This window comes from Nocardia sp. NPDC005998 (assembly GCF_040614395.1).
Classification (GTDB): domain Bacteria; phylum Actinomycetota; class Actinomycetes; order Mycobacteriales; family Mycobacteriaceae; genus Nocardia.
Genome location: NZ_JBEXUI010000003.1, coordinates 344,077 through 400,874, shown reverse-complemented (window position 1 = coordinate 400,874; position 56,798 = coordinate 344,077). Strand labels below are relative to the sequence as shown.

Here is a 56,798-nt window from a genome sequence, read left to right as displayed (position 1 = left end):
TCACCGAGGCGGACCTCGACAGCTACCTCAACGGCAACCTCAAGGGCACCTACTTCACCACCCAGGCCGTCGTACGCCAGCTCCGAGCACAGAAAACCGGTGGCAGCATCGTGAATATCGGGACGGTGCTGATCAATCACGCGCTGGCGGGTCTGCCCGCATCCGCGGCGCTGGTCAGCAAGGGCGGCGTACACGCGCTGACAACGAGCCTGGCCGCGGAGCTCGCCGCGGACGGGATTCGGGTAAATGCTGTTGCCCCGGGCATCATTCGCACACCGATTTTCGGTGACGGCGACGAAACCTCCTCGGGCAGACTGGCTTTGCTCAACCGCATCGGCGAGGTGAGCGAAACCACCGCGGCGGTGCTGTATCTCGCGGACGCCGCATTCACCACCGGTCACATTTTCCCCGTCGACGGCGGGTTCATCTCGGGAAGGGCTGCGTAATGCCTTACGTCAATATCAAAGTCACCGATGAGGGTGTCACGCGGGAGCAGAAGTCCCAGCTGATCAAAGGGGTTACCGAGCTGCTGCGTGATGTGCTCGGCAAGGATCCGGCGACCACGTTCGTGGTGATCGATGAAGTCGCGCTGACGGATTGGGGCATCGGCGGAATGAATGTCGAGGACTGGCGCAAGCAGTCATAGGTCCGAAGGTTGGCCTGTGCGCCCATTCTTGCCCGAGGATCCCGCCGGATCGAGGCGGGAATGGGCGCTGCGGCTGCGCACGAGTCCCTAATCGAATGGGTATCGGTCACCCAGTATGGACCGGTCGCCGATGAAATAGTTCAGGACGAGGTCATCGGCGACTTGGATCAGCACATCGCAACCCTCGACCCCGGACATCCAGTCCCGCGGCATCGCAGAGAAACCGTGAGTGGCGCCGATCAGGTTGCCGGTGACGGCACCGGTGGAATCGGAGTCACCGGAATGGTTCACCGATAGCAGCAATGCCCCGCGCACATCGCCGGTTCGAGCCGCGTACAGGGCGCAGTACACGGCGATGGCGAGGCATTCCTCGGCGATCCATCCCGCGCCGACCCGCTCGACCTGTTCGGCGCTGGCTGGCTGCTCGGCCAGCTCGGCAGCCAGGTTCAGCGCCGCGGCCGTCTCCGCACCTGCTGGGTAGGTTGTGAGCTGAGTAATGGTCTGTTGCAACGCAATCGGTAGCTCGACACCGCTCACCACCCGAACGATCAGTGCCGCGAGCGCACCCGCGGCGAGATATCCGGTGGGATGTCCGTGAGTCAGTTGGGCACTCCGCGCGGCCGCGGTGAATGCGAGATCGGGCCCCATACCGGCGAGTCCGAACGGTGCCGACCGCATGACCGTCCCGCATCCCTTCGACCCCGGATTCACCGGACCAGCTTCGCCGAGCGGGTACGGCGCGAGGTATCCCCGGGTCTGCTGGCTCAGTCCGGACATGCAGGCATTGCCCGGCGCACGCGCGGCATACAAGAACGGCAGACTCGCCAGCCAACTGTCGACCTCGACTGCGGGCCCGTCCTGTCGCTGGGTCCGCAACCAGCGCAGATATGCCCGTCGCAATGCTGGCACCGGGTCGGCGCCCGGCGCGCACCGCAACAGCCCCTCCGCGGTGAACAGCGTCATCTGGGTGTCATCGGTAATTTGCTGCGGCGCACCCGCGTCATGCTGGGGCAGATAGCTTTGCACCCCCTCGATGCCATACCGTTCGCGAATCTGATTCAGCTCGAGGAATTCGATGGGCCATCCGAGCGCGTCACCGATCGCCCCACCTAGTAGCGAGCCTCGGACCCGATCGAAGACCACCGTGTAATCCACCACGAGACAACATCATTGCCCATCCAACGGTGCAGCGGCCCACCAGCACCGCCGCAACGCGGCAACGTCCACCCCAACAGGCGTGCCACGTGGGAAAATGTGTGCCCGGTGTGCGCGATGGGTTTCGCGCGGCAACGCCGAATCGCACCGGCTCCCAAAGGTGAAATTCCTTGGGAGCCGGTGCGATTCGAGGGTGCTGCTACACGCGCAGCGCGTGCGGTTCGATCGCGCCGCGCACCAGCGCCCGCGCGTCGACCGTCTCGGCGCGGTAGGGCAGCGTGGCCAGTCGCTCGGTCATCGCGGGTACCGGGTCGTCGATCCGTTCGTTCAACCCGAACAGGAACGTCCACTCGTGCTCATCGCTGCCGTACTGCACCACGGTGCCGAACTGCTCGTGGAAGCGCTTCCAGGACCGCTTCAGCGTCTCGTTGCGCCACATCGTCGCGCAACCGGCCTGCGCGCTCAACACGCCGCCGGGCGCGAGCAGTGCCCGACATCGCGACAGGAACTCCGATTCGTAGAGGCGGTTGTGCTGCGCGTCCTCGACCCGCTCATCGGGCAGATCGATCACGATGACGTCGTAGCGGGTACCCGCCGCAGCCGCTTCGGCCAGGAAGTCCCACCCGTCGGCGTAGTGCACCTTGATCGGGCCGTCACCGCGCACCGCGGCGGTCAGCTCGTCGCTGGTGTAGCCGTAGGGCAGGTGCTCGGCGCACAGCTCGACCTCGCGCTGATCGATATCGACGTGATCCACCAGTGTCGCGCCCGCGGCAACCGACATCTGACTGGCCACACCCTCACCCGAACCGACGATGAGGACCTTGTCCAGCTTCGCGGCCAGCGCGAAGGCGGGGACCATCATCGCCTCGTGGTAGGTCAGCTGGGAGAACTCCGTGGACTGGCGATCGTCGTCGGAGAACAGGCTGATGCCCTGTTCGGTGCGTGCGATCACCATGTGCTGGAACGGAGTATGGGTGTCGACGAGGACCTCGTGCAGATCCCAGATACGGGTCAGGCCGTTGCCGACCGGCTCCTCGATCCGCGTGGAGCCGTGCCCGCGCTGGATGACCTGCATCCGAACATCCTTGGGAGACAACTTATCCCGCAGTAGCTCCACCGCCTTCGACGCGCCTGCGCCGATACTTCCGCAGGTGAAGACGTCGACGAAGATGTCGCCGGACTCCGGATAAGTGTGAATCGAGGCGTGGGACTCCGACAACAGCGCGAGGACGGTCACCCCCTGCGGATCGAACTTCTTGTGTACGACATCGCAGATGGTGACGCCCGCCGCGATCAGAGACTCGCGCAACGCCGATTCGAGTCGTTCGAGATCGTCGCAGAGATCTACGTCGACACCACCGAACTCGGCCAGCACATGCCAGCCGGTGAATTCCGCCGTCATGGGCAAACTCACTCTCGCTCAGCGCCCGAGACATGAACGGTCAAGGGCGGAAAACCATTGAAGGACACCGACGAATAGCTCGCGGTATAGGCGCCGGTATCGAGAATCTGGATGCGATCACCGGCTCGCAACGAGGTCGGAAGAAGGACCTTCGTGCGTTGATACAGTACATCGTCGCCATCACAGGTCGGTCCGGCCACCACCGCCTCGTCCACGGGGTCTCCGTCACGTTCGGTGACGAAGCGGTATGCGATGTACTCGTTCTCGGTCTCGGCCATACCGTTGTAGCGGCCGATGTCGAGATACACCCAGCGCCGTCCGTCCGGCGCGATGCGCACGCCGATGACCTCGGCGTGAATGGTGCCCGCCGATCCCACGAGCGCGCGGCCGGGCTCGACGACGAGTCCGGCGGTCTCGGGCAGGTATTCGGCGGTGGCCGCGGCGATCACGGCCCCTATCTCGTCGAGTGCGGGCGCCGCCTCGACGTACGAAATGGGCAGGCCGCCACCGATATTCACCGAGCGTACGGAAATGTCTTTGTCCGCCAGTGTCGCAGCGATGTGCCCGGCCTGCTCGATTCCGATGCGCCAGGCCCGCGGGTCGATCTGCTGGGAGCCGACATGGAAGTACGGACCCCCGACGATGAGTCCGAGATCACGGGCGCGCACCAGCAGCCGCAGCGCCTCGGCGGGCGAGCAGCCGAACTTGGTGCCGAAGGGCGTCGTCGACTGCGGCGCCGCGGACAGGAACCGGCATTCGACCTCCGAGCCGGGCGCGTGCTCGACGATTCGCAACAGATCGTCCTCGGTGTCGAAGGCATACCGGCGCACACCCGCGGCGTAGGCAGTGGCGATATGGGCGGCCTTCTTGATCGGGTTCCCGTAGCACATGCGGGCCGGGTCGACGCCCGCGCGCAGGCAGAGTTCGATCTCGCCGACGCTGGCGACGTCGAACTCCGCGCCCGCCTCGTCGAGCAGGCGGATCAGTTCCGGGATCGGGCTCGCCTTGACCGCGAAGCGAATTCGCGCTCCGGGTACCGCTGCTGCGAGTGCGCGATAGTTCTCGCGCACTCGCTCCGGGTCGATGACCAGATAGGGCGATTCGGGCAGGTTTGAGCCGGTCAATCTAAGGGAACTCTCCGTCGTTTGGGGGGCGGCCGTCGTTCAGGCACCGCGCGAGAGAGTATCAGCGCGAAGCCCCGGTTAACTAACTCGTTGATGACACCTTGACCATGATCACCCCGCGACTACCGTGACCTCGTCGAATACGACCTCGCCCGCGGCGTCGGACTCGGCAAGATCGACCACCGCCGTCAGTGCCCAGCCGTGGTCGCCCGACGGGTCGTCGATGACCTGGCGCACGTGCCAGAAACCGGGGCGTTGTTCCACCTGGAACAGCTGCGGACCGCGGGCGTTCGGGCCGGTGCCGATGCCGTCGTACTCGTCGAAGTAGGGCCTCAGCTCCGCTTCCCAGTCCGGGCCCTGGCCCAGCTCGCCGAGGGTCTCCCAGCGGCGCAGGGCGGCCAGTTCGACGCGGCGGAACATGGCGTTGCGGACCATCACCTTGAAGGCACGCTCATTGGCCGAGATCGGACGCACCGACTCCGCGCCGAACGCGAGCTGATCCGCGTCGGTCTCCGCGCCCGGATTGGTGAGCTGCTCCCATTCGTCGAGCAGACTCGAATCCACTTGGCGGACAAGTTCGCCGAGCCATTCGGTCATATCGTCGAGGTCCTCGGTGCGCGCGGCTTCCGGGACGGTGCGGCGCAGCGCGCGGTAGGCGTCGGCGAGGTAGCGCAGTACTACGCCCTCGGACCGGGCCAGTTCGTAGTGCGAGATGAGCTCGGCGAAGGTCATCGAGCGCTCGATCATGTCCCGGACGACCGATTTGGGGGACGGGGCGAACTCCGACATCCAGGGGTGCCCGGCCCGGTAGGTCTCGAAGGCGGGCTCGATCAGCTCGGCGAGGGGTTTGGGCCAGGTGACCTCCTCCAGCAGCTCCATGCGTTCGTCATACTCGATGCCATCGGCCTTCATCTCGTTGATCGCCTGGCCACGGGCCTTGTGCTGCTGGGCCATGAGCAGCTGGCGCGGATCCTCGAGTGTCGATTCGATGAGGGAGATGACGTCGAGGGTGTAGCCGGAAGCGTCCTTGTCGAGCAGTTCCAGTGCGGCCAAGGCGAACGGGGACAGGGGTTGGTCGAGGGCGAAATCGCGCTGCAGGTCCACGGTGAGCCTGGCGCGACGGCCCTGTGCGTCGGGTTCCGGAAGTTGCTGCACAACACCGGCATCGCGCAGGGCGCGATACAGGCGGATCGCGCGCAGGATATGGCGGCGTTGGGCGGGACGCGGTTCGTGGTTGTCCTCGAGCAGGTGGCGCATGGCGTCGAAGCAATTGCCGGGACGGGCGATCACATTGAGCAGCATGGAGTTGGTCACGGCGAAGCGCGACACCATCGGCTCGGGGGCGGCGGCGACCAGTCGGTCGAAGGTCTCCTCGCTCCAGGACACGAAGCCCTCCGGCGGTTTCCTGCGCACCACCTTGCGCTGCTTCTTCGGGTCGTCGCCCGCTTTGGCCAGCAGCCGGGTGTTCTCCACCTCGTGGTCGGGGGCCTGCACGACGACGGTGCCCATGGTGTCGTAGCCCGCCCGGCCCGCGCGGCCCGCGATCTGATGGAATTCGCGCGCCTTGAGCCTGCGGGTGCGCACACCGTCGTATTTGGTCAGGCCGGTGAGCAGTACCGTGCGAATCGGCACATTGATGCCGACGCCGAGGGTGTCGGTGCCGCACACCACCTTGAGCAGACCGTCCTGGGCCAGGCGCTCCACCAGGCGGCGATACTTGGGCAGCATGCCCGCGTGGTGTACGCCGATACCGTGGCGGATCAGCCGCGACAGCGTCTTGCCGAAACCGGAGGAGAACCGGAAATCGCCGAGCGCCGTTGCGATGGCGTCCTTTTCGGCGCGAGTGGCGAAGTTGACGCTGGTCAGCGCCTGCGCGCGTTCCAGTGCTGCAGCCTGGGTGAAATGCACGACGTACACCGGTGACTGGTTGGTGGTGACGAGATCTTCCAACGTTTCGGTGATGGGCGTGCGCGCGTAGGAAAAGCTCAGCGGGACAGGGCGTTCGGTGCCCGCGACGATGGCGGTCGGATTGCCGGTGCGGCGGCGCAGATCGGCCGCGAAGAAGTCGACCTCGCCGAGAGTGGCCGACATGAGCAGGAATTGGGCGCGCGGGAGTTCCAGCAGCGGCACCTGCCAGGCCCAGCCGCGGTCCGGATCGGCGTAGAAGTGGAATTCGTCCATCACAACCTGGCCGACATCGGCGGCGGCGCCCTCGCGCAGTGCCATATTCGCCAGGATCTCGGCGGTGGCGCAGATGATCGGCGCCTCCGGATTCACCGCCGCGTCACCGGTCACCATGCCGACCCGGTCCGCGCCGAAGACATCGCACAGGGCGAAGAACTTCTCGCTGACCAGGGCCTTGATCGGGGCGGTGTAGTAGGTGCGCAGACCGCGGGTCAGCGCGAACAGGTGTGCGCCGACCGCGACCAAGGATTTGCCGGACCCGGTGGGAGTGGCGAGGATGACATTGGATCCGGACGCCAACTCCAGCAGCGCCTCGTCCTGCGCCGGATACAACGGTGTGCCCTGCTCGGCCGCCCAGCCCCCGAAGGATTCGTAGAGCGCGTCGGCGTCGGTTCCCGGTATCTCGAGCAGTTCGGTCAGATCCACTCCGACCACCCTACGGGCTGGTGTCTACGGCCCGGTCGGGGTGATCGGGTCAGTTGGACTGTTCGCCCTCGTCGCCGTCGTAGCCGCCCTGCTCGGCCAGGAAGCGCTCGAACTCCGCGCCCAATTCGTCGCCGCTCGGGAGTTCACCATCGCCGACGAGCAGGCTGGACTGGCGTTCCTGTGCGCTGAGGAAGCTGTCGTATTGGCGCTCCAGCGCGTGCACGACCGTCTCTACCTCGGAGTTTCCCGCGATGTGCTCGTTGACCTGCTCGCGGACCCGGGCCGCGGCCTCGCCGAGCGCTGCCAGCGGGATTTCCAGGCCAGCATTGTCGGCGACGTGTTCGAGCAGGGTCTGCGCGGCCTCCGGATAGGCGGTCTGCGCGAGGTAATGCGGCACATGCACCGAGAATCCGACGGACTCGTGGCCGTGCTGGGCCATCCGGTACTCCAGCAGCGACGACGCGCTGCCCGGCACCTGTAGCTCGCCCGGCCAGCGCTGGTGGTCGGCGATCAGATCGCGGTCCGAGGAATGCGCGGTGATGCCGAGCGGGCGGGTGTGCGGGATCGCCATCGGAATCGCGCTCAGGCCGATGCTGCGGCGCACGCCGAGCTGTTCGGCGAGCAGACGCACCGCGGTGGTGAACTTCTCCCACCGCAGATCCGGTTCGAGCCCGGAAAGCAGCAGGAACGGGGTGCCCGACGTATCGCGCAGCGCCCAGAGATTCAGTTCGGGCTCGGCGTAGTCGGAGAAGTGGTCGGTCTTGAACGTCATCAACGGGCGACGCGACCGGTAGTCCAGCAACTCGTCGACATCGAACGAGGCGACCAGCTCGCTCTCCAGACTCTCGCGCAGGTGCGTGGTGGCCAGCCGGACCGCATGCCCGGCATCGGTGAAGCCCTCCAGTCCGTGTACCAGAACCGGACCCAAGCCATCGTCGGACGACAGCTGTGGAGCTGGGAACTCCAACTCGTACATTCGCGACTCGTGGTCCATCGCGTACTCCTTCCTGCGCGGTTCACCTATGCGAGCCGCCTGGTGCCGAGAACTTACAGGTCCTAGGCCTGTTGGGCATTTCGCGGCGGTCAACCACTGTCCATTGTCCCCCATGACACCGACACCGGTTACCACGGGCGACACCGACCCATAAGAGAGGGCAACATCGGTGGTGTCCCGCGCATTCCCGGCCGGATCGCCGCCGCTGGAGACTGCTCGCAGGGCGCTCGCAACGATCGGCGTGGCATCGTGGGTGGGCACGGGGAGTTTGGCACAGTAAAACGGTGACTGTGCCGAATTCGACGCGCAGGGGGCCACGCGGATTCGCGGTATCGGGGTGGACGTCCCTCGCCGCGAGTGCGGCGCTGCTCACGGGGTGCGCGTCGACGGTGACCGGGCATCCGGTCGCCGCGGGGCCGAGTGCGGTGATCCAGCATGTGGCGGCGCAGCTTTCGACACTATTGCCCGATACCGCACAGTTTCCGGCCCGGTACGAGGCGGTGGTGCTGCCACCCGAGGCGGCCGCGCAGGCATCGGGGGATCTGACCGGGGTCGGGCGCGGCTCGACGGTGCAACCTGATGGATGTGCCCCGCCCGCGCAGCAATTCGGCCCGAATCAGACGGCCGTCGCGGTGGGCACCGACAACGAGACGCGTGCCACGATCACCGTCGAGTTGACCAGGACCGGACAGCCGCTGTCGGCATTGCGCGACCAGTTGCGGCGGTGTCAGCAAATGCGGGTCAGCCGGGCGGGTGCGACGACGACGGTGACCACCGAACTGCAGGCGCCGCCGCCGATCGACGCCGACGACACCCTCGCGCTGCACCGGAGGGTGGTACCGCAGGTGAGCATGCCGGGCCTGACACAGTCCATGCAGACGCTGACCGGCCAGATCGGCGATGTGCGAATCGCGGTGACCTACATGTCGTTCAGCGATGCGCAACCGGATACGGCGGCGTTGGATGAGCTGTTCACAACGGCGGTGGGGAAGGTGAAGAAGGGGTGAATGCGGGTTTCGCCGATCGGCGTCGGGAGCTCGCGGCGCGACGATAGCAGGTAGCACCGACACGGTTATCGCTGTTTCGCCTCCACAGGCCGAATCGTCCACAGATCAACCGATTTCCACAGGGCAAAATAATGTCCGGATATGCCCAGGTCACTGTCTCGGGCCCGGATTCGCGGCAGCGCACTCTCGGTGCATGACAACTTTCACGAATCCCGTTCCCGCCCTCGGCGACCCCGGCGACGGTCCATCCGCCCGTGCTGGTTTGTGCTCGAGCCCAGCCGTTCACCTCCGCAGCTCCGGGCACGCGCGTGCCGTCGCACGGTCCGGGATCGACTCGATGCCGGACTTCGACTCCGGTGTCGACGATGAGGAATCCGCTGAGTGCACAAGGGGTTTCGGGCGAGCGACGGGTACCTGTGCGGAACCGCCGCCGATGTTCGGCGATCGTGGCCCAGCCGGCGCACTGCATGTCGATGACCCCGGCGAATTGATCGTCGCAGTGCCCGCGATGGTCGGGTTCGTGCCGGAGCGGTCGCTGGTGGTGGCCGTGTTGCGGGCTGCACCGGATCCGGGCCACAGTCCGATCATTGATGCGGTGGTGCGATTCGATCTGGATCCCGACGGCGGTCGCCGGGGTCTCGCGGCGGCGTATGCGGAATGCGTCTCGCAGATCTGTGCCGCGGAGGGGGCCACGGAGGTGCTCGCGGTGATCGTCGACGACCGGGCGCACGAACCGCAGCGCACACGCCGACACGGCGCGAGTGCCGGGCCGTTGGGCACACTCATCGCCGCGTTCGCCCGGCGGCTCGCGGCACAGGAGGTGTATCTGGAGGGCGCGTGGGCGGTACGCGCGATCGAGGCGGACCAGCGGTGGTGGAGTCTGCCCGACGCGAATCACCATGGAACGCTGCCGGATCCGGCCACCTCGATGGTCACGGTGGCACATGTGCTGGAGGGACGGCCGATCCGCGGGGCTCGTTCGGAGCTGACCGATCTGGTTGCTGTCGATGAAGGGCTGGCGCCGCACGTGGCGGCACATCTCGACAGCGCCCGCGCCATCGCGTACGAGCGGTATGCGGCGGCCGTGCGGCGCGGCGATCCCGACGGCTATCACCGGCGGGCACTGGAACACATGCTGTGGCAGATCGCCAACACCGACTCCGGGGCGGCCCTCACCGCCCGGGAATATGCGGAATTGGCTGCCGCGCTGCGCGATCGGATCGTCCGCGACGCCCTGTTCGGTCTGGCCATCGGCGACCACGCCGCCGCCGCGGAAAGTCTGTGGGTGGCGATGGTGCGGGTACTTTCGGGCAGCGATCGCGCCGATGCCGCGACCCTGCTCGGCTACAGCGCCTACATCCGCGGCGACGGTCCCCTCGCGGGTATCGCCCTGCAAGCCGCCCTGGACGCCGATCCGGACCACTCCATGGCGAATCTGCTCGAGATCTCCCTGCGTACCGGTATGCGCCCGGACACGCTGCGCCGCTTGGCATACTGCGGCCTCGGTATCGCCGCCGACTTCGGCATCGACCTGGGCCCGGTTATCGGATGACGCTCGAGGCGAGCCACCCGGTGGTTGCGTCGGTGCGCGACCACCGGGTGCGTAGGGCCCAGCGTCCTACTTCGCGCTGTGCGCGAGCGGACCCAGGTCCCGGAGGAATTCCCAGGCGTCGGCGACGATTTCGTCGAGGTCGTTGTGCTGTGGGCGCCAGCCGAGATCGGTGACGGCACGGTCGCTGGAGGCGATGAGGACGGCCGGATCGCCGGGGCGGCGGGGGGCGTCCTGGGCAGTGATCGGCAGTCCGGTGACGCGTTCGCAGGCCGAGATCACTTCGCGCACCGAGAATCCGGTGCCGCTGCCGAGATTGAAGATGCGATGCGTGCCGGATTCCGCGGTGGCCAGGGCGAGCAGGTGGGCCTCGGCGAGGTCGCGAATGTGGATGTAATCGCGGACCGCGGTGCCGTCCGGTGTCGGCCAATCGGTGCCGAAGACCGAAATCGCCTTGCGATGACCGAGGGCGACTTGCAACACGAGGGGAATGAGATGGGTTTCCACCACACGGTTTTCGCCGAGGCCGCCATAGGCGCCCGCGACATTGAAGTAGCGCAGGCTGGTCGCGGCCAGACCGTGCGCGATCGAATAGGAGGTAATGGCGTGGTCGATGGCGAGTTTCGAGGCGCCGTAGGGGTTGGTCGGCCGGGTCGGCGCGTCCTCGGTGATCGGCACCTGTTCCGGTTCGCCGTAGACCGCCGCGGTCGAGGAGAACACCAGCTTCGGGGTGTCGGTGCGGCGCATCGCCTCCAGCAGCTCGAGGGTCTTCACCACATTGCCCTGCCAGTACTTCTCCGGCTGCTGCACCGACTCGCCGACCAACGACTGCGCGGCGAAATGCAGGACACCGTCGAAGGATTCGGCCTCGAGCAGTGCGGGCCCGGCGACCGCGACATCACCCTCCACGAAGCGCGCCTCGGTCGGCACGCCCTCGGCATTGCCGGTCGACAGATCGTCGACCACCACGACCTCGTGCCCCGATTCGAGCAGAACCTGCGCGCAGACACCACCGACGTAGCCCGCGCCACCCGTAACCAGAAGTTTCACGCCTCAGACCAGCTTCACCTGGACGGCATGGGCCATTTCATCCGAGAGTTCGAAACCCTCGTGGCCGGGCACGGTGATGACCACCGAGCCGGGCTTGGTCTCGACAGTCACACGGGCATCGGGCACCACACCCGCCTCCCGCAGTTGGCCGATGACCTCGGGATCGGTCTGGATGTGCTCGGCGAGGCGGCGCACCACGACCGCGTGCACCTGACCGTGCGGCAGATCCGAGAGCCGCACCAGGGTCTCCTCGGCGGCGTTCGGCGGGGCGATGCCCAGCTCGTCCAGGCCCGGAATCGGGTTGCCGTAGGGGGAGGTGGTCGGATGGTTGAGCACCTCGACCAGCCGCCGCTCGACGTCCTCGCTCATGACGTGCTCCCAGCGGCAGGCCTCGGCGTGCACGTTCTGCCAGTCGAGCCCGATGATGTCCACGAGCAGCCGCTCGGCGAGGCGATGCTTGCGCATGACCGCGACGGCCATGCTACGGCCCTTCTCGGTCAGCTCGAGATGGCGGTCACCGGCGACCAGCAGCAGACCGTCGCGTTCCATCCGCGCGACGGTCTGGCTCACCGTCGGACCACTCTGCTCGAGGCGCTCGGCGATCCGCGCGCGCAGGGGCACGACACCCTCTTCCTCGAGGTCGTAGATGGTACGGAGGTACATCTCCGTGGTGTCGACCAGATCCTTCACCTGTTACCCCTTCGTCGGCACGAATTCTACCCACGCACGTCGGCACCCCCGCGTGCCGCGTCGTCTCGCGCTACACCGGTGACTGCGCTGCGGGAATTCTGTCGGCGCACGGCTGGTCGCCGTGTTCGCACATGCTTGTATTTCTACTGCATACGAACGTCCAACGGGGCGGTTAGCTTCCCGCGTAGCGTTGCGACCATGGCCACTGCACCGCGCGGCGAACACTCCGCGCCGCTCGACGAAGGTGATCTCGAGTCGCGACCGGGGACCGTCGTCTGGACCGACCGATTCCTCGACTACGCATGGACGCCGGAACACCCCATGAAACCGGCGCGTCTGAAGTTCACCATGGCGCTCGCGGAAAGTCTCGGATTGCTCGCCGGTGTCGAGCCATTGGTGCCGGCGCAGGCACAGCTGTCGGATCTGCTGCGCATCCACACCGCCGACTACATCGCTGCCGTCGAACATGCCACGCAGCCAGCGGGTGCGCCGCTGGCACCACCGTATGGCCTCGGCTCACCGGACAATCCGGTGTTCCCGCGGATGCATCAAGCGGCCTCGGTGATTGTCGGCGGCACGCTGGCCGCCGCACGCGAAATCGCCGAGGGCCGCACCCGGCGCGCGGTGAGCATCGGCGGGGGTATGCACCACGCGATGCCGGATTCGGCCGCCGGATTCTGCATCTACAACGATGCGGCCGTGGCCATTTCCTGGCTCCTGGACCACGGCTACGACCGCATCGCCTATATCGATGTCGATGTGCATCACGGCGATGGCGTGCAGCGCGCCTTCTACGCCGACCCACGGGTGCTGACGATCTCGCTCCACCAGCATCCGGCGACCCTGTGGCCGAATACCGGGTGGCCCGAGGAGACCGGACACGGCGCCGCCGAGGGCACCGCGATCAATCTGGCGGTGCTGCCCGGCACTCGGGATGCCCAGTGGCTGCGCGGTTTCCATGCGATCGTGCCCGGCGCACTCGCAGCGTTCCGGCCACAGATCGTGGTCAGCCAATGCGGTGTGGACACCCATCGCGAGGACCCTCTCGCCGATATGGAGCTGACCGTGGACGGTCAGCGCGCCGCCTTCATCGCCATGCGCGATCTGGCCGACGAGTATGCCGAAGGCCGGTGGCTCGCCGTCGGTGGCGGCGGCTATGGCCTGGTGCGCGTCGTGCCGCGGGCCTGGACGCATCTGCTGGCGACCGCACTGGATCGCACCATCGCACCGGACACCGCGGTGCCGCAGGACTGGATCGAACTGATCCGGGCGGCGGCCCCGACCGTCGACCCGCCGCGCACCATGGGTGACGGTGGTGACATCTCGTTCCGCCGGTGGGATGGACCCGGCGGCACCGGGGAAACTGGGGACGCGCGCATCGACCGCGCGCAACGCGCTATCGATACGGCCGTATTGGCTACGCGCCGAGCCACCTTCGGGTTGCTCGGACTGGATCCGGAGGACCCCCGTGATTGAGAACCCGCCCATTCCGGATTCGGCGAGCACTCCGGTAGTGCCGCCACCGCCGCCGCAGCACTGGTTCGCCGATGTATTGGCCTCTGACGGTGGCGTGGTGCGGTTGCGTCCGATCACACCCGATGACGCCGATCGGCTGCAGGAGTTCCACGCGGCACTGTCGGATCGCACCCGGTATCTGCGCTACTTCGGTCCGTACCCACGCATTTCGCCGAAGGATCTGTACCGCTCCACCCACGTCGACCATCACGACCGGGTTGGGCTGCTGCTGGTGCTCGGGGAGGCGATCATTGCGGTCGGCCGCTATGAACTCCTGACCGACCGCCCCGGAGCACGCGCCGCCGAGGTCGCGTTCGTGGTGGCCGACGAACACCAGGGGCGCGGACTCGGCTCGATCCTGCTCGAACATCTGGCCGGGGCGGCCGCCGAGAACAAGATCGAAACCTTTGTCGCCGAGGTACTCGCCGAGAACACGGTGATGGTCACCGTCTTCCGCGACGCGGGCTATCAGGTGGAGCGCAGCAGGGACGGTTCGGTGCTGCATCTGGAATTCGCCATCGATCCCACCGAAGCCCTGCTCTGGGTGCGGGATTCGCGCGAACGCGCCTCCGAGGCGCGCAGTGTGGGCAATCTGCTCGCGCCGCGTTCGGTCGCGGTGATCGGTGCCACCATGGGCCCGGCCCGGGTCGGTGGGGTGATCCTGGCCAATATGTTGTCCGGGGTGTTCCAGGGGCCGGTGTTTCCGGTCAATCCGAACCGGAAATCGGTGCGCGGGGTACGGGCCTATCCCACCGTGCGCGATATTCCCGACGAGGTGGATCTGGCCGTGGTCGCGGTACCCCCCGAGGCGATCGGTTCGGTCCTCGACGACTGTATGGCCAAGGGCGTCAAGGGTTTGGTCGTACTGACCGCGGGCTTCGGGGAGACCGGCGCCGGTGGTGTGGTCGCCGAACACGAACTGGTCGAGGCGGCGCGCGGACACGGGATGCGGGTGGTGGGGCCGAGCGCGCTCGGCATCGCGAACACCGACGCCGCGGTTTCGTTGAACGCCACCCTCGCCTCGGTGCTGCCCGGGCGCGGGCGCATCGGATTCTTCTGTCAGTCCGGGCCGTTGGGTGCGGCGATCCTCGGTGAGGCCGCCGCACGCAACCTGGGGTTGTCGACCTTCGTCTCGGCGGGCAATCGCGCCGACGTGTCCGGCAACGATCTGCTGCAGTACTGGGACACCGATTCCGCCACCGATGTGATCCTGCTATATCTGGAGAGCTTCGGTAATCCGCGCAAGTTCTCCCGGATCGCGCGTCGCGTCGCGCGCAGCAAGCCGATCGTCGCGGTGAGTAGCGGCCGGTTGGCCGCACGGGCTCAGCCGACCGGCGATATGGACCGATCGATCGTGCGTGACCTGTTCGCACAGTCGGGAATCGTTCAGGTCGACTCGATTTCGGAGCTGTTCGACTGCGCCGCGCTGCTGGGTTATCAGCCGCTGCCCGCCGGTCCACGGGTCGCCGTGATCGGCAATAGTGCGGCATTGAACTGGCTGGCCGTCGACGCGGCGCGCGGAGAGGGGTTGGAGGTGCGGCGGCCCGACGCGGTGGCGTCGGAGGACGTTCGTCGCCCGCGCCCCACCGAACGGGTGGTGGACGAGGAGTCGGTCGGCGATCCGGTGAATCTCGGTCCGGATGCGACGCCGGGCGCGTATCTGGACGCAGTGGTCGCCGCGCTGCGCTCGGATGAGATCGATGCGGTGATCGTGGTTTTCGCGCCGCCGGTGCCGCTGCCGATGGCCGGATTCGCCGATGCCATCCGCGAGGCCGCGGTGGCCGTGCCCGATTCCGGCAAACCAATTCTCACCACTTTCGTTGCTGAGCAGGGGATTCCGAATCTGCTCGCGGTGCGCGGTCCGGGCGGTACGGCGGCGCGTGGGTCGATTCCGTCGTATCCGGATCCGGAGCGGGCCGCTCGTGCGCTGGCCAAGGCGCGCCGGTACGCGCAGTGGCGCACGAAACCGGTTTCGACGGTGGTGCGCCCGACGGGCATCGATGCGGAGCGGGCCAAGCGGTTGGTCGCCGGATGGATGCGCGATTCCGACGGCCGGTGGCTGACCGATCTGGAAGCGGTGGACCTGTTGGACTGCTACGGCATTCGCGTCGTCGAGTTCCGTGAGGTCCGCAACCCCGATGAGGCGGTGGCGGCCGCCGAGGAACTCGGCTATCCGGTGGCGGCCAAGGCGACCGGCGAAATGTGGCGCCGGCGACCGGATCTCAGCGGTGTCCGACTGGACCTGTGGCGTCCGGAGGCCGTGCGCCAAGCCTATTCGCACTTGGTCGAGCTGTGCGGTGATCCGGCGGTGCACATCCAGAAGATGGCCAACCCGGGCGTCGGCTGTGTGCTGCGGGTGCAGGACGACCCGTCCTTCGGCTCGGTCATCGAATTCGGCCTCTCCGGCATGATCATCGAACTTCTCGGCGATCGCGCCTACCGCGCCCTCCCGCTCACTGCCGACGAGGCCACCGCTCTCATCGACGCTCCCCGCGCGGCCCCCTTGCTATCCGGCACCCCTGCCAGCCCGCGCGTCGACAAACCCGCCCTTGCCGAACTCGCCCAACGCGTCTCGGCCCTCTTCGACGACCTCCCAGAAATCCGCGAACTATCCTTCGACCCCGTCCTGGCCTCCCCGAACGCCGCCGCCATCCTCTATGCCCGAGCCCGCATCGGCCCCGAACCCAGCCGCTTCGACACCGGCCCCCGCCGGCTGGGCTAACTGCCCTGCACTTCGTGACAATGTTCCGCAGGCGCCCCGAGCTGTGGGTTTAGCAATAACGCTTCGGGGATCCGTCCTGCCTAATTTCGCCTCCGAGCCAGTCGTTTCGACGTCGGCTCGGCCGCACGTCGGGTGATTGACCGGCCGGAGTCGCTGACACCGGGCCGGTGCCTACGCCGAGGGTGTCGGCGACGTGGCGGGCGTGGCTCGCGGCCGGGCGATCGGATCGGCCGGCGTGTTGCGATGTTGGCTCATAGTGCGTCGGATGGGCGGACTGGCCGGAGTCACGAACGCCGGATCTATGGCCGTGCTGGGTGGCAGCGTCCCAGGACGCGAGTCAGGGACCGGGTGATCGGGTCGGTTAGCGGTGGGGTGGGGCGGTGGAGCCGCGGATGACCAGGGATGGTGGGAGGAGGACCGAGCGGGGGGTGCGGTCGGGCTCGGCGATGGATTCCAGGAGCATGCGGGCGGCTTCTCGGCCGATGTCGTGGTGGGGGATGGCGATGGTGGTCAGCGGGGGATCGAGCTTGTTCAGGAATGGCAGGCCGTTGAAGCCGATCACGCTGATATCGGTGGGGCAGGTGATGTCGCGTTCGGCGAGGGCGTCGTAGCAGCCCAGGGCGATGAGATCGTTTCCGGCGACCACGGCGGTGACCTCTGCGCCGGAGTCCAATGCGGCGTGCAGGGCGCGAGCTCCCGCGTCTTCGGTCCAGCTGTCGCACACCATGATTCGAGCGCAGTCGTCGAGACCGTGTTCGCGAACGGCGGTTCGGAAGGCACGCAGGCGCTCGACACCGGTGGAGGCGGTCTGCGGGCCCGCGAGGTGCAGGATTCGGCGGTGGCCCAGATCGACCAGATGACGCACCGCGAGCGCGATGCCCGCCGCGTCATTGGCGGCGACCGATCCGATATCGAGCCCTTCGGTGCGGCGGTTGACGAGCACCATCGGCACGCGCTGCTCCTGCAACTGCCGCAGCAGGGGATGCTCCAGCAGCGCGGTGGCGATGATCAAACCTTCGGCCTGGCGCGAGCGCAGCGATGTGATCTGGGCCTGCTCGCGGTCGGGCCGATCGCCGGTATCGACGATGAGTGTGCTGTACCCGGCGGCGGCCAGAACGTCCTCGATGCCACGCACTATCGGTGGAAACAGCGGGTTGGTGAGGTCGGGGATGACCAGTCCGACAGTGCCGGACTTGATGGTCTTCAGGTTCCTGACAATCGGATTCGGACGGTAACCCAGTGATTCCGCCGCACGTAGCACCCGTCGTGCGGTATCCGGATGCACCAGGGCACGAGCGTTCGGATTGAGTGCGCGCGACGCTGTGGCGGTATGCACACCTGCCGCCGAGGCCACATCGCGCAGTGTCGGTCCCTGCATGCGGAAATACTAGGCACCATGCCGTATGAGCCATCGCCGATAATGGGAAACGCTGGCCCCGAAGGCCTTTCGACAAGAGGATCGCCGACCGGCTCGCGCGAAACCCGGAGGGGGCGGGACGCGCGGACACCGGTCGGCGTTTCGAGGTGACCCATCCGAGGTCACCAAGCCGGACGCCGGACCCGCCTCGGATGTAGTCCGGCGCCTGAAGGACGTGCCGGGATCACCGGCACGAGTTACCGCAGGATTGTGCTCAGCTGGCGTAGGCGCGCAGGCGATCGGCCCGCTCACCCTTGCGCAGCTTCGACATGACCTCACGCTCGATCTGGCGCACCCGCTCCCGGGAGAGCCCGAAGAGCTTGCCGATCTGATCGAGGGTGCGCGGCTGGCCGTCGTCCAAGCCGAAGCGCAGGCGGATGACCTGCTGCTCCCGCTCGTCCAGGGTGGCGAGCACGCTGCGCACGTCGTGGTGCAACAGTCCGGCGATCACAGCGGACTCGGCCGAGGTGGCCTCGGAGTCCTCGATGAAATCGCCGAGCGGCGCCTCTTCGTCGTTGCCGACCGGCATATCCAGGCTTACCGGATCGCGGCTGTGGTCGAGCAGATCGGAGATCTTGTCGACCGGGATACCCGATTCGTTGGCCAGCTCCGCGTCCGTGGCCTCACGGCCGAGCTGCTGATGCAGTTCGCGCTTGATCCTGGCCAGCTTGTTGACCTGCTCGACCAGGTGCACGGGAAGGCGGATGGTGCGGCTCTGATCGGCCATACCGCGGGTGATGGCCTGACGGATCCACCAGGTGGCATAGGTGGAGAACTTGAAGCCCTTGCTGTAGTCGAACTTCTCCATCGCCCTGATCAGGCCGAGATTGCCCTCCTGGATCAGGTCGAGCAACGGCATGCCGCGGCCGGTGTAGCGCTTGGCGAGCGAGACCACGAGCCGGAGGTTGGCTTCGAGCAGATGCGAGCGCGCGGACTGACCCTCGCGGACGACAATGGCCAGATCGCGCTTGCGGGTGGCCGACAGCCGCTTGCCGGTCTCCAGCAGATGCTGCGCATAGAGGCCCGCCTCGATGCGCTTGGCCAGCTCGACCTCGTCGGCTGCCGTGAGCAGTGCGGTACGGCCGATCCCGTTCAGGTACACGCGTACCAGGTCGGCAGCAGGGCTCTGGGCGTCGAGGTCCGAATCGCTGGTGCGCACACGAGTGGTGGCGGGGCTTGTCATGACTTGCCTCCTGTCGGTGGTGTCTCACTCCGATCAACGGACCCGACAGGAAGAAAGTTCCCCGCTACTGCTCCGATAAACCGCTCTGAACTGCGGTTTCCATCACTCGCGTCTGAGAAGTTCCTGAGAACCCCACCCTGTCGGAACAGCTCGTGCGCGATGTCTCGGATGCGAGTCGTGCGTTTGCCGCTTCGTTACACGGGCCGTACCAAACCGTGCCGAACCAAACCGGCCACCACGGATAATGCATCGGCCGCGAACTCTTCGGTCACCTCGCCGATGCCATCGGCGAGTGCGAGCAGTTCGATCAGCTCTTGTAACGGCAAGCCGTCGGCGCGCATTCCCGCCACGAGTGCGATGGTGGACTCATCCACCTCGTGCTGCCAGCGCGGACCGTCGCCGCGATGCAGCCGCGCGACCTGCTGGTCCCAGCCGAATTCGCCGTGCAGATAGACCCGTTCCAGCGCGGTGGCCGGATCGACAACGAAACGCGAAGTCCAGGCCAGGTTTTCGGCGGCGGCGGCACGGCGCAGCCAGGCCGAGCGCGCGAAGTACGCGGTGGCCTCGGCGCCGAGCGGATCGTCGAAGCCATGGGTCAGGTCCTCGGCGAGCAATTCGGTCGGGCCGTCGATGGCGTGCAGATAGACGAAGCCGAAGCCGACGCCCTCCACATCGGCGGCGGTGAAGGCATCGAGCCACTGCTCGGCGCGGGCTTGTGCGGCCGGGTCGCGCGGATCCAAACCCGCATCGCGCAACCAGGTTCCGACATAAAGGGCCGGATCGGCGATATCGCGCTGGACCACCCAGGCGTCGACACCGTGCGCGGGCAACCAGGACGAAACCCGATGGCGCCAATCCTCGCCGTCCACGTGCACCCAGGCCGCCAGCATTGCGGCGGTGCCGCCGGGTGCGAGCAGGTCGGGGGCCTGCGATATCACCAATTCGCTTGCGCCGTCGAGGGCGAGGCCGGAGTCGCGGTAGGTGTGTTCGATGCGGGCGGGACCGACCACGAACGGCGGATTGGCGACCACCTGGTCGAAGCGGCGACCGGCGACCGGTTCGAACCAGGATCCTTCGAGGAGTTCGATGTCGAGTTCATTGAGCGCGGCCGTGGCCTCGGCCAGCCATAGGGCGCGGGCATTCACGTCGGTGGCGGTTACGCGGTCGGCGTAGGCGGCGGCGTGTACGGCTTGGACGCCACAGCCGGTGCCGAGATCCAGGACCGAACCGACGCGGCGGGTCGGGGTGGCGCGCAGCAGCGAGAGCGAGGCATGGCCGACACCGAGCACATGGTCCTCGCTCAGCGTGCGCCTGCGCATTGAATCGTCGAGATCGGACAGGATCCAGCGGGTGCCTTCGCCGGTATCGAGCGGGCGCAGATCCAGGGCCGCACGCATGTCATCGCCATCGCGGGTCAGCAGGCCCGCCGCCACCGCGCGGTCGATATCCAGCGGTGCCAGCGCCCCCGCGACCTCGCGTTCGGGCAGCGTGTCACCGAGCAGCAACAGCCGGATCAGGGTGCCGAGAACTCCGGCTGTGCGCGCGGCTCGGCGCACCGGGACCGGTTCGGAGCGGCCGAGCGCCGCGTGCGCATCCGGACCGAGCACTTCCAGCAGGGTGTCGGCGTCGTAGCCGACGCGGGTCAGCGCGGCCCGCAGATCGGGGCACAGCGCGGTGAGCAGCGATCCGGTCGTCGTCTGGTTGGTGGGCACATAGGTACTCTGCCACCGCGACACACCAGCTACCGAAACGTGTCCGTCGTGTCACTTGGTCTGGGTCTCGGCGACCAATGCCGGACAGACGGTCGATGCCGGAGGGACGGTTGATGCCAGTCGAGATGGCCGACGCCAGGCGAACGGTTGATGCCAGTCGGGATGGCCAACGCTGGCGGGACGGTTGATGCCCGTTGGGATGGCCGACGCCAGGCGAACGGTTGATGCCCGTTGGGATGGCCGACGCTGGCGGGACGGTTGATGCCCGCCGGGACGGCCGACGCCGGACGAACCGCTGACGTCACTGGGGATGGCGACGCTGGCGGAACCGCTGATGCCGGTCGGGATGGCCGACGTTGGACAAACAGTTGACGCCAGTCGGGATGGCGACGCTGGACGAACCGCTGATGCCAGTCGGGACAGCCGACGTTGGACAAACAGCTGATGCCGGTCGGGACAGCCGACGCCGGACGAACCGCTGACGTCATTGGGGATGGCGACGCCGGCGGAACGGTTGATGCCAGTCGGGATGGCCGACATTGGACGAACGGCTGACGCCAGATGAGACGGCCGACGCTGGAGGAACCGCTGGCGCCAGACGAGACGGCATCTTGTGCAGGTTTGGGCTATCTGTACGGACCTGTGCCCGGCGTGCGGTTCGTCAGTGTGAACGCAATCTCCGCGGCGCGGATCACACGCCGTTCGGGTCGCGCCCGGTGATGCAGTACAGGGCGTCGGCGGGGTCCGACATGACGATCCAGTGCCCGTGGCTCTCGACGAGGGTCGCGCCGAGGGACTGGTGCCAGGCGGCGGTGGCATCGATATCGGCGGAGGCGAGGTCGATGTGTGCGCTGGTCGGGCGGTCCTCGCCGAGGCGTTGCAGCAGAAGTTGTACGGGCATCGGCTCTTTCGCGCGCAGGCGGGCGAATTCGGGCAGGCGGCCTTGGGTCAGGTCCCAATTGGTGAGGGTGGTCCAGAACCGGGTTTCGGCGGCGTGGCCGGTGGGGCCGATATCGAGGCAGACCTGGTCGAGGCGGGTCAGGGTGCCGTCCGGGGCGCGGAAGGCCGGTGCGGGTGTCCCTTTGGCACGGCCACTCGGTGTGAAGCAGAAGATCTGACCGCCGGGTGAGCGCAGCACGGCATAGCTCTTGTGGTTGGCGACCAGTTCGGCATCGAGATCGAGTGCGATGCGGACCGCGGCCGTGACATCGTCGACATCGATATCGAGGTGCACACCGCCGAGTCCGGTCACCGCCTGCATCTTGACGCCCGCGACCGCGAAGAGTGCGGGATCCGGTAGGAGCGTGAGGAATTCGTCGTTCGCACCGCGCCGGGGCGAGAGTTGGGTGCCGGTGATCGTCGACCAGAACGTCGCGCATTCGTCGAAACGTTGTGTCGGGCGGTCGAGGAAGGCCCAGACCCACCGAATCATGCTGTGTCTCCTGTTTCCTGCGGAAAGGCTCCCGTGCCGAGAGTGCCGTGCGATGGTGTCGCACCTTCCGCGCTTCGACGGCGTCCTGCACGCGATTCGGTACAGGTGTGTCGCACATCACTTGCGCCGGGGGAGTCCCGTCGCGTATCCCCGCCACACAGTAGGGGCCGTGCCTGACGCTGTCGAGGTAGTTTCCGATCCGGCGTGTCTGGCACGATCTTGGCGGTTTATGGCATTCCGGCCACTCGTTCGGCGCGCGAAATTCCGGCAGTCTCAGCGGGTGACCGAACTGCGAACACCACCGACGCTGGGACCTGTCGATACCGTGACGCGGCGGCTGCATCCCGCCTGGGTCGTCGCCGGTGTTGGATTCATCGCACTGCTCGGCGCGGCCGCGTTCCGTTCGGTGCCGAGTGTGCTGCTGGATCCGCTGCACGATGAGTTCGGCTGGTCGCATGGCACCATCGGGGCCGCGGTTTCGCTGAATTTGCTGCTGTACGGTCTGATTTCGCCGTTTGCCGCGGCGCTGATGGATCGATTCGGCATCCGACGGGTGGTCGCGTGCGCGCTGGTGCTCGTCGCGGCGGGCAGCGGGCTCACCGTATTCATGACCCAGCCATGGCATTTGGTCGCGACCTGGGGCCTGCTGGTTGGTATCGGCGTCGGTTCGATGTCCATGCCGTTCGTGGCGACGATCACCGGCCGCTGGTTCGTGCGCCAGCGTGGCTTGGTGACCGGCGTACTCACCGCGGCGGGCGCGACCGGGCAGCTGGTCTTCCTGCCGGTGGTATCGGCGGTGGCGCATGCGCACGGTTGGCGGGTGCCCTCGGTGATCGTCGCGGGCGTCGCGCTGGCGGTGGTGCCGCTGGTCCTGTTGTTCATCCGCGACTTCCCCAGTGACGTCGGCGTTTCCGCCTATGGCGCCGAACCGGGCAGCACGGTCGGGCTCCGCGTCCCCGCCTCCGGTGGCGCGACCCGGGCACTGACAGTGCTGGCCACGATCGCGCGCAAACCCGGATTCTGGCTGCTCGCAGGTGGATTCGCGATCTGCGGCGCCTCCACCAACGGCCTGGTCGGAACCCATTTCGTCAGTGCGGCACACGATCACGGCATGCCGCCGACCACCGCCGCGAGTCTGCTGGCCCTGGTCGGCATCTTCGATGTGGCGGGCACCATCTTCTCCGGCTGGCTCACCGACCGGGCCGACCCCCGCTACCTGCTGGTCGGCTACTACACCCTGCGCGGCCTGTCACTGCTGATCCTGCCGTCGCTATTCGCCCCTGACACCCAGCCGAGCATGTGGGTCTTCATCATCTTCTACGGCCTGGACTGGATCGCAACGGTCCCACCAACCGTCCTGCTCTGCCGCGAACTCTTCGGCGCCGACGGCCCCGTAGCCTTCGGCTGGGTGTTCGCCTCCCACCAAATCGGCTCCGCCATCGCCGCAACCGGCGCAGGCATCATCCGCGACCTCCAGGGCTCCTACAACCTAGCCTGGTACATCGCAGGCGCCCTATGCGCCGCAGCAGCCCTCATGTCCGCCACCATCCCCCGCCACCCCTAACCCCATCCCCAACCGAGTCGAGAATGCGCTCATGCAGGACACTCACGGAGTTTGCCTGCCTGAGCGCATGGTGATCGCCTGTCCAGCTGCGGGCTGGGGTGGGTTAGGTGTCGATGGCGCGGTGGGGGCGGGATTCGATGGCGGTGCGGGGCTGGTCCCAGCGGCTGGGTTCGTCCTTGCGGCGGGGTGGGCGGTCGTTGGCGATGAGGACCGCGATCCAGGGGAGGGGGATGGAGGCAGTGATGATCAGGATGGACAGCAGGGCGTTGCTGAACATGCTGTAGGCGACCGCGGCGAGGATCAGGCAGGGGATGCGGAAGGCCATGATGATCGTGTAGCGGCGGACCCGTGCGCGGTGCTGGTCATCCAGTGACGGCGCCGCCTCGGTGATCAGCAACGGATGCTTCTCGTCATTGCCCGGGAAGTAGCCGGCGGATTTGCGAGGAGGCTTCGGCATCGTCACGTCGTGGCGATCACCGCTGCCGATGTCGTCGGCGTGAGGGGAGTCGCCGTACTGCTGCATACCCTGAGTCTCCCACTGTCGGGTCCGGACCGCACATGGCCTGGTCAGCTGGATGAACGCGCGCGGAGCCGACCGTGCTCGGCCGAGTTCGCGCCGATGCGGCATCATGGAATCCGTGAGTACCGACACTCTGGTTCGCCCGGATACGACCACCGACGAGACGACGGGCGACGACACCCCGAAGTTCTTCCACTACGTGAAGAAGAACAAGATCGCCGAGAGCGCCGTCATGGGCACCCATGTGGTCGCCCTCTGCGGTGAGGTCTTCCCGGTGACCCGCTCCCCGAAGCCCGGCTCGCCGGTCTGCCCGGAGTGCAAGAAGGTCTACGACGGCCTGCGCAAGGGCTGAGCCGACTCTGTGCGCGGTGCCGCAGCGCCCGGTGCGTGCAGATGTACCCGGGCGGCATCGGCGTCGATATCGTCTGCCCGTGTGATCGGTCCCTGAGTTCCCGGTGGGCTCGGGGGCTTCGCTGTGCCGAGATCGTCAGGGTCGGCGCTGGATGCGTCGTCGGTCTCGGAGTCATCGGATCCGTCGCCGCCCAGCTGGTTGGACAACCATTCCTTCACCTGGTCGATGCGGGTGCTGCGGGCTGGCCAGAATTCCTGGACCGCGGCATTGAATTCGGCGCCGAGGATCACCGCGAAGCCCAGGAAGAACGTGAACAGCAGGAAGGCGATCGGCGTGGCGAGCGCGCCGTAGCTGACGCCGGTCCTGGCGACCCAGGCCAGGTAGCGGCGCAGGCCCTCGCTGGCGGCCATGAAGAACACCCCCGCGACGAGCGCCCCGCCGAACAACCGGTGCCACGGCAGCGATTTGTGCAGCGCCAGCTTGTAGAGCGTGGTGAGCCCGATGATCAGCAAGAGGCCGACACCCGGGTAGTAGAACGAGTCGATCAGTCGCAGCCCCGGTTCGCGCCACGAATCCGGCAGCACCCGTCCGATCAACGTCGGGCCCAGGGCGATCAGCGGCAGCAGGAACACCGCCACCACTAGGAACAGCACATACAGCAGCAGCGCGAAGATGCGCTGCCACACCGGATGCCGGGCATCCTTCTGCCCGTGTGCCTCGACAATGGAATCCACGAAGGTCGACATGGCCGAGGATCCGGCCCACAGCGACAGTACGAAGCCCACCGAAACATAGGCGGCGCGCCCGCGGCCGAGCACATCGGTGACCGTCGGCTCGATCAGATCGCTGACCACACTGGCGCTGAACAGGTCGCGGCTGAACGCGATGATCTTCTGCTCGACGATCTGCACGGTATCGGGGCCGAACCATTCCCCCACGTAGCCGAGGCTGCCGAGCACCCCGAACAGCAGCGGTGCCAGTGACATCGTCTGCCAGAACGCCGCGGCCGCGGATTTGGTGAAAATCGAATCGTTCCATGCCTTCACCGCCACCCGCACGACGAGTTTGCCGCCCTGTCGCGAGCCGTGCGCCATCCGTGCGGCGGCGCGCCGGGCATATATCGCCGCAGTGGGTTGCACGTCGCCACCGCCGCTGTGGATCGGCTGGTCGCCGGTCCCGGGGGACTCACGAGCTGGGGCACCATCGTCGGACATGATGCCTACAGCATCGCGCATCCGAGCATATTGTTCTGGTTTGCCATCGCATCGCGTCGATGGGCAGGAGATGAACAGGGCGTTGCGCGCCGTTCGAATGTGACGCCCGTCGCCCACGCCGCGTCGGTTTGGCGACACGCCATGGGGGACAGCTAGGGTCGTCTGCGTGACTGTGTCGGGTGGCGCCGCTGTGGCGGGAGAAGCGGAAACACCGGGCGATTCGCAGACATCGCGGGCCGCGGGTTCCACGGGTGGTTCGCTACGGGCCTGGCAGCGCCGGGCACTGATGAAATACCTGGCCACCAAACCGAGGGATTTCCTCGCGGTGGCGACGCCGGGCGCCGGTAAAACCACCTTCGCGCTGCGGGTCGCGGCCGAACTGCTGGCCGACCGCACCGTCGACCAGATCACCGTGGTCGCCCCGACCGAACACCTCAAGCACCAGTGGGCCCAATCCGCGGCCCGCGCGGGCATTCAGCTGGATTCGCGCTTCTCCAACGCGACCGGCGCGACCTCCGGCGACTATCACGGCGTCGTGGTCACCTACGCGCAGATCGCCTCGCATCCCGCACGACACCGGGTGCGCACCGAAAGACGCAGAACGCTGGTGATTCTCGACGAGATCCACCACGCGGGCGATGCCAAGTCCTGGGGCGATGCGACGGCCGAGGCATTCGGCGACGCCACCCGGCGGCTCGCCCTGACCGGAACCCCGTTCCGCAGCGATGACAGTCAGATCCCATTCGTCACCTACGAACCCGATGAAGCGGGTTTCCCGCGCTCGCGCGCCGACCATGCCTACGGCTATGCCGAGGCGCTGGCCGACGGCGTGGTCCGACCGGTGGTCTTCCTCGCATACTCCGGTGAGGCACACTGGCGCGACAGCGCAGGGGAGGAGTATTCCGCCCGCCTCGGTGAGCCGCTGAGCGCCGAACACACTGCCCGCGCGTGGCGTACCGCACTGGATCCGGCGGGGGACTGGATGTCCAAGGTGCTGGTCGCCGCGGACACCCGGCTGCGCCAGCTGCGCGCGACCGGTATGCCCGATGCCGGTGGTCTGGTGATCGCTACCGATCAGGAGCGGGCCCGCGATTACGCCGAACTGCTGGAACACATCTCGGGAGAGAAGCCTGCCCTGGTGCTGTCGGATGATCCGTCCTCCTCGGATCGGATCGCCGAGTTCAGCAATAACACCCAGCCGTGGATGGTCGCGGTGCGCATGGTGTCCGAGGGCGTCGACGTGCCGCGTCTGGCGGTCGGTGTCTACGCGACCAGCGCCTCGACACCGCTGTATTTCGCGCAGGCCATCGGCCGGTTCGTGCGTGCGCGCAAGCCCGGCGAGACCGCGAGCGTCTTCCTGCCGTCGGTGCCGGTGCTGCTCGATCTGGCCGCGCAGCTGGAACTGCAGCGCGATCACGTCATCGGCAAACCGCATCGGGAGAAGAACGGCCTCGAAGACGAACTGCTCATCGAGGCCAATAAGCAGCAGGACGAGCCGGGTGAGGACGAGCGGCCCTTCGTCGCGCTGGCCGCCGACGCCGAGCTCGACCAGGTCATCTACGACGGATCCTCGTTCGGCACCGCGACTTTCGCCGGTAGTGCCGAGGAGGCCGATTACCTCGGCATTCCCGGGCTGCTCGATGCGGACCAGATGCGGGCCCTGCTGCGGGAGCGGCAGTCGCGGCAGTTGGCCGAACGCGGTGCCGCCGCCCCCGATCCGGGCCCGCAGGTCGCCTCGGCGGCCGAGCGCGTCGCGACCGCCGATAAGCTCGGTGAGCTGCGGCGTGAGCTCAATAGCCTGGTCGCCATGCACCACCATCGCACCGGGAAGCCGCACGGCGTCATCCATGGTGAGCTGCGACGGGAATGTGGCGGTCCGCCAACGGCATTGGCGACCGCCGATCAGCTCGGTGAGCGCATCGCGGCATTGCGCCGCAAGTAGCTTCGGTCAGCGGGTCGCAGCGGAGACCGGCCATGCGGCCATGGCGCAGTCGATGGACTGGGTGAGTTCGGTGTGGGAAGCGCCGTCGCGCGCGCGGATCGACAGGCCGTACAGGACGGTGGTGTAGAAACTGGCCAGCGCGGCGGTATCGGTGTCCGCGGGCAGATCACCGTCCGCGATGCCGCGATCCAGACGGTCGCGGATATCCTCGGTTGTCTCGCGCCGCTTTTCGATCAGGAAGTCGCGGATACTTTCGCTGCGGGTGGTGTAGGTGGAGCCTGCGAGCACGACCATACAGCCGTGGGGTTTATCCGCCACGGTGTAGGCGATCGCGTTGTCGCGCAACATCGCTTCGATGCTCGCACGTGCCGTGGGTTCCTCCCGCAGGGCGCGGGCGGTGTAGCCGCCTTCGGTCCGGCCGTAGAGGCCGACGGCCGTACGGAACAGTTCTTCCTTGCCGCCGAAGGCCGCGTACAGACTCGGTGAGTTGATGCCCATCGCCGCGGTGAGATCGCTCATCGATGAGCCTTCGTAGCCGTGCTCCCAGAACACCTCCATGGCGCGGCGCAGCGCGACCTCGCGGTCGAAAGCGCGGGGGCGTCCTCGTTCGGCCATGGCCCGATCCTTTCTGTGTCGATCGTTAAATATACCCCTTGACGCGGCCGGGGCTCGTGCGTTTAGCTATTTATGTACTGATCGACACAGAATTTGGAGGAGTCGCGATGTCGGATCTGACGGGCAAGGTGGCGCTGGTGACCGGTGGCAGTCGGGGTATCGGAGCGGCCATCGCCCGGCACCTGGCCGATGCGGGCGCGGATGTGGCGCTGACCTACCAGAACAATGAGCTACAGGCGAAATCGGTGGTCGCCGAATTGGAATCGTCGGGGCGGCGGGCGGTCGCGATTCAGGCTGACAGCGCCGACGCGGGTGCCGTCGTCGCGGCCGTGCACCGGGTCGCGGCCGAATTGGGCAGGCTCGATGTGCTGGTCAATAACGCGGGCATCTTCCCGGCCAAACCCTTCGAGGAGTTCACCGTCGAGGAGATCGATCGCGCGCTCAATATCCATGCGCGTGCGGCGTTCGTCGGGGCACAGGCGGCGGTCACGTATATGACCGAGGGCGGGCGGATCATCAGCATTGGCAGCAACCTGTCCGAGCGCGCCGCCTTCGGTGGACTCGCGCTGTACAACCTCAGCAAGTCCGCGCTCAATGGCTTCACGAAAGCGCTTGCGCGCGAACTGGGGCCGCGAAACATCACGGTGAATCTGGTACAGCCCGGCTCAACCGACACCGATATGAATCCGGCCAACGGCGACCATGCCCCGCAGCAAATCGGTCTCACCGCCCTCGGCCGCTTCGGCACCGCCGATGACATCGCTGCCACCGTTGCCTTCCTCGCCGGAACCTCCGGGCGCAGCATTACGGGCTCGATCTTCACCGTCGACGGTGGCACAAACGCCTGATCGTCGGGTCCGCCGAATCTCCACCGGAGGACGGGACTCGGTTACCTGGCGAAGTAGCGGCCTGGGGATACGCCAACGGTGCGACGGAAGGCCGCGACATACGCGCTCGGGGTGGCGTAGCCCACGCGTCGGGCGATCCGGGCGATCGGCAAGCCCTCGGCGAGGAGGGGAAGTGATGCCACGAGGCGGATCTGAGTTCGCCACTGGCCGAAGCTGATTCCGGTCTCGGCGACGAACAGCCGGGCCAAGGTGCGTGGACTGGTGGCGACGGCGGTGGCGAACTCGCCGAGCGTGCGATCATCGGCGGGATTGCGAGTCAGCGCGTCGGCGACCTGCGCGGCTCGGGTATCCACGGGTCGGCGCGCGCCGATGGGAATCACGTCGACCGGCTCGAGCAGATCGAAGACCACCGCCTCCGCGCGTTCGCGTCGAGCGGCGGCGGTTTCGAGCTCGGTGAGATGGTCGAACAGTTCATGGAGCAGGGGGGATATGCGGAGCATGGTCGGTGCGGCCAATGCGACCGGGCACCGATCCGGTGCCACGAAGATGCCGCGCATGGTCGCGCCCGCCGCGGTGCCGGTTCGGTGCCTCGTGCCGCCGGGGATCCACAACGCCCGCGTCGGCGGCAGCACCCAGTAGCCGTCGCCGATTTCGACGGCGATGACACCCCGTGCCGCCCAGGCGATTTGATGCTGCGGATGTTCATGGGTGTCGAACCAATAGCCCGCTGGCAGGACGCCAGCACCCAGCACCATGGCGGTATTGCCGATCGCGGCCGGGAGTACCAGGGATCCGCTGTGCTTCCGACGAGGCGGCCGGGGTTGGCCCGGTACGAGGGATTGGCCGTTCGGCGACACAGCTTGTCACCGTAGCCTGTCGTGGTCGGCGTCGTCCGCTCCTAGCGTGATCGTATGGCGATGAATTACTTCCACAGGCTCCTGTGCCGATCGGCGCTCTGGGAGCGCACGAGCGCGGCGAAGATCGTCCCGTGGGCGCTGTCCGGCCTCGACCTCGGCGCCTCCGCACTCGAGATCGGCCCCGGTTACGGTGCGAACGTGCGCGCCTTGCGCGAGCGCACGACCACGCTGACCGGAGTCGAAATCGATCCGGTGCTCGCCAGCCGACTGCGTACCCGGCACGGCAGCACGATGACCGTCATCGAGGGCGACGGCGCAGATATGCCCTTGCCGCCGAGGCAATTCGATTCGGTCGTGTGTTTCACAATGCTGCACCACGTTCCGACCGTCGATGAACAAGACGCCCTCTTCGCCGAAGCCTTGCGCGTCCTGCGCCCCGGCGGAGTATTCGCTGGCAGCGACGGCCTCGATGGTCCGGTATTCCGCCTGATGCATCTCGGCGACACCTGTCTGCCGATACCGCCGGACCGCGCAGCCGCCCGCCTTACGGGCGTCGGGTTCACCGACGTCGAGATCGAGACCGGCACAACCAGTTTCCGCTTCCGAGCCCGCCGCCCCGAATGACACAGGGCGAGGTGAATCCTCGTCAGCGCACCGCCATCGAGAAGGTCGACAGCCGGCGCGGCTGGTCTACCGCACCGAGGCGGTGTGCAAAGGAGCCCCGAAGTAGTCCGCGGGGTCTAGGGCGTTGAGCGGGGTCCACCGGGGTGATTCGACCGGCGCTGCCGGATCTTCGGGTGCCGCTTGGAAATAGCCCTGCAAGTCCAGGGCCAGGCGTGGGTCCTCGTCGACGCGGCGGGCCAGGTCGTAGTACACGGCGAGGACGTGCACGCAGCGGGCCGAGCGGGCCGAGCAGGAGCAGTCCGTCCCGGCCAGCACGGGGGCGGGGCTGGTACCGGCGGCGACCAGGGCACGGTGCATATCGTCGGTGAGTACCGTTGTGTCCGGGATGATTTCGGCGATTGCGGTAATGGCCGGGCGGGGCAGTGGTGCAACTTCGAGATGGGTTACCGAGGCTTGGCCGCCGCGGTGGATGGTGGCGCGGATGACGCGCCCGTCGATGGTGGTCTGTACGCCATTGTTGCGGGCGATGCTGCGGGCCCGGGGCAGCAGCGGATCGGGACGGGTCTGGCGCAGGGTTTCGGCAAGGCGGACCCAGTCCATCCCCCAGGCGGTGTAGCCGAATTCATTGTCCGCCATCAGTTCTCCCTCTTGCGTCGCAGGATTTCGATGAGCTGATCGTCGTCGAGGCGGGCCAGCGCGGCGATGCCCGCCGAATCGCCGAGGTCCGCGAGTGCGGATTTGCGCTCGTGCATGCCCGCGATGTGCTCCTCGACGGTGGTACCCGAGGTGAGGGTGGTGATGGTGACGGTGCGGGTCTGGCCGATGCGGTGCACCCGGTCCGATGCCTGGGCCTCGACGGCCGGATTCCACCAACGGTCGTAATGGATGACATCGGCGGCGCGAGTCAGCGTCAGTCCGGTGCCCGCCGCGCGCAGACTCAGAATCAGGACCGGCGGACCATCCTCGGCCTGGAAGCCGGTGACGATCTCCGCGCGCTCGGCCTGATCGAGGCCACCGTGGAAGAACGGAACACGCACACCGAACTGCTCGTCGAGATGGCGGACCAGCAGGTCGCCGGTGGCGCGGTACTGGGTGAATATCAGTGTCGGGTTACCGGTTTCGAGGTTATTGGCCACGATATCGGTGCACAGGTCCAGCTTTCCGGACCGGCCGGCCAATTCGCCGAGCTCACCGGTGATCAGGCCCGGATGGTTGCAGACCTGTTTGAGTGCGGTCAGTGCCGCGAGTACCCGGCTCTGCCGTTGGGCGCCGTGCCCGAAGCCGTCGTCGATGGCCTTGTCGAGCAGTTGGTCATAAAGTCCTTCCTGTTCGGCAGTGAGGTCGCACAGCAGATCGCTGTGCATCTTCGCGGGCAGTGACGCGGCGACCTGAGCCTTCTTGCGCGCCAACAACACCGGTTCCAGGGTGTCGCGCAACCGGGCCGCCGCGGCGGTCGAACCCTCGTGGATCGGCCGGACGAACCGCCGCCGGAACTGGGTGCGGTGCCCGAACAGCCGCGGCGTCACCAGATTCAGCAGCGCCCACAGCTCCTCTAGATGGTTCTCCACCGGCGTACCGGTCAGCGCGACGGTGGCCTGGGCCGAAAGCGCCCGCGCGGCCTTGGATATCTGCGTGCGCGGATTCTTGAGCGCCTGCGCCTCATCGAAAACCACTGTCGCCCACTGCTGATCGGCCAGCACACCGCCGTGCAGCCGCAACATCGGATATCCGGTCACCACAACCGCGCCAGCCTCGTCGGAGACCTCGCCCCCGCGCCACACCACCGGTCGCAGCCCCGGCGCGAACCGCGTGATCTCATGCACCCAGTTCCCGACCAGCGATGTCGGACAAACTACGAGCTGCGGACCGGACCCACCCCGCCCGAGCAGAAACCCAATGGTCTGCACCGTCTTCCCGAGCCCCATCTCATCGGCCAGTACCGCGCCGCCGTGGGCCGTGACGGTCTCGTGCAGCCACCCGACCCCACGCGCCTGATACGGGCGCAACTGCGCCTTCAACCCCTCCTGCAATTCCATCTGGAGACAGCGCGTTTCGCGCAGTACGCGCACCGCGCGCTCGGCGGACACGATCGACGTCCCGATCGCATCCGGCACCGCATGCGCGGCCGTGGGCAGCAGCACTGGCCTGCCCGGCTGCCCCTGTTCGGTCTCGTCGGCGTCCGGCCCATCTGATGGCCGAGATACGTCGTGTGCCCGGGCTCGCGTTGTTCGGGTCTGTCCAGAGTGGTCCGCTATCGACGGTGACGAGTCGATCGATTGTGCATCGTCCGGATCGCCCTCAGTCTGAAGCACCGCGTGCCAAGCGAGTAAGGACGGACCCGCGTCGGCGAGGTCCAGCTGCAGCAGATCGTCCGGATCGACCAGTGCGCAGTCGACCTCGGCTACTTCGATCGCGCCATGTGGTCCCGTCGGCACCGCGAGCGCGAGGGTTTCGTGATCGCCCTCGGGCGCGCGGCCCGGTCCGGATCCGGTCCAAGTCCACAGCGCGAACATGTGGCGGTCAGGGAGATATGTGGCCTGTGTGCTTGGCAGAGCGGACCCCTAGATCGTCGTATGGTGTACGGAGTATCGTAACAACGTACACCGTACCGGGTTGATTCCGAGAGGGTCACATGACCGATCCCGACCAGGCGAAACAGCTGATGAGTCTGCTGTGGCGGCATACCGTGCCGCCGCGATCCGGCGGGCGCGGGCCGAAGCAGACGGTGAGCGTCGATGCGGTGATCGGTGCCGCCATTGCCCTCGCCGATCGGGACGGGTACGACAAGGTGTCGATTCGCGCCGTCGCCGCCGAACTGGGTCTGCGCCCGATGAGTCTCTACACCTATGTGCCGAGCAAGGAGGCGCTGATCGTCCTGATGGTCGACACGGTCGCCCATGAGGACGCGCCGATCCCGACCGACCTGCCGGTCCGCGATCGCATGGCCGCGATCGCCGAACAGGTGCGTGCGGAGTTGATCGCCCATCCGTGGCTGCTCGAGGTGCCGCCGTGGCGGCTGGTGCTCGGCCCGGGACGGATGTGTCGCTATGAACGGCAGTTGGCCGCGATCGACGGGATCGGGTTATCGGATCTGGCGATGGACCGCGTGATCGCGGTGCTCTCGGAATTCGCGACCGGCAATGCGCGGATGGCGATCGCCGGAATCCGCAGTACCGCGGAGCTGACCGACGCGCAGTGGTGGGAGCAGCACGGTCCACTGCTCACCGAGGTCATGTCGGTGGCGGAGTTCCCGATCGCATCGCGGGTCGGTGCGGCGGTAGGCGAATGCTATCAAGCGCCGTCGGATCCGGAGGGTGCATTCGCCTTCGGACTCGCGAAGCTGCTGGACGGCATCCTCGCCGATCCCACAGTGGCGTGAGCGCTTTCGATAAACGCCGACAGCGGGCGACTTGTAGGTCGCCCGCTGTCGGTTCTATCAGCGATGTTCTGTTGTGCGATGTTGTTGTGTCGGGACGCGAGGACTGGTCAGAGGGCGGGAGCCGATTCCGTGTCGATCACGGCTTCGAGCTCACGCAAGCGATCCATGTGTTCATTCGCGTGGTGCTGGCAGAAGAGCAACTCGCCACCTGCGGGCAGTACGGCACGAACTCGTGCGGCAGCTCCGCAGCGGTCGCAACGATCGACCGCGGTCAGTGGGGTGCTTGTCAGGGTTCCTGGCATGACTCCTCCGTCCTGGCTCCCGGCACTACAGTCCGTTCACCTGGTGTGGGGCCCGTGGTCACTCCGCGGGCTCGCTACCGCTACTTCCCAGCAGTGGTATGACTACTCTGTCAGACGTTCGGGACGGGGGCTTTGTTCCCGGAAGTGATTCTGTGTGTTTTCGATAACACAACCTGGGATTTCGCTACTGGCGAACATCACTGGTCACACATCGAAGGTCCACTCGACCACGATCACGAACACCTATCCAGTTGTCTACCGGGAGATTACCCGTGATCTACGACACTCACACTCTCGTTCACATTTGCACTCTCGCCGACTGGCTGACCGCGCGGCAAACCGGCGAGTACCGCCCGGAGTCGTTCGCGGAGCTCGGTTTCATCCATCTGTCCACGCCACAGCAGGTGCACCTGCCGGCCAACCGCCTGTTCGAGGGGCGGCGCGACATGGTGCTGTTGCGCATCGATCCGGCCCGCGTAGGCGCGCCGGTGAAGTGGGAACCGGGCGTGCCGACCGACCCCGAATCGATGTTGTTCCCGCATCTGTACGGTCCGCTGCCGGTCGGCGCGGTCACCGCCGTGATCGAGTATCAGCCGGGTCCGGACGGCACCTTCGCGGCACTGGACCCGAACTTCCCCGAGTCGTGAACTACCGGTCCCTGGCCTCGCGTGCCACGATGGCGGCCTGAACCCGCGACCGCACACCGAGTTTGGTGAGCACCCGCGACACATGCGTCTTGACCGTTGTCTCGCCGATGAACAACCGCGCGGCGATCTGCGCATTGGACAGGCCTTCGCCGAGACAGTCGAGCACCTCGCGTTCGCGCTCGGTGAGTTCGTCCAGGCCGTCCGGTGCTGGCTCGCTCGGCTGGGCGCCGTTCGAGGCGAACGCGTTGATCACCGCGGCGGTCACCTCCGGCGCGAGTACGCCATCGCCAGCGGCCACCGCGCGCACCGCATCGACAAGTGCTTGTCCGGATGCGGATTTCAGCACGAATCCCGACGCACCCGCGCGCAGTGTGCGGAAGACGTACTCGTCCAGATCGAAGGTGGTCAGGATGAGCACCCTGGCCAGGCCGTCGGCGGTGATGCGGCCAGTGGCGGTGATGCCGTCGACGCCGGGCATGCGGATATCCATCAGCACCACATCCGGACGCAGCGCTTTCGCCTGTGCCACCGCAATATCGCCGTCGGCGGCCTCACCGACCACCTCGATGCCCTCGGCGGTTTCCAGGATGATGCGCAGGCCAGCCCGGATCGCGCCGTGATCGTCGGCGAGCAGCACGCGGATGGGCGCACCCGTCACCCGGCCACCATCGCTCGTCGAATCGCTGTGCGATGCCGCCGTCATGACGCCTCCATCGCCGAGATCGGCAGCCGCGCAAGCACTTCCCAGCCGCCCGTGGCAGGTCCCGCGGTGAAGGTGCCGCCGAGGGCGGCGGCCCGTTCGCGCATATTCATCAGTCCGCGATGGCCCATATCGTGCTCATCCGACCGATTGCGCACCGGTACGGTGGGGTTGCGTATCGCGACTGCCAATGCCGTTCCCTGCACGCGCACGTCGATGTCGACTTCCTGTCCCGGGGCATGTTTCATGGCGTTGGTGAGTGCTTCCTGGACGATTCGATATGCGGCTTGGTCGACCGCGCTCGGCAGCGGTTTCCCGTTGAGCGAATCCCGTACGCGCACGGTGATTCCGGCCGCGCGGGCGGCGTCGACCAGGATGGGGAGCTGGGCCAGTTTGCGCGGTGCGGCCACGTCGTCCTCGCCGCCGTCGTCGCGGCGCAGCAGACCGATCATGGTGCGCATCTCCTGCAGTGCGCTGACACTATTGGACCGGATCGAGGAAATGATCCCGACGATGGCGGGATCGTCGATTCGGCCGTCCGGCACCGGCTGTCGGGCCAGCACACCCAATGCCGCCTCGGACTGGATCGCGATGGCGGACAAATGCCCCGCGATCACATCGTGCAGATCCCGCGCCATCGTCTTGCGTTCATCGGCGATGGCGGCGCGCCGATCCAGTTCGGCGACCAATGTCATTGCTTGTGCGCGTTTACGTTCGGCCTCCGCGATCTCCTTGTGCCCGCGCACCGTCAACGCCCACCACAGCGGCGTCGCGACGAATGCGAACAGGGCCGCGATGGTGATCACCGCGATCCGCCAGTCGCCGAGTATCAGGGCCAGTACGGTCAGCACGGCCGAGACCGCACCGCAGACCACGACCACAAGGCGCGAGCGCGCGGGTGCAGCATACAGCACACCCGCGTAGATCAGATCCGAATAGATGAGCCAGATCGGCACTGTCGGGCCGAGTGCGAAATCGATCGCGAAGGGGACCAGCCCGATACCGAGCGCCAGCACCGGCGTGCGCCGCCGCAGGAAGCTCGCCACGCAGATCAGCGCCAGCACCCCGAATCGCACCGGCAGCGACGGGTGGCGGCTGAGGTCACTGGCCATCTCGAACAGGCCGGTCAGATAGAGTCCGGCACCGAGCGCGAACTCGAAGGCGGCGACCAGCGCGTCCTGCGCGGTCGCCGACAAGGCCTCCCACTGCCGCCGCATCGACCCATCACAGCACACACCGCGGTATCTGCGGGTCAGCCGAAGGAAGGAGACGCGGTCGATCCGATGACCGACATGATCACCACCCGCCCCGGGCGCGGCTGAGTGATCTGTCCGCAGCGTGATCGGTGGGACTGCTGGCGGGGTTACTGCATGGTCGCGCCCGCACTCGCGCTGATCGCCGCGCGGGCGATATGGCACGCCAGGATCGAACCGCTGCTAGAGCGCGTCGATGGGTTCCTGTCCGGGCATGCCGACAGTGCGACGAGGCTGGGCGATGGCAAGCGCGGTGCTGGCTCGCGGCGCGATCGCGGGACTAGTGGGCGGTTAGTCGTTTTTGCCGGTTAGGGTGGAGGATGTGAACGTCGATGTCACCGCCCTACCCGGGATCGGGGTACGCAAAGACTTTCAGCTGCGGTCGGGCCGCCGGATCGGCGTTGTCGATCACCGCGACGGCGGCATTGATCTGATCGTCTCCAAACCCGATGACCCGGACTCCTGCGCCGCCCAGGTACCGCTGACCCCCGACGAGGCGTCGGTGCTCGCGAACCTGCTCGGCTCGCCGCAGTTGGTCGCGAAGCTACGCGAGGACCACCGCGACCTACCCGGGATCACCACCCGCCAACTACCCATCGGCGCGGATTCGCCGTATGAGGGCCGCACCCTCGGTGAGACCGGAATGCGCACGCGCACAAAGGCTTCCATTGTCGCCGTGATGCGCGCGGGGCAGCTGCACCCCTCGCCGGGGCCGGACTTCACCTTTACCGCCGATGACATACTCGTGGTCGTCGGGACACCCGACGGTCTGGACGCGGCCGCGAAGATCTTGACGCACGGGTGAGAGCGTGAACGAAACCGCGCTCGCCCTCATCGAGCTCGGGGCGGTGTTATTCGCCCTCGGCATGCTCGGAAGAGTGGCGGCCCGCTTCGGCATGTCCCCGATTCCGCTATACCTGCTCGGCGGACTGGCCTTCGGCCAGGGCGGATTCATCGAACTCGGCGCCGCGAACGAATTCGGCCATATCGCAGGCGAAATCGGCGTAGTGCTGCTGTTGTTGCTGCTCGGACTGGAATACACCGCGGCCGAACTGGTGACCGGACTGCGCCGCTCATGGGCCGCGGGTCTGGTCGATATCGTCGCCAACGCGACGCCCGGCGCGGTGGTCGCACTGATACTCGGCTGGGGGATGACCGGAGCGATCACGCTGGCCGGAGTCACCTACATCTCGTCCTCGGGCATCGTCGCCAAGGTGCTCAATGATCTCGGGCGCCTCGGCAACCGGGAAACACCGGTGATCCTGTCGATTCTGGTCTTCGAGGATCTGGCGATGGCGATGTATCTGCCGATCCTCACCGCGATCCTGGCGGGCACGAGTTTCCTGAGCGGACTGACCGTACTCGGACTCGCCTTGGCCACTGTCACCGTCGTGCTCGTGGTGGCATTGCGCTACGGCCGCTACGTCTCGGCGATCGTGGACAGTGCCGACCGCGAGGTCTTCCTGTTGAAGCTGCTCGGTGCCGCGCTGCTGGTCGCCGGGCTGGCCTCGGCGCTGAACGTCTCGGCGGCGGTGGGCGCGTTCCTGCTCGGCATCGCGATCTCCGGCTCGACCGCACACGAGGCGACGAAGCTGCTGGAACCGATCCGGGATCTGTTCGCTGCCATTTTCTTCGTGGCCTTCGGACTCAGCACCGACCCGAGTGCGATTCCGCCGGTGCTGGGCTGGGCCATCCTGCTCGCGGTGGTCACCATGGTGACCAAGGTGGCGACCGGCTGGTGGGCGGCGAGTCGACAGGGCATCCGCCGGATGGGCCGGGCGCGAGCGGGTGCCGCACTGGTCGCGCGCGGTGAATTCTCCATCGTCATCGCGGGTTTGGCGGTGGGGATGGGCGCGGTCGCCGGTGAACTCGCCGGACTCGCCTCGGCCTATGTGCTACTGATGGCGGTGCTCGGCCCGATCGCGGCCCGCGTTGTCGAACCGGTCATCGGCCTGGTGCAGCGCCGCCTCAGCCCGGCCGCCAGTACTGGATAGGGGCTGGGCCGCAACGGACGTAGCCCCGGCGCTGGTCACATTGTCGGCCGATGTCGGAAGCGGATGCGTCGCGGTCGCCGGCCGCTGTTTCGCCGCGGCGGAACTGGCGTCGCGTGCGGCGCGCATGCGTTCGACGCGACGCCAGAAGGTCGAGGCGACAAGTCCGACGGCCAAACCGATCAGGGCCGCGCACATATGTCCGTAGTCGGTGAAGGTCGGACCGATCAATAGCGCCGAGCCGAGGACGATGATGATGACCGCCGCCCACACCACGCGGACCGCACCGCGGAAGTGGAAGGCCATGGCGGCCAAAACTGCCGTGAACCCGTAACTGGTGCCGACATCCGCGGCGTACTGCACGCGCACCGGGATGATGTGGCGGTCGATGGCGTGGTCGATCGCGGTGACGGTGAGCAGCGTCGCGCCGATGTGCCCAGTGGCGAACAGCAGAATCCAGCGACTGGTGCCGAGCCAGCGTTCGGCGAAGCCCATGACCACCAAGATCTCCGCGATGGTGATCCAGGGAAACTGGCCCTGGGTCCAGAACGCCGAGGCCACCAGCACCTGAATCGGGTTGTGCTGCATGTTGTAGAGGTTGGTCGAGGCCGAGAAGATCAGCCTGCGCTCCACCGAATCGCCGACTCCGCGCAGCGTCCACCAGGTGACGAACAAGGTGAACGCATACGCGGTGCTGGCCGGTGCGCCCGCTAGGTGCTGGCGCAGTTCGGGCAGCAGTCGGCGCGCCAGCCCGGGGCGACGCACCCACGACCAGACCGCGCGGAGTTCATCGCGCAGGTCGACGGTTCGCGTCCATGGCGAGTGGATCCGGTGCAAAGTGGGGGCAACCACAATGCTCAAGTCTGCCGGGCGCGGGGCCGTCATGTCCGCCGACCCGCCAAGTCTGTGTTCTGACTCACCTGACCTGGTCGGTCGGACCCGGTGTTGATGCACCCCCGGGCGTCAGCGGCGCCAAAGAATTGGTCGTCCGACCAAATGGTTGGTGGATAGCCGCGCGCAGCAAATGCGACGATTCGTCGGTCGGAAACTCAGCGGGGGTCGAGTTCGATTGGCGAGTGCATCCCATCGCGCTCGGTGGCGCTGGGCCGCAACGGGGACTCGGGACGCGTATCCGAAATCGTGGTACCGATCTTGTAAAAGTGCGAACGCCGGCTGTCGAATATCGGATCCGTGAGATCCGTTGTGCCCCAGCGATATCGGTGCTGATCGATTGCCAGGTGGTGTGGTCGGCAGGATCCGGCGGCATGGGACCGGTTGATATGGACGGGTGACGAGCAGTTGTCATCGGATCGGCCGCGCGATCCCGCTGGTTGGATTCATCCCACGACAAATTTAGCGGACGGTAGTACTGTAAATCGCCTACCTGCTAGTTCTGCACAAGTGGGCGGGTTCGCGCTGTCGCGGTGATGGCCGAAGTCCGTCCATCGAGGGAGGTCGCGTGCTGCAAATCGACCACTTCAGCCATGGGTGGCTAACGCCCGTGATCGCCTATCTGATGTCATTCACCGGATCATTGCTGGGGCTGCGCTGTGTGGTGCGCGCGCGAGCCGGCAACGGCCACGCCGGATGGCTTGTTGCCGCGGCCGTTGCGATCGGCGGCACCGGTATCTGGGTCATGCATTTCATTGCCATGCTGGGCTTTTCGATCCACGGCGCGTCGATCCGCTACGACGTGCCGATCACCCTGCTCAGCGCGGTAATCGCGATCGTGGTGGTGTGGATCGGGCTATGGGTCGCACAGCGGCCGGGATTGGAGCCGCTGGCCCTCTACATCGGTGGTGCGATCACCGGTATCGGCGTCGGCGCCATGCACTACTCCGGTATGTATGCGATGAAATCGGATGCGGTGATCGAATACGACGGGCGGATCGTGAGCCTATCGATGGTGATCGCGGTGATCGCCGCGACTGCGGCGCTATGGTTCGCGCTGCATGTGCGCGGCACCATCGCCACCATCGGGGCGGCACTGGTGATGGGTGTCGCGGTCTGCGGCATGCACTACACGGGCATGTTCGCGATGCATGTCCAGAACGGCCAGCACCTGCATCCACCCGCCGGTGCGGGCGCGGCCCAGCTGCTGACTCCGCTGACGGTCGGCGTCGGGATGGTGACCATGATGCTGCTGTTGCACATCGGCATCACCGATGTGGACGATCCGGCCTACGACGGGGCCGGCGGAGCGCGTCCGGCGCGATACTGGCCGACCCGGGACTGAGCGTCTATCGCCGGGCACGGCTCAGTGGTGCGGCGCCTCGGTCCGCGTCGGCCAGTACGCGGTCGCGGGCGGCAGGATTTCCGGCTCGACCGGCGGTAGCGGCGGCAGCTGATCCGGCCTGGAACGCGGTGCGAGACGCAGTGGCGGCAGTTCGATATTGCGCTCGATCTCGGTCAGGCTGACGCTGATGAGCAGCAGCATGGTCACCACACTGATCGTGACGATCAGCGGCCCGATCAGCTGCATGGCTTCCGTGCCCTCGGGGCTACCGCCGTGCCCGGCGTGCGCGTGCATCGCCGACATCCCCGTGTAGTGCATGCCGGTGACGGCAATGCCCATGATCAATGCGGCGCCGACGGTGGAGAGAAATCCCTTGACGCGCAATGTGAACCAGAACGCCACGATCGACGCGACCACGGCGATCACCATCGACAGTGCCACCCGCTGCGCGTCGTAGGTGATCATCGCATTCGACTTCATCGCGTACATGCCCGCGTAATGCATGGCCCCGACGCCGATCCCGGTCACCGTACCTCCGGTCAGCAGCCCGAGCAGTGTCGGCTCGGGCTTGATCACGATGAACAGACCGATCCCGACCACCGCGATCGCGGTGATCGCACTGAGCAGGGTCAGCGGAATGTCGTATCGAATCTCGGTGCCCCGGATCGAAAACCCCAGCATCGCAATGAAATGCATGACCCAGATGCCGGTACCGCCGATCGCGATGGCCGCGCCGAGCAGCCAGCCGACCCGGTCCTTGCCGGTACGGGCGCGGGCTGCGCACTGCAGTCCGAGCAGGCATCCGGTCACCGACATGGTGTAGGCCAGAAGCGGGGTCAGTAGACCGTAACTGAAATGGTAGATATCGAGCACGCAACGCCCCCACTGCCGAATGTGGAATATTCGGCGATCGAAACAACGGCGGGTCAGACGATACGACAGCTGACGGCCGTTTGGGTGTCGAAATCCGTTTCGCCAGAAGTGCTTTCGGTCACTTTCTGGTTTGATTGAAACATGAATTGGTTAGCCGGCCGGACGCTATTGCGATTGCCGCCACGTGGCTGGCCGATTGCTCAGAAGTATGCCGAAAAGTGCTGTCGCAGAACCAGTTCGAACTAATGCCGTCGAAATTGTCAACGAGCACACTTGGATTCGCAGATAGCGGGGCCGCAGGCGAAGAGAGTGCGGACAGAGTTGCCGCGCCCACACTGGTAGTGGCCGCTGACTATCAGGACCGCTCAGTGTGGGCCCTCGAGTCCGACCGAAGTAGCACCGACAGGCGGCGGATGATCGGCAGGATGCCGAATTCTGTTGCGACCATTTGGGATCGGTAGCGCATTGCGGGTCCGGATACGAGATCGGGCCGCCGAGCAGAAGCTCGGCGGCCCGATTCGGGTTGCTTTCTAGTCGAGATAGTCGCGCAGCACCTGGGAGCGGCTCGGATGGCGCAGCTTGCTCATGGTCTTCGACTCGATCTGCCGGATGCGCTCACGGGTGACCCCGTACACCTGGCCGATCTCGTCGAGGGTGCGCGGCTGGCCGTCGGTCAGGCCGAAGCGCAGCCGGACCACGCCCGCCTCGCGCTCGGACAGCGTCTCCAGCACCGACTGCAGCTGGTCCTGCAGCAGCGTGAAGCTCACCGCGTCCACCGCGACAACGGCCTCGGAGTCCTCGATGAAGTCGCCGAGCTGGCTGTCGCCCTCATCGCCGATGGTCTGATCGAGCGAAATCGGCTCACGCGCGTACTGCTGGATCTCGAGGACCTTCTCCGGCGTGATGTCCATTTCCTTGGCCAACTCCTCCGGGGTCGGCTCGCGGCCGAGGTCCTGGAGCAGCTCGCGCTGGATGCGGCCGAGCTTGTTGATGACCTCGACCATATGCACCGGGATGCGGATGGTGCGGGCCTGGTCGGCCATGGCGCGGGTGATGGCCTGCCGGATCCACCAGGTGGCGTACGTGGAGAACTTGTAGCCCTTGGTGTAGTCGAACTTCTCGACCGCGCGGATCAGACCGAGGTTGCCCTCCTGGATCAGATCCAGGAACGCCATGCCGCGGCCGGTGTAGCGCTTGGCCAGCGAGACCACCAGGCGCAGGTTGGCTTCGAGCAGATGGTTCTTGGCGCGGTTGCCGTCGCGCACGATCCAGGTGTAGTCGCGCCGCATCGCGACCGGCAGCTTCTCACCCTGTTCGGCGAATTCGCGCACCTTCTCCGCCGCGTAGAGCCCGGCCTCGATCCGCTTGGCGAGTTCGACCTCCTCTTCGGCGTTGAGCAGCGCGACCTTGCCGATCTGCTTGAGGTAGGCACGCACCGAGTCGGCCGATGCGGTGAGCTCGGCGTCCTTGCGGGCCTGGCGCAGCGCCTCGGATTCCTCCTCGTCCCAGACGAAGTCGCCGGAGGCCTTGTCCGCGGCGGTCGGCTCGTCGGTCTCGCCCTCTTCGACTTCCTCGGCGGCTTCCTCGACCAGATCCTCGGCGTCGTCGGTGAGGTCGTCCTCGGACACCTCGAGATCGCCGAGATCCTCCAGGTCCAGATCCTCGGCCTCGAGGTTCTCGTCGCCGCCCGGCTCGCCGTCGGGTCCGGCCTTCTTCGGTGCCGCCTTCTTGGCGGGGCCCTTCGTCGCCTTCGCGGCGGCCTTCTTGGCCGGAGCCTTCTTGGCGGCGGCCTTCTTGGCCGGAGCCTTCTTAGCGGCAGCCTTGCGGACCGGCCGTGCTTCGGTTACATCTGCGGAGTCGGCATCGGCCGATTCGGCGGTCTGACGGGTCGTGGCTACCACGTACGCCCTTTCGTGACGGTCTCGTGCGGCGTCACGCCAGAGTGGTGTTCCGGCGGAGCGGTCTGTCGGGTTTCACCGGCTGAGCGCCGGGTCTGGGGTTTCCGGCTCGCGGCCGGAGTACGTTCCATTGTAACGATCGAACCAGGGTACCTACGGCACGATCCCAGCAACGGCTAATGCCGTACTGTCCGCGCGCCTCCCGGATCCGCCGATCTTGGTAACGGTTCGCTCACGGCGCGATGCCCGCGTCGATGGCCATCGCTGCGCCGACGATGCCCGCGGTGTTCTCCAGATGGGCGGGGATCACCTGGGTTCGGTTGGTGAGCAACGGGATCCACTGCTCGGCGTCCCGGCTGATGCCGCCACCGGCGACGAAGACCTTCGGCCAGAAAAGTTTCTCCAGTCCGCTCAGCACAATGCTGACTTCGGCGGCCCACTGGGCAAAGCTCAGGCCATCGCGGTCCTTGACCGAGGCCGCGGCGCGGTGTTCGGACTCCATGCCGCCGATCTCGAGATGGCCGAGCTCGGAATTGGGCACCAGCGTGCCCTGGAACAACAGCGCCGAGCCGATGCCGGTGCCGAAGGTCAGCAGCACCACCAGGCCGTCGAATTCCTTTGCCGCGCCATAGCGGTCCTCGGCGAGTCCGGCCGCGTCCGCGTCGTTGAGCACGGTGACCGCGCGGCCGCCCAGCGCTTCGGAGAACAGGGTGCGCGCGTCGGTGCCGATCCACGCCTTGTCGATATTGGCGGCGGTTTGCGCGACACCTTCGAGTACGACCGAGGGCAGCGTGATGCCGACCGGACCTTCCCACCCGGCCTGGGCGACCAGTTCGGTGACCGCGTCGGTGACCGCCTGCGGTGTCGAGGGCTGCGGTGTCGCGATCTTGATCCGCTTGTGGACCAGCTCACCGGTGGTCAGATCCACCGCGGCGCCTTTGACCCCGCTGCCACCGATATCGATACCGAATGCGTGCCCCCGAGCGGACATGACGTTCCCTCGCTCCCTGTACTGGCCGATGTGTTGATCGCGCCGCCGTACAGGGGCCCAGCCGCTGGTCCGAGTGCATGCGGTGGGTGTGCCCGACGACGGCGTTGTGTCGTGCACGACAAGAGTAATGGGCGTTACATGATTCCCGTTCAGCGAGGATCTGTGATGGCATGGGGTCATGTCGGAGACCAGAGTGTCAGTTACCGCCCAACCCACTGCCGCGGGTGCCGCGGATGTGTCCGAGTTGCGCCGGATCGCGGTCCGACTCGCCGAAACCGCCGCGGCGCATGTGCGTTCGCGCCGCCCGGAGGTGTTCGGCCCGGACGGTGCAAGCGACGGGGCCGTGCGGACCAAGGGGCACCCCACCGATCCGGTGACGATCGTGGACACCGAGACCGAGGACCTGATCCGGCGACTGCTGGATGAGGCACGCCCCGGTGACCCGATTCTCGGCGAGGAGGGCGGCGGGAGTCTGGCCGATTCCGACGCGGACACCGTGCACTGGGTGGTCGACCCGATCGATGGCACCGTGAACTTCCTGTACGGCATTCCCGGCTACGCGATCTCAGTGGCCGCGGTGCGTGCCGGACAACCCGTCGCGGGTGCGGTGGTGGATGTCGCGCGCGCGGCGACCTACAGCGCCGCGTCGGGTCTCGGTGCGACCCGGGTGGCCGCCGACGGTACGGTCGACCATCTTCGGTGCGCGCCGGTGCGCTCGGCGGCGTTGGCACTGGTGTCTACCGGATTCGCCTACGGCACACAGCGCAGGGCCCGTCAGGCCGCGCTGGTCGCCGAGATCCTGCCGAATATCCGCGATATCCGTCGCTTCGGCGCGGCCGCCCTCGACCTGTGCTTCGTCGCCGAGGGCCGGGTCGACGCGTACTACGAACACGGACTCAACGCGTGGGATTGGGCCGCGGGTGCGCTGATCGCCGCGGAGTCGGGTGCGGTGCTGCGGCTGCCCGCGGCCACCAGCCCCGGCTCGGCGGGTGAGCTGGTGGTCGCCGCCGCGCCTGGCATCGCGGACGAATTGATCGAGCTGCTCGACCGGGTCGGCGCGACCATCGCCATCCCCGACGCCTGATCCGCGGCCGAAATACAGATCGCCCCGGTGGCCGAAGCGACACCGGGGCGACGGGGGAGGTGGGTCTCGTCCGACTCAGCAGCGGGCCGTGCGCGCCGCGGAGAGCAGTTTGGGATCGATGGACGTGGATGCGCCCGGCGCCGGATACTTCAGCGATTTCAGGACTTCCTCGGCATCCGGACTGGGCCGCAGCGACTCGCCGAATACTGAACCCAGCACCAAGTCGACCGTGTCGTCGGTGCGCTGATCCTCGATCAACTCCGCGCACGGCGCGACCAACTGAACCGATGCGGCGGCCGGTCGGCCGTTCACGCCGAAGCGGATCTGGCCGGTGCAATTGAGGTCACCGTTGACATATACCGAATCGTTACCGAACTGCTGTCCCGGCGGGCTCGCGAAGCCGAGATCACCGAGCGCGGAGGCGATGTGGGAGGCCTGACCGCTCTTGTTGTTCGCGTTGAGCACCCGGACCTTGGACGAGGCGAGCGCCGCCGGTTCGACGTCGGTCAGTCGGGACTGGCCGACCCGCTGCCCCAGCGGAGCGGGTTGCGGGGACTTGGCGTCGGTGGCCGGGCTCGGTGAGTTGCATGCCATCGCGGCTCCGCTGCTGTCCTCGGTCGTCAGGGCCTTGACCCACACCACCGTGCAGATCAGGAGTAGGACGCCGATCAAGATCAACCATGGCTGGTTGCGTCGCCGGAGGAAGGGTTGACCCTGTCGATCCGTTGCGCTGCCTTCGGTGATGAGTGAAACCACCGCCATACTCTACGAAAATGTCGCGGCCACTGGGCGACGGCGGGCCGTGCGGAGCCTGGCCGGGGTGGGTGAATGCGGTGCGCAAGGTCTCGGCGAGTTCGAGGGTTGGTGTCGATTACCCCTCAGTTTCGAATCGTCTGTGTTTTGATTGCGACTTTTGCCGTGTCGTCCGCTATTGTCTGGCGGCCCAGATCGAATCATCCGACGAGAAATCGGTGGTCGGTCGCGGGAACAAGCAGGGCATGTCCTGCGTTTACCGAGCGCTATCAAAGGTGGGTTCGCGTGATCCGCCCTGATAGGGGACCGGTGTACGTGTGACGTGCACCACCGGCGGGGCGGTGCTGGTCATTCCGATTCCGAGTGGATCGAATGAGCGGCCCGGTCCGGGATACACGGAGTAAGGACGAGGGGAAGACGACATGGCAACCGACTATGACGCACCGAGGCGCACAGAATCCGACGAGGTGTCGGAGGATTCGCTGGAGGAGCTGAAGGCTCGTCGCAACGAGGCACAGTCCGCCGTCGTGGATATCGACGAATCCGATACCGCGGAGTCGTTCGAGCTTCCCGGCGCGGACCTGTCCGAGGAAGTGCTGACGGTTCGGGTCATCCCGAAGCAGGCGGACGAGTTCACCTGTTCCAGCTGTTTCCTGGTCCATCACCGGAGCAGGCTGGCCAGCGAGAGTGGCGGCCAGATGATCTGCATGGACTGCGCAGCCTGATCCCGGCGCGAGATCTGATCTCCAGCCCGAGATCAATACACAGAGTCCGCGCTCGGCACGCCCGGCTTTCAGCCAGGTATGCCAAGCGCGGCCAGGACCCGGTCGGGCCGTCGCGTACTGACCAGCCAGTACGGTGTCGGATCGTCCGGGTCATCCAGTACCAGCAACACCATCGGCCCCACCCATGGCCGATGTTGAACATAAGCGGCCGGGTCGAGCTGGCGGCCCAGCGCCGCACTCTTGGCGGTGGGAGCCACGGTGGCCGCCTTGGCCACGAAGTTCACCGGCAGATGCGCCCGATCGGCGCGAAGTTCGCGGACGCCGGAGGCATCCTGGGCCACCTCGACCCGATGGCGGCTCAGCCACACCAGTACCCACACCGGCACCGGGAACAACAGTGCGTAGGGCAGCCATGCGCGTAGACCCGGTGCGCCCATATGGATTTCGGCGGCCAACAAGGCGGTGATCGCGAACGCGACCGGCCACCACCACAGTGGTACCCACAGGCGCTCGCGGTAGGGCTCGAAGCCGGTCTGTTGTTCGTCCATAGTCACTGGGTTGGGCTGGTCCGACACGACTCAACACTAATTCACTGAGGTCGAGGGCGTACGCGTAGGCTCGGTCAACGTGAGCGCACTTTCACCTATACCCTTGCTGCGGCTTGATCCCGGCATTCCCATGCCCACGCGTGCCCACGACGGAGACGCGGGCGTGGACCTGTGCACCACAGAGGACGTCATCATCGAGCCGGGGGAGCGGGCATTGGTCGGCACCGGTGTCGCCGTCGCGCTGCCGGTCGGCACGGTCGGCCTGATCCATCCGCGTTCCGGTCTGGCCGCGAAAACCGGTCTGTCCGTGGTGAATACCCCCGGCACGGTGGATGCGGGGTATCGGGGTGAAATCAAGGTGTGCCTGATCAACCATGATCCGCGCACCCCGATCGAGCTGCGCCGGGGCGATCGGATCGCGCAGTTGCTGGTTCAGCGGGTCGAGCTGGTCGATTTCGTGGAGGTCGACGGACTCGACGACACCACGCGGGGTGCGGGCGGTTACGGGTCGAGCGGTGGCCACGCGAGTCTGGCCGCGGCGGCCGACGGCGCGGGCGCCCTCGGCAAGGAGGCATGACGGGAATGTTCGGAAAGAGACGCAAGTCCGGCGGACGTGAACAGTTCGCCGACGATCAGTACGACGACGAATATCCGGGTGACTACCCGGGGGATTACGACGCCGAATACGCCGGCTACGGACACGCGGGCTACGACGATGATGCGATCACCGACGAGAACCCGATCATCGATCCGATCACCGATGAGAATCCGGTCGTCCCAGCCGAATACGCCGTCGCGAACTACGACGACGAGCCCGGCTATGACGAATCCGACGACGACGAGTACGACGAATCCGAGTACGACACCGCCGACGCGGATATGCCCAAGTCCGGCCCGTACGACTACAGCGAAGTCGCCGAACTGCTGGAGGATGTGGCCGATCAGCGCCTGGATCTCGGTTCGGTGATACTGCCGGTCCCGCCGGGTGGTCAGCTACAGGTCGAGATGACCCCGGACGGCACCCCACAGGCGGTGCACCTGGCGACCGAACACGGCCGGATCACTGTCGCGGCGTATGCCGCACCCAAGTCGGCGGGCCAATGGCGTTCGGTGGCAGCCGATCTCGCCGAATCCCTACGCAAGGACGGCGCCCGGGTCGCGGTGGAGACCGGACCGTGGGGCCGGGAACTGCTCGCCATCACAGAAGGTGCGGATCTGCGCTTCATCGGGGTGGACGGGCCGCGGTGGATGGTGCGTCTGGTGGCGGCGGGTCCGCAGGGCGCCGCAGATGACGGTGGACCACTGGTGCGGGCCGCACGAGCCATCTTGAGCGAGACCGTGATCCGACGCGGCGACGAACCGATGCCGGTGCGCGAGCCGCTGGCCGTTGTGCTGCCGCCGGAGCTGGCCGAGCAGTTGGCCGCCGCGCATCAGGCGCAGGTGGAGGCCCAACAGCAGGCAATCGCCGCACAGCAGGCTGTCGCCCAGGCCGGGCCGCAGGCGGTGATCCCGCCGCGCATGCCGAATGAACCCCGGCGCGGCGCGGACGGTTCCGCCATGCAGCAGCTCGGGCTGAATTAGCCTACGCCCGAACGCAATTCGTCGCCCCAGCCGAACGCTGGGGCTTCGTGCCTTCGCATGAGCACCCGGGGTCGTCAAGCGAATGCGGCGATCCCGCTGTGTCCGAGAATCGCGGGGTCCGCGCCGAGCTCGTCGAGGGTGATCCGGATCAGTTCGGAGCGTGGGATCAGCTCGGCCCATTCCTCGGCGACCGCCAGCGGGTGCACCGGATCGTCGATCGCCGTGACGACCGCGACCGGCACCTCGATGGTGCCGAGCCGTTCGGTGCCGGGCCACTTGTAGTCCGCCGCCTCCTGCAAGGCGTCGGGCAGCAGCGGCCATTGCGAGCGCCAGGATTGGGTGAGCGCGTCGGCGAGCCAGCGCGGGCTGCTCGCGCGCATCCGTTCGACGACCGAGTCGAGACCGTCCACGCGCAGCTGGGCGGCGGTGGCCGCGGCGCTCAGCGTAGCCGGGCAGGCCGCGGTATCCGGTCCGGTCCAGCCCGGTAGCGCCGCCACTACGCCGATTGCTGCGCCGGGGTGCTCACCAGCCCACTCCAGCGCGATCGCCGCCCCCAGGGAGATTCCAGCGGCCAGTACGGGACCGCGCAGGGCGGCCGCGTCGAGCGCGGCCCGGTAACTGGCAACCACCGCGCACGGATCGGGTTCAACGGCGATGCATTCGATTCCGCGTGCCGCACAGGCGGGTCCGAAGGCGCGGCGTGCGAAGTCGGCATCCGATCCGGTGCCCGGCAACGCCACGGCGATCGGGGCGCGGCCGCGGTGATCCGGCGCGAAATGTGGGGAGTCGAACACCGGTCCGAGCGTAGCGGGGGAAGGGTTGCCCATCTACAGTGGCGGGTATACGGCCTACAGCCGGTCGTTACCGGAACAACCACGATGGCGTGTAAACCACGTCGTCTTGCTCCACGCAGGAGAGCACCACATGTCATCCGCCGCCTCAGGTTATTTTCGCCGTCTGGGCCGCAGGCTGACCGAGGACATCGATCAGTTGGACGCCGAGGAACTCGCCGAATCGGCCGACGCGTCGGGTGCGTGCCGGGCCTCGGAATGCCGTCGCGGTGAAGAGGCCACGATGCTCGGACGACTACGCAGTGTCGAAGCGTGTCCGAAGTCCGTCGGCGCCAGTGTTCAGGCAGAATTCTTCGACGGCACCGATGCCATCAGCCTGGTGTGGATCGGTCGTCGGCGCATCCCGGGTATCGAACCGGGCCGTAAGATTCTCGTACGCGGTCGGGTCGGTGACCGTGATGGCCGTAAGGTGATCTACAACCCCTACTACGAATTGCGTGAGAACAGCTGACGTATGCCATCGAGCAACGAGAACGCCGCCGAGATCCGTGCCGCAGGCCAGACCGGAGGGCGTAAGTCGATCGACCCGTCCGAGGCGGTCGATCGCCCCGTCGACGCCGAAACCGATGCCGAGATCGAAGAGGCCGAACAGACCCTGCTCGAGCAGTTGGGTGGTTTCAGCGGGCTGATCTATTCGACCCTGCCGGTGCTCGTCTTCGTGCCCGTCAATACCTTTGCCGGGCTCACCGCGGCAATCTGGTCGGCGCTCGGCGTTGCCGCCGCGATTCTGGTGTGGCGTCTGATTCGGCGCAGTCCGATCCAGCCCGCGATTTCCGGCTTCCTCGGGGTCGGCATCTGTGCGTTCATCGCCTACCGGATGGGCGAGGCGAAGGGCTTCTTCCTGTTCGGCATCTACACCAGCCTGGTGTATGCGGCGGTGTTCCTGGTGTCGATGTTGGTGCGCTGGCCGCTGGTCGGCGTGATCTGGGGCGTGCTCAACGGCCACGGCTCCGAATGGCGGTCCGATCGGCGCATTGTCCGCCTCTACGACCTCGCGACCAGCACCTGGGTGTTCGTATTCGGCGCGCGCTACCTGGTGCAGTCGCAGCTCTATGACACCGATCGCACCGGCTGGCTCGCCTTCGCACGCATCGCGATGGGCTGGCCGCTGACCGCGGTCGCGCTGGCCGTCACCGTGTGGGCGGTGCGACGTGCCGGACACCTGCCGGTCCACCGCGGAACCTCGGCCGAATCGGCCTAGAAACGCTCGCCCCGACGTCGTCGGGGGTGTTAACAAATCGCCGCCGGAGGTGGGGGAGTACCCACCCTGGGGTGCCTGGTTGGGCGACCGAGTTCATCAGACGATCAGTGCAAGCAAAAACAGCACGATCGGCGAGGAAGGACTCGGAAGTTGGCTACCGAGCACAACATTGCGGCACTGTCCAAGAAGCAAGCCCACCACAACCCGGCGCTGTCGGAGAGCCGTCGGATATCGGCCGAACTCGATACGTTGATCGGCCCGGCGGCCGCCGGCGACCGCGCGGCCGTCGCCGAGATCATCCGGCTGGTGCATCCGCTGGTGCGCCGGTATTGCGGTGCGCGCCTGGGCAATACCGCGCATCTGCACGTTACGGCCGACGATGTGGTGCAGGAGATCCTGCTGGCCACCGTCAACGCCGTTCCACGCTACCGGGATCAGGGCAAGTCGTTCCTGGCCTTCGTCTACGGGATCGCGGCCAATAAGGTGGCAGACGCGTTCCGGCGCGCACAGCTGCATCCGATGTATCCGGTCGATGAGGTGCCGGATATGGCATCGACCGCGGCCGGCCCGGAGGAGTGGGCGATCGCGTCCGAACGTAGCGCCGCCACCAGGGAATTGATGAAGATCCTCGCGCCAGCGCATCGTGAGGTGCTGGTGATGCGGATCGTGCTCGGCTGGACCGCGGCACAGACCGCAGAGGCCATCGGCACCAGTCCGGGTGTGGTTCGGGTGATGCAGCATCGCGCGCTGAACAAGCTGCGGGCCGAGCTGCAGGCCGCGGCTTGAGGCAGCCGGCGCTGACCCGGATCAGCCTTGTCGGGGAGTCAGGGTTTGATGCCGTGCGTGGCCAGCGCCACCCGCAGGTCTTCCTCGGCCTCCACTGATGTCACGAACAACAGTTCGTCGTCGCCCTCGAAGGGGTCGTCGGGCTGCGGCACGATCACCCGGCCGCCGCGCAGAATCGTCACCAGGGCGGCGTCGCGCGGCAGGGTGAGCGTGCGGACCGGCTTGCCCGCCAGGGCGGTATCGCTGGGCAGGGTGATCTCGACCAGATTCGCCTGACCCTGTCGCAGTGTCATCAGTCGCACCAGATCACCGACCGAAACCGCTTCCTCGACCAGCGAGGCGAGTAGCCGCGGTGTCGACACCGCGACATCGACGCCCCAGGCCGCGTCGAAGAGCCATTCATTGCGCGGATCGTTGACCCTGGCCACCACCCGTCGCACCCCGAATTCGGTCTTGGCCAGCAGGCTGTGCACCAGATTCACCTTGTCGTCACCGGTGGCGGCGATGACGACCTCGTAGGTCTCCAATTCGGCATCCTCGAGCAGCGCGAGCTCGCACGCGTCGGCATGCACCCAGACGGCATCCGGGATGGCGGCGGGGTCGATATGGTCGAGCTGACGCTCGAGCAGCATCACCCGATGGCCGCCGCGCAATAGCTCCCTGGCTATCGAGCGGCCTACGGCACCGGCTCCGGCGATGGCCACTTTCATGTTCAGTCCTCGCTTGCTGGGGGCTTACCGGCCAAGGCGACGGCCTCGCCGACAGAGCCGGAGGTCGCGGCGACATAGACGATGTCGTCGGCTTGGACCACGGTCTTGCTCTCGGGCAGCAGGCCCTGGCCGAACCGGATGATGAACGCGACCCTGGCGCCAGTGTTCTGCTCCAGATCGCGCACGGTACGGCCGTACCAGTCCTCGTGCAGGATCAGCTGGGCCACCGCGACGGTGCCCGTCGGATCGCGCCAGGTGGTGGTGCCGCCGTCGCCGATCAGGGTGGTCAGGAAGCGGTCGGTGGTCCAGGGCACGGTGGCGATGGTCGGGATGCCGAGACGCTCGTAGACGGCGGCGCGTTTGGCGTCGTAGATGCGCGCGACCACGCGCTGCACGCCGAACATTTCGCGGGCCACCCGCGCGGAGATGATGTTGGAGTTGTCGCCGGAGGAGACCGCGGCGAAGGCGTCGGCCCGCTCGATTCCGGCGCGGGTCAGCACATCCCGGTCGAAGCCGACCCCGATCACCCGCTCACCGGGGAAGTCCTCGCCGAGGCGCAGGAAGGCGCTTTGGTCCCGGTCGATCACGGTGACCTCATGGCCGACCCGGACCAGGGCGCGTGCCAGCGATGAGCCGACTCGTCCGCAACCCATGATCACTACGTACACCGTGCAACCTCGTTCCTGGAACCGTGTTCAATTGGCGGCACTCGGAGGACCTCCATGCTTATGCAAGCTTCCTCCTCCGGGCCATGAGCTCGCACTGCGGGGCGTTCGGTTTGCTATCTCCGGCATGGAACCGTACCCGTCAGATGTTCCCAAGCCCCAATTTCCCTTACTTGCGCCGACCAAACATACGGCCCCTGCCAGCCGGGGAAGCGCTCCACCCTGCGGGGATCTATGCTCGCTCCAGTGTCCAAGTTGACGACGGCAGCCAAACGTGTGCTGCTGGGCAGGCCTTTCCGTAGCGATGCGCTGGGCCACACCCTGCTGCCGAAGCGGATCGCGCTCCCTGTGTTCGCCTCCGACGCGATGTCCTCCGTGGCGTACGCGCCGGAAGAAATCTTTCTCGTCCTTTCAGCGGCCGGTATCTCGGCCTACGTGTACACGCCCTGGGTCGGTCTGGCCGTCGCATTCGTGATGGCGGTGGTGGTCGCCAGCTACCGGCAGAACGTGCACGCCTACCCCTCCGGTGGCGGTGACTACGAGGTGGCCACCACGAATCTTGGGCCCAATGCCGGGCTCACCGTCGGCAGTGCGCTGCTGGTGGACTATGTGCTCACGGTGGCGGTGTCGATCTCCTCGGCGGCGTCGAATATCGGGTCCGCGATTCCGTTCGTTGCCACGCACAAGGTGCTGTTCGCCGTCGTCGCCATTGTCGTGCTGACATCGATCAATCTGCGCGGCATCCGGGAATCCGGTGTCGCCTTCGCGATTCCGACCTATGCCTTCATCTTCGGCATGTTCGCGATGCTCGGATGGGGGCTATTGCGCATCTTCGTCTTCGGTGACGATCTGCGCGCCGAATCGGCGGGCTTCCAGCTCAATGCCGAGGACGAGCACCTCTACGGGCTGGCGTTCACCTTCCTGATCGCGCGGGCGTTCTCCTCCGGCTGTGCCGCGCTGACCGGTGTCGAGGCGATCAGCAATGGTGTGCCCGCATTCCGGAAGCCCAAGTCGCGCAATGCCGCGACCACCCTACTGATGCTCGGCAGCATCGCGATCGCACTGTTGATGGGCATCATCATCCTGGCCCAGAAGATCGGGATCGTGTACGCGCACAATGAATCCGACCTGGTCGGTGCGCCCGCGGACTACCACCAGAAGACGCTGATCGCGCAGTTGGCCGAGACCGTATTCCACGGATTCCCGATCGGGTTCTACTTCATCACCACCGTGACCGCGCTGATCCTGGTGCTCGCGGCGAATACCGCGTTCAACGGATTCCCGGTGTTGGGCTCGATTCTGGCGCAGGACCGGTACCTGCCCCGGCAGTTGCACACCCGTGGCGACCGGCTGGCGTTCAGCAACGGCATCCTGTTCCTGTCCGGTGCGGCCGTCGCGTTCGTGGTGGTGTTCGGGGCCGAAGTGACCAAGCTCATCCAGCTCTACATCGTCGGTGTCTTCGTCTCGTTCGTGCTCAGCCAGACCGGCATGCTGCGGCACTGGACCCGGTTGCTGCGCACCGAAACCGACCCCGCGCAGCGGGCCAGAATGATGCGTTCGCGGGTGATCAACGCGATCGGGCTCAGCGCCACCGGGACGGTGCTGGTCATCGTGCTCATCACCAAGTTCTTCGCCGGTGCCTGGATCGCGATCTGCACCATGGTGGCCATCTTCGTCGTGATGAAACTCATTCGTCGGCACTACGATTCGGTGTCCCGTGAGCTCGACGAGCACGAGTGGGACGGAGTGCTCCCGAGCCGCTCACATTCGATCGTGCTGGTGTCCAAACTGCATCTGCCGACGCGTCGGGCGCTGGCCTATGCCCGCGCCACTCGTCCGGACACCTTGGAGGCGGTGACGGTGAACGTCGACGAGCCCGACACCAGGGTGCTGGTGCGGGAGTGGGAACGCAGCGATATCACCGTTCCGCTCAAGGTGATCGAATCGCCCTATCGCGAAATCACCAAGCCGGTACTGGATTACGTCAAGCGGGTGCGCCGGGATTCGCCGCGCGATGTGGTGACCGTATTCATTCCGGAGTACGTGGTCGGACATTGGTGGGAGCAGATCCTGCACAACCAGAGCGCCCTGCGGCTCAAGGGCAGGCTGCTCTTCGAGCCCGGTGTGATGGTGACGAGCGTGCCGTGGCAGCTGACCTCGTCCGCGAAGGCCAGGCAGGCGGGTGTGGTGAACGCACCGGGCGCGGTGCGACGTGGGTACGGGGACCGAGGGTGACCGACTGGCGCGGAACGACTTTCGAGGTACGGCTCGGGCCGCCCGGGCACGGCGGATTCTGCGTCGCCCGGCATGAGGGCCGGGTCGTCTTCGTCCGGCACGGGCTGCCCGATGAACTGGTTCGGGTGCGGGTCACCGAGGACCGCGGCGGTTCGTTCTGCCGGGCCGATGCGATCGAGATCCTGGAGCCATCCCCGGACCGCATTCCGGCCACCTGCCCGGTCTCTGGTCCCGGCGGCGCGGGCTGTTGCGATTTCTCCTTCGCCACCCCGGCGGCTCAGCGCGCACTGAAGGCGGCGGTGGTCGCCGAACAGTTGCGCCGCATCGCCGGAATCGACCGCGATATCACCGTGCAGCCGATCGCTGGATATCCCGCCGATACCACCGGCGGCTGGCGCACCCGGGTCCGGTTGGCGGTCGACGCCAACGGCCGAGCTGGCGTGCACGGCTATCGCAGCACCGAGGTGATCACCGATCTGCGCTGCCCGCAACCTGTTTCGGGTGCGATGGACGGTATCGGCGATCGATTGTGGACGCCCGGTGCGGATCTGGTGATCGCGGTGGACGGCGATGGGATGCGGCATATCGTCGAGCTGGCCCCGTCGGCCCCGGCCGGTCGTGCAGAGCGGGGGGGTGAACGACCCG

54 protein-coding genes (2 of these 54 only partly in view) are annotated in these 56,798 nt (G+C 66.8%); 25 read left to right on the top strand and 29 right to left on the bottom strand.

Annotation, left to right across the window (positions count from 1 at the left end; all coding sequences use genetic code 11):
• Both ABZ293_RS08305 and ABZ293_RS08300 read left to right on the top strand, forming a co-directional pair.
• Window positions 1–446, top strand: the 3' portion of a protein-coding gene (locus ABZ293_RS08305; RefSeq protein ID WP_355178480.1) for an SDR family NAD(P)-dependent oxidoreductase. The gene continues 295 nt to the left of window position 1, outside the view; only the last 446 of its 741 coding nucleotides appear in the window; the start codon falls outside the window, past its left edge; it ends in the stop codon at window positions 444–446.
• The gene (locus ABZ293_RS08300; RefSeq protein WP_355178477.1) at window positions 446–646 is read left to right on the top strand and encodes a 4-oxalocrotonate tautomerase family protein; all 201 of its coding nucleotides are present in this window, start codon (window positions 446–448) and stop codon (window positions 644–646) included. The genes ABZ293_RS08305 and ABZ293_RS08300 overlap by 1 nt, the downstream gene beginning before the upstream one ends.
• Before the next feature lie 87 nt (window positions 647–733).
• Here ABZ293_RS08300 and ABZ293_RS08295 read toward each other — a convergent pair whose 3' ends face one another.
• The 5 genes from ABZ293_RS08295 to ABZ293_RS08275 form a co-directional block, all read right to left on the bottom strand.
• A complete protein-coding gene (locus ABZ293_RS08295; RefSeq protein ID WP_355178475.1) occupies window positions 734–1,804 on the bottom strand; it encodes an ADP-ribosylglycohydrolase family protein in 1,071 nt (356 codons plus the stop codon).
• A gap of 196 nt (window positions 1,805–2,000) precedes the next feature.
• Complete coding sequence (gene speD, locus ABZ293_RS08290; protein ID WP_355178473.1) at window positions 2,001–3,203, bottom strand: adenosylmethionine decarboxylase; 1,203 nt, start codon at window positions 3,201–3,203, stop codon at window positions 2,001–2,003.
• Between the two features lie 8 nt (window positions 3,204–3,211).
• Entirely contained in the window at window positions 3,212–4,312 is a 1,101-nt protein-coding gene (locus ABZ293_RS08285) for a type III PLP-dependent enzyme (protein ID WP_355178564.1), read from the bottom strand.
• Between the two features lie 126 nt (window positions 4,313–4,438).
• Window positions 4,439–6,937, bottom strand: a complete 2,499-nt coding sequence (locus ABZ293_RS08280; protein WP_355178471.1) for a DUF3516 domain-containing protein — start codon at window positions 6,935–6,937, stop codon at window positions 4,439–4,441.
• A 49-nt stretch (window positions 6,938–6,986) separates the two neighbouring features.
• On the bottom strand, window positions 6,987–7,931 hold the full coding sequence (locus ABZ293_RS08275; RefSeq protein WP_354952261.1) for a PAC2 family protein: 945 nt from the start codon (window positions 7,929–7,931) through the stop codon (window positions 6,987–6,989).
• A 284-nt stretch (window positions 7,932–8,215) separates the two neighbouring features.
• On the opposite strand from ABZ293_RS08275, the gene ABZ293_RS08270 reads away from it, so the two are divergent.
• Window positions 8,216–8,938 (top strand): sensor domain-containing protein, encoded by a 723-nt coding sequence (locus tag ABZ293_RS08270; protein WP_355178469.1) that lies wholly within the window; start codon window positions 8,216–8,218, stop codon window positions 8,936–8,938.
• Window positions 8,939–9,131: 193 nt separating this feature from the next.
• The gene (locus ABZ293_RS08265; protein ID WP_355178467.1) at window positions 9,132–10,490 is read left to right on the top strand and encodes a DUF4192 domain-containing protein; all 1,359 of its coding nucleotides are present in this window, start codon (window positions 9,132–9,134) and stop codon (window positions 10,488–10,490) included.
• Between the two features lie 66 nt (window positions 10,491–10,556).
• Here the strand turns inward: ABZ293_RS08265 and galE are convergent, their stop codons facing one another.
• Window positions 10,557–11,537: a UDP-glucose 4-epimerase GalE gene (gene galE, locus ABZ293_RS08260; RefSeq protein ID WP_355178465.1), complete on the bottom strand. Its 981-nt coding sequence runs from the start codon at window positions 11,535–11,537 to the stop codon at window positions 10,557–10,559.
• Between the two features lie 3 nt (window positions 11,538–11,540).
• The gene (locus ABZ293_RS08255) at window positions 11,541–12,227 is read right to left on the bottom strand and encodes an iron dependent repressor, metal binding and dimerization domain protein (protein ID WP_354952268.1); all 687 of its coding nucleotides are present in this window, start codon (window positions 12,225–12,227) and stop codon (window positions 11,541–11,543) included.
• 321 nt (window positions 12,228–12,548) lie between these two features.
• On the opposite strand from ABZ293_RS08255, the gene ABZ293_RS08250 reads away from it, so the two are divergent.
• Entirely contained in the window at window positions 12,549–13,703 is a 1,155-nt protein-coding gene (locus ABZ293_RS08250) for an acetoin utilization protein AcuC (protein WP_355178562.1), read from the top strand.
• On the top strand, window positions 13,696–16,464 hold the full coding sequence (locus tag ABZ293_RS08245; RefSeq protein WP_355178463.1) for a GNAT family N-acetyltransferase: 2,769 nt from the start codon (window positions 13,696–13,698) through the stop codon (window positions 16,462–16,464). The genes ABZ293_RS08250 and ABZ293_RS08245 overlap by 8 nt, the downstream gene beginning before the upstream one ends.
• A gap of 361 nt (window positions 16,465–16,825) precedes the next feature.
• On the opposite strand, the gene ABZ293_RS08240 is transcribed toward ABZ293_RS08245, so the two are convergent.
• The 4 genes from ABZ293_RS08240 to ABZ293_RS08225 form a co-directional block, all read right to left on the bottom strand.
• On the bottom strand, window positions 16,826–17,842 hold the full coding sequence (locus tag ABZ293_RS08240; protein WP_355178461.1) for a LacI family DNA-binding transcriptional regulator: 1,017 nt from the start codon (window positions 17,840–17,842) through the stop codon (window positions 16,826–16,828).
• A 253-nt stretch (window positions 17,843–18,095) separates the two neighbouring features.
• A complete protein-coding gene (locus ABZ293_RS08235) occupies window positions 18,096–19,064 on the bottom strand; it encodes a sigma-70 family RNA polymerase sigma factor (RefSeq protein WP_355178459.1) in 969 nt (322 codons plus the stop codon).
• 194 nt (window positions 19,065–19,258) lie between these two features.
• Window positions 19,259–20,776: a methyltransferase gene (locus ABZ293_RS08230; RefSeq protein WP_355178457.1), complete on the bottom strand. Its 1,518-nt coding sequence runs from the start codon at window positions 20,774–20,776 to the stop codon at window positions 19,259–19,261.
• A 691-nt stretch (window positions 20,777–21,467) separates the two neighbouring features.
• Window positions 21,468–22,208 (bottom strand): VOC family protein, encoded by a 741-nt coding sequence (locus ABZ293_RS08225; protein ID WP_355178455.1) that lies wholly within the window; start codon window positions 22,206–22,208, stop codon window positions 21,468–21,470.
• A 280-nt stretch (window positions 22,209–22,488) separates the two neighbouring features.
• On the opposite strand from ABZ293_RS08225, the gene ABZ293_RS08220 reads away from it, so the two are divergent.
• The gene (locus ABZ293_RS08220; RefSeq protein ID WP_355178453.1) at window positions 22,489–23,772 is read left to right on the top strand and encodes an MFS transporter; all 1,284 of its coding nucleotides are present in this window, start codon (window positions 22,489–22,491) and stop codon (window positions 23,770–23,772) included.
• 103 nt (window positions 23,773–23,875) lie between these two features.
• On the opposite strand, the gene ABZ293_RS08215 is transcribed toward ABZ293_RS08220, so the two are convergent.
• Window positions 23,876–24,229: a DUF3099 domain-containing protein gene (locus tag ABZ293_RS08215; protein WP_355178560.1), complete on the bottom strand. Its 354-nt coding sequence runs from the start codon at window positions 24,227–24,229 to the stop codon at window positions 23,876–23,878.
• Window positions 24,230–24,410: 181 nt separating this feature from the next.
• Here ABZ293_RS08215 and ABZ293_RS08210 point away from each other — a divergent pair, with 181 nt between their 5' ends.
• On the top strand, window positions 24,411–24,644 hold the full coding sequence (locus tag ABZ293_RS08210) for a DUF3039 domain-containing protein (protein ID WP_355178451.1): 234 nt from the start codon (window positions 24,411–24,413) through the stop codon (window positions 24,642–24,644).
• On the opposite strand, the gene ABZ293_RS08205 is transcribed toward ABZ293_RS08210, so the two are convergent.
• Window positions 24,620–25,738 carry a YihY/virulence factor BrkB family protein gene (locus ABZ293_RS08205; protein ID WP_355178558.1) on the bottom strand — a complete coding sequence of 373 codons (1,119 nt, stop codon included), beginning with the start codon at window positions 25,736–25,738 and terminating at the stop codon, window positions 24,620–24,622. The genes ABZ293_RS08210 and ABZ293_RS08205 overlap by 25 nt on opposite strands.
• A gap of 406 nt (window positions 25,739–26,144) precedes the next feature.
• Here ABZ293_RS08205 and ABZ293_RS08200 point away from each other — a divergent pair, with 406 nt between their 5' ends.
• On the top strand, window positions 26,145–27,800 hold the full coding sequence (locus ABZ293_RS08200) for a DEAD/DEAH box helicase (RefSeq protein ID WP_355178556.1): 1,656 nt from the start codon (window positions 26,145–26,147) through the stop codon (window positions 27,798–27,800).
• Between the two features lie 6 nt (window positions 27,801–27,806).
• Here ABZ293_RS08200 and ABZ293_RS08195 read toward each other — a convergent pair whose 3' ends face one another.
• The gene (locus ABZ293_RS08195; RefSeq protein WP_355178449.1) at window positions 27,807–28,415 is read right to left on the bottom strand and encodes a TetR/AcrR family transcriptional regulator; all 609 of its coding nucleotides are present in this window, start codon (window positions 28,413–28,415) and stop codon (window positions 27,807–27,809) included.
• 107 nt (window positions 28,416–28,522) lie between these two features.
• On the opposite strand from ABZ293_RS08195, the gene ABZ293_RS08190 reads away from it, so the two are divergent.
• Complete coding sequence (locus tag ABZ293_RS08190; protein WP_355178447.1) at window positions 28,523–29,263, top strand: SDR family oxidoreductase; 741 nt, start codon at window positions 28,523–28,525, stop codon at window positions 29,261–29,263.
• Between the two features lie 41 nt (window positions 29,264–29,304).
• Here ABZ293_RS08190 and ABZ293_RS08185 read toward each other — a convergent pair whose 3' ends face one another.
• On the bottom strand, window positions 29,305–30,120 hold the full coding sequence (locus ABZ293_RS08185; protein WP_355178445.1) for a helix-turn-helix transcriptional regulator: 816 nt from the start codon (window positions 30,118–30,120) through the stop codon (window positions 29,305–29,307).
• 54 nt (window positions 30,121–30,174) lie between these two features.
• Here ABZ293_RS08185 and ABZ293_RS08180 point away from each other — a divergent pair, with 54 nt between their 5' ends.
• Window positions 30,175–30,744: a class I SAM-dependent methyltransferase gene (locus ABZ293_RS08180; protein WP_355178443.1), complete on the top strand. Its 570-nt coding sequence runs from the start codon at window positions 30,175–30,177 to the stop codon at window positions 30,742–30,744.
• 66 nt (window positions 30,745–30,810) lie between these two features.
• Here the strand turns inward: ABZ293_RS08180 and ABZ293_RS08175 are convergent, their stop codons facing one another.
• On the bottom strand, window positions 30,811–31,380 hold the full coding sequence (locus ABZ293_RS08175; RefSeq protein WP_355178441.1) for a hypothetical protein: 570 nt from the start codon (window positions 31,378–31,380) through the stop codon (window positions 30,811–30,813).
• Window positions 31,380–33,257 (bottom strand): DEAD/DEAH box helicase, encoded by a 1,878-nt coding sequence (locus ABZ293_RS08170; protein ID WP_355178439.1) that lies wholly within the window; start codon window positions 33,255–33,257, stop codon window positions 31,380–31,382. The genes ABZ293_RS08175 and ABZ293_RS08170 overlap by 1 nt, the downstream gene beginning before the upstream one ends.
• Window positions 33,258–33,376: 119 nt before the next feature.
• Here ABZ293_RS08170 and ABZ293_RS08165 point away from each other — a divergent pair, with 119 nt between their 5' ends.
• On the top strand, window positions 33,377–34,123 hold the full coding sequence (locus tag ABZ293_RS08165; protein ID WP_355178437.1) for a TetR/AcrR family transcriptional regulator: 747 nt from the start codon (window positions 33,377–33,379) through the stop codon (window positions 34,121–34,123).
• A gap of 107 nt (window positions 34,124–34,230) precedes the next feature.
• On the opposite strand, the gene ABZ293_RS08160 is transcribed toward ABZ293_RS08165, so the two are convergent.
• A complete protein-coding gene (locus tag ABZ293_RS08160) occupies window positions 34,231–34,425 on the bottom strand; it encodes a hypothetical protein (protein WP_029903635.1) in 195 nt (64 codons plus the stop codon).
• 272 nt (window positions 34,426–34,697) lie between these two features.
• Here ABZ293_RS08160 and ABZ293_RS08155 point away from each other — a divergent pair, with 272 nt between their 5' ends.
• A complete protein-coding gene (locus ABZ293_RS08155) occupies window positions 34,698–35,072 on the top strand; it encodes a DUF952 domain-containing protein (protein ID WP_354961012.1) in 375 nt (124 codons plus the stop codon).
• 1 nt (window position 35,073) lies between these two features.
• On the opposite strand, the gene ABZ293_RS08150 is transcribed toward ABZ293_RS08155, so the two are convergent.
• Entirely contained in the window at window positions 35,074–35,775 is a 702-nt protein-coding gene (locus ABZ293_RS08150; protein ID WP_355178435.1) for a response regulator transcription factor, read from the bottom strand.
• Complete coding sequence (locus ABZ293_RS08145; protein WP_355178433.1) at window positions 35,772–36,989, bottom strand: histidine kinase; 1,218 nt, start codon at window positions 36,987–36,989, stop codon at window positions 35,772–35,774. The genes ABZ293_RS08150 and ABZ293_RS08145 overlap by 4 nt, the downstream gene beginning before the upstream one ends.
• 358 nt (window positions 36,990–37,347) lie before the next feature.
• On the opposite strand from ABZ293_RS08145, the gene ABZ293_RS08140 reads away from it, so the two are divergent.
• Complete coding sequence (locus tag ABZ293_RS08140) at window positions 37,348–37,830, top strand: cation:proton antiporter regulatory subunit (RefSeq protein WP_355178431.1); 483 nt, start codon at window positions 37,348–37,350, stop codon at window positions 37,828–37,830.
• 4 nt (window positions 37,831–37,834) lie between these two features.
• Window positions 37,835–39,019 (top strand): cation:proton antiporter, encoded by a 1,185-nt coding sequence (locus tag ABZ293_RS08135; protein ID WP_355178429.1) that lies wholly within the window; start codon window positions 37,835–37,837, stop codon window positions 39,017–39,019.
• Here ABZ293_RS08135 and ABZ293_RS08130 read toward each other — a convergent pair.
• A complete protein-coding gene (locus tag ABZ293_RS08130) occupies window positions 38,921–39,868 on the bottom strand; it encodes a rhomboid-like protein (RefSeq protein WP_355178427.1) in 948 nt (315 codons plus the stop codon). The genes ABZ293_RS08135 and ABZ293_RS08130 overlap by 99 nt on opposite strands.
• A 607-nt stretch (window positions 39,869–40,475) precedes the next feature.
• Here ABZ293_RS08130 and ABZ293_RS08125 point away from each other — a divergent pair.
• Window positions 40,476–41,252 carry an MHYT domain-containing protein gene (locus ABZ293_RS08125; protein WP_355178425.1) on the top strand — a complete coding sequence of 259 codons (777 nt, stop codon included), beginning with the start codon at window positions 40,476–40,478 and terminating at the stop codon, window positions 41,250–41,252.
• A 21-nt stretch (window positions 41,253–41,273) separates the two neighbouring features.
• On the opposite strand, the gene ABZ293_RS08120 is transcribed toward ABZ293_RS08125, so the two are convergent.
• From ABZ293_RS08120 to ppgK, 3 genes are all read right to left on the bottom strand, one after another.
• Complete coding sequence (locus ABZ293_RS08120) at window positions 41,274–42,125, bottom strand: MHYT domain-containing protein (protein WP_355178423.1); 852 nt, start codon at window positions 42,123–42,125, stop codon at window positions 41,274–41,276.
• Between the two features lie 530 nt (window positions 42,126–42,655).
• The gene (locus tag ABZ293_RS08115) at window positions 42,656–44,026 is read right to left on the bottom strand and encodes an RNA polymerase sigma factor (protein ID WP_355178421.1); all 1,371 of its coding nucleotides are present in this window, start codon (window positions 44,024–44,026) and stop codon (window positions 42,656–42,658) included.
• A 229-nt stretch (window positions 44,027–44,255) separates the two neighbouring features.
• A complete protein-coding gene (gene ppgK, locus ABZ293_RS08110; protein WP_355178419.1) occupies window positions 44,256–45,014 on the bottom strand; it encodes a polyphosphate--glucose phosphotransferase in 759 nt (252 codons plus the stop codon).
• Window positions 45,015–45,192: 178 nt separating this feature from the next.
• On the opposite strand from ppgK, the gene ABZ293_RS08105 reads away from it, so the two are divergent.
• Window positions 45,193–46,098, top strand: coding sequence for an inositol monophosphatase family protein (locus tag ABZ293_RS08105; protein ID WP_355178417.1), 906 nt, complete (start codon window positions 45,193–45,195; stop codon window positions 46,096–46,098).
• 75 nt (window positions 46,099–46,173) lie between these two features.
• On the opposite strand, the gene cei is transcribed toward ABZ293_RS08105, so the two are convergent.
• Window positions 46,174–46,854 carry an envelope integrity protein Cei gene (gene cei, locus ABZ293_RS08100; RefSeq protein WP_354950525.1) on the bottom strand — a complete coding sequence of 227 codons (681 nt, stop codon included), beginning with the start codon at window positions 46,852–46,854 and terminating at the stop codon, window positions 46,174–46,176.
• A 419-nt stretch (window positions 46,855–47,273) separates the two neighbouring features.
• On the opposite strand from cei, the gene ABZ293_RS08095 reads away from it, so the two are divergent.
• Window positions 47,274–47,576, top strand: a complete 303-nt coding sequence (locus ABZ293_RS08095; protein ID WP_354950527.1) for a DUF4193 domain-containing protein — start codon at window positions 47,274–47,276, stop codon at window positions 47,574–47,576.
• A 68-nt stretch (window positions 47,577–47,644) separates the two neighbouring features.
• On the opposite strand, the gene ABZ293_RS08090 is transcribed toward ABZ293_RS08095, so the two are convergent.
• On the bottom strand, window positions 47,645–48,124 hold the full coding sequence (locus ABZ293_RS08090) for a DUF3093 domain-containing protein (RefSeq protein ID WP_354950889.1): 480 nt from the start codon (window positions 48,122–48,124) through the stop codon (window positions 47,645–47,647).
• A gap of 79 nt (window positions 48,125–48,203) precedes the next feature.
• Here ABZ293_RS08090 and dut point away from each other — a divergent pair, with 79 nt between their 5' ends.
• On the top strand, window positions 48,204–48,701 hold the full coding sequence (dut, locus tag ABZ293_RS08085; protein WP_355178415.1) for a dUTP diphosphatase: 498 nt from the start codon (window positions 48,204–48,206) through the stop codon (window positions 48,699–48,701).
• Window positions 48,702–48,706: 5 nt separating this feature from the next.
• Window positions 48,707–49,705 carry a DUF3710 domain-containing protein gene (locus ABZ293_RS08080; RefSeq protein WP_355178413.1) on the top strand — a complete coding sequence of 333 codons (999 nt, stop codon included), beginning with the start codon at window positions 48,707–48,709 and terminating at the stop codon, window positions 49,703–49,705.
• 74 nt (window positions 49,706–49,779) lie between these two features.
• Here the strand turns inward: ABZ293_RS08080 and ABZ293_RS08075 are convergent, their stop codons facing one another.
• Window positions 49,780–50,499 carry an alpha/beta hydrolase gene (locus ABZ293_RS08075; RefSeq protein WP_355178411.1) on the bottom strand — a complete coding sequence of 240 codons (720 nt, stop codon included), beginning with the start codon at window positions 50,497–50,499 and terminating at the stop codon, window positions 49,780–49,782.
• 130 nt (window positions 50,500–50,629) lie between these two features.
• Between ABZ293_RS08075 and ABZ293_RS08070 the strand changes: the two genes are divergently transcribed.
• From ABZ293_RS08070 to shbA, 3 genes are all read left to right on the top strand, one after another.
• On the top strand, window positions 50,630–51,007 hold the full coding sequence (locus ABZ293_RS08070; RefSeq protein ID WP_355178410.1) for an OB-fold nucleic acid binding domain-containing protein: 378 nt from the start codon (window positions 50,630–50,632) through the stop codon (window positions 51,005–51,007).
• Window positions 51,008–51,010: 3 nt separating this feature from the next.
• Entirely contained in the window at window positions 51,011–51,757 is a 747-nt protein-coding gene (locus ABZ293_RS08065; protein ID WP_355178408.1) for a DUF3159 domain-containing protein, read from the top strand.
• Between the two features lie 150 nt (window positions 51,758–51,907).
• Entirely contained in the window at window positions 51,908–52,543 is a 636-nt protein-coding gene (gene shbA, locus ABZ293_RS08060; protein ID WP_355178406.1) for an RNA polymerase sigma factor ShbA, read from the top strand.
• 38 nt (window positions 52,544–52,581) lie between these two features.
• On the opposite strand, the gene ABZ293_RS08055 is transcribed toward shbA, so the two are convergent.
• Together ABZ293_RS08055 and ABZ293_RS08050 are read right to left on the bottom strand one after the other, a co-directional pair.
• Complete coding sequence (locus ABZ293_RS08055) at window positions 52,582–53,253, bottom strand: TrkA family potassium uptake protein (RefSeq protein WP_354950539.1); 672 nt, start codon at window positions 53,251–53,253, stop codon at window positions 52,582–52,584.
• Between the two features lie 2 nt (window positions 53,254–53,255).
• Entirely contained in the window at window positions 53,256–53,921 is a 666-nt protein-coding gene (locus tag ABZ293_RS08050; protein WP_354950541.1) for a TrkA family potassium uptake protein, read from the bottom strand.
• Window positions 53,922–54,164: 243 nt separating this feature from the next.
• On the opposite strand from ABZ293_RS08050, the gene ABZ293_RS08045 reads away from it, so the two are divergent.
• Together ABZ293_RS08045 and ABZ293_RS08040 are read left to right on the top strand one after the other, a co-directional pair.
• Entirely contained in the window at window positions 54,165–56,153 is a 1,989-nt protein-coding gene (locus ABZ293_RS08045) for an APC family permease (protein ID WP_355178404.1), read from the top strand.
• Window positions 56,150–56,798, top strand: the beginning of a protein-coding gene (locus tag ABZ293_RS08040) for a TRAM domain-containing protein (protein WP_355178402.1). It continues 971 nt past the right edge of the window; the window shows 649 of its 1,620 coding nt (coding positions 1–649); its start codon is at window positions 56,150–56,152; its stop codon lies beyond the right edge, outside the window. The genes ABZ293_RS08045 and ABZ293_RS08040 overlap by 4 nt, the downstream gene beginning before the upstream one ends.

What these genes read in the sequence shown, in the direction of transcription:
- ABZ293_RS08300 (WP_355178477.1), top strand. Translation starts at nt 446, where the DNA reads ATGCCTTACGTCAATATCAAAGTCACCGATGAGGGTGTCACGCGGGAG.
- speD (WP_355178473.1), bottom strand. Translation starts at nt 3,203, where the DNA reads ATGACGGCGGAATTCACCGGCTGGCATGTGCTGGCCGAGTTCGGTGGT.
- ABZ293_RS08275 (WP_354952261.1), bottom strand. Translation starts at nt 7,931, where the DNA reads ATGGACCACGAGTCGCGAATGTACGAGTTGGAGTTCCCAGCTCCACAG.
- ABZ293_RS08265 (WP_355178467.1), top strand. Translation starts at nt 9,132, where the DNA reads ATGACAACTTTCACGAATCCCGTTCCCGCCCTCGGCGACCCCGGCGAC.
- ABZ293_RS08250 (WP_355178562.1), top strand. Translation starts at nt 12,549, where the DNA reads ATGAAACCGGCGCGTCTGAAGTTCACCATGGCGCTCGCGGAAAGTCTC.
- ABZ293_RS08240 (WP_355178461.1), bottom strand. Translation starts at nt 17,842, where the DNA reads ATGCAGGGACCGACACTGCGCGATGTGGCCTCGGCGGCAGGTGTGCAT.
- ABZ293_RS08235 (WP_355178459.1), bottom strand. Translation starts at nt 19,064, where the DNA reads ATGACAAGCCCCGCCACCACTCGTGTGCGCACCAGCGATTCGGACCTC.
- ABZ293_RS08225 (WP_355178455.1), bottom strand. Translation starts at nt 22,208, where the DNA reads ATGATTCGGTGGGTCTGGGCCTTCCTCGACCGCCCGACACAACGTTTC.
- ABZ293_RS08215 (WP_355178560.1), bottom strand. Translation starts at nt 24,229, where the DNA reads ATGCCGAAGCCTCCTCGCAAATCCGCCGGCTACTTCCCGGGCAATGAC.
- ABZ293_RS08205 (WP_355178558.1), bottom strand. Translation starts at nt 25,738, where the DNA reads ATGGCGCACGGCTCGCGACAGGGCGGCAAACTCGTCGTGCGGGTGGCG.
- ABZ293_RS08200 (WP_355178556.1), top strand. Translation starts at nt 26,145, where the DNA reads ATGAAATACCTGGCCACCAAACCGAGGGATTTCCTCGCGGTGGCGACG.
- ABZ293_RS08195 (WP_355178449.1), bottom strand. Translation starts at nt 28,415, where the DNA reads ATGGCCGAACGAGGACGCCCCCGCGCTTTCGACCGCGAGGTCGCGCTG.
- ABZ293_RS08190 (WP_355178447.1), top strand. Translation starts at nt 28,523, where the DNA reads ATGTCGGATCTGACGGGCAAGGTGGCGCTGGTGACCGGTGGCAGTCGG.
- ABZ293_RS08180 (WP_355178443.1), top strand. Translation starts at nt 30,175, where the DNA reads ATGGCGATGAATTACTTCCACAGGCTCCTGTGCCGATCGGCGCTCTGG.
- ABZ293_RS08175 (WP_355178441.1), bottom strand. Translation starts at nt 31,380, where the DNA reads ATGGCGGACAATGAATTCGGCTACACCGCCTGGGGGATGGACTGGGTC.
- ABZ293_RS08170 (WP_355178439.1), bottom strand. Translation starts at nt 33,257, where the DNA reads ATGTTCGCGCTGTGGACTTGGACCGGATCCGGACCGGGCCGCGCGCCC.
- ABZ293_RS08165 (WP_355178437.1), top strand. Translation starts at nt 33,377, where the DNA reads ATGACCGATCCCGACCAGGCGAAACAGCTGATGAGTCTGCTGTGGCGG.
- ABZ293_RS08160 (WP_029903635.1), bottom strand. Translation starts at nt 34,425, where the DNA reads ATGCCAGGAACCCTGACAAGCACCCCACTGACCGCGGTCGATCGTTGC.
- ABZ293_RS08150 (WP_355178435.1), bottom strand. Translation starts at nt 35,775, where the DNA reads ATGACGGCGGCATCGCACAGCGATTCGACGAGCGATGGTGGCCGGGTG.
- ABZ293_RS08145 (WP_355178433.1), bottom strand. Translation starts at nt 36,989, where the DNA reads ATGCGGCGGCAGTGGGAGGCCTTGTCGGCGACCGCGCAGGACGCGCTG.
- ppgK (WP_355178419.1), bottom strand. Translation starts at nt 45,014, where the DNA reads ATGTCCGCTCGGGGGCACGCATTCGGTATCGATATCGGTGGCAGCGGG.
- ABZ293_RS08105 (WP_355178417.1), top strand. Translation starts at nt 45,193, where the DNA reads ATGTCGGAGACCAGAGTGTCAGTTACCGCCCAACCCACTGCCGCGGGT.
- ABZ293_RS08095 (WP_354950527.1), top strand. Translation starts at nt 47,274, where the DNA reads ATGGCAACCGACTATGACGCACCGAGGCGCACAGAATCCGACGAGGTG.
- ABZ293_RS08090 (WP_354950889.1), bottom strand. Translation starts at nt 48,124, where the DNA reads ATGGACGAACAACAGACCGGCTTCGAGCCCTACCGCGAGCGCCTGTGG.
- ABZ293_RS08080 (WP_355178413.1), top strand. Translation starts at nt 48,707, where the DNA reads ATGTTCGGAAAGAGACGCAAGTCCGGCGGACGTGAACAGTTCGCCGAC.
- ABZ293_RS08070 (WP_355178410.1), top strand. Translation starts at nt 50,630, where the DNA reads ATGTCATCCGCCGCCTCAGGTTATTTTCGCCGTCTGGGCCGCAGGCTG.
- ABZ293_RS08065 (WP_355178408.1), top strand. Translation starts at nt 51,011, where the DNA reads ATGCCATCGAGCAACGAGAACGCCGCCGAGATCCGTGCCGCAGGCCAG.
- ABZ293_RS08055 (WP_354950539.1), bottom strand. Translation starts at nt 53,253, where the DNA reads ATGAAAGTGGCCATCGCCGGAGCCGGTGCCGTAGGCCGCTCGATAGCC.